The sequence below is a fragment of the Pseudomonas sp. GLN_2 genome (assembly GCF_043106005.1).
GTDB lineage: Bacteria > Pseudomonadota > Gammaproteobacteria > Pseudomonadales > Pseudomonadaceae > Aquipseudomonas > Aquipseudomonas alloputida.
Genome location: NZ_JBICMC010000004.1, coordinates 57403 through 115073 on the forward strand (window position 1 = coordinate 57403; position 57671 = coordinate 115073).

The following is a 57671-nucleotide window of genomic DNA, read 5'->3' on the forward strand; positions in this document are numbered from 1 at the left end:
ACATCCAGCGCAGCGGTGCCGAGCGCATGACCTTGGAAGTGGCGCTGAGACGGTATCTCAGCGAAATCAGCCCCACCAAGAAGCCGATCACCCAGCACTCCGATAATCGCGGAAAGGTGCCCTATCGATACTTCAAGCCAAACACCCTAGCTTGAGGATCAGACAATGAGCCGAATAGCCGCCATTATCAGCTCACAAAATGAGCCGAATATGCTCGCTAATCGGCTCACAGATGAGCAAGCCTATGAATGAACCTGGGCCTGCCCCGTGAAAACGGACGCCAAGAAGCTGGCTACAGAGACAACTGCCTCAAGCCTTTGCGTATTCGTTCGGTGCGCTCATCACTGGCGCGGCGCCTGGGGATAAACGAAGAAGGCCGCACCACTGCACGATCCAGTCCATCGGGCGATGCCCATAAACCATGGCAACCCCATAAGAACCCTCCCAACCTGCTCCCCCCCTCTGCCAACGTCCGCAAATGTACCGCTGTTGGTTAATCCCCTCCCGGACGCATCTCGACCTGCCGTGGGTTGTAGAAGGTCATGCCACGCGGAATATCCCGCGTAACCAACGACATCGCGCCAATCACCACGTCATCGCCAATGTCGATGCGATCAGCAACGATGCAACTGTTGGCGCCCATGCTCACGTTGTCACCAATGCGCAGTGCGTACTCCTGCAACCCCAGGGTCTTGATGCCGATCGAGCAGTTCTGCCGGATGAAGAAATTGCGCCCGATGCTGACGTACCGGGTAATCACCACCCCCGGCAGGTGCGCGATGCGCAGGCCGGGGGCAATCTGGGCGCCGATGTCGATGTCCACCCCATACTTGAGGTTGAGCCGCTGTTGCATGCGCCGGGCGTGACGCCGGGCAAGGCCGCCGCGGGCGTCGAGGTACTGGGCCAGGCGATAGGCGAAGAGGAAACGCAGTTTGTTGTCCTTGCGTGCGCGGCGCAGCACGTTGAACAGCAGGCTGATAGGGCGTCCGGGCCTTTTCTTGTTGGAGACTTCCAGTCGCCAGCATTCGAGCAGGTGGTCGAGGTTCACGCTGAGGTTCCCGTTGAACTAGCACTTCATCATGCCGAATTAGTGTCGAAGACGCAGCCTTCGGACATGCGCGGCCGTTCTATCCCAAAGTGCCAAACCGACGCCGTCAACGGTGATCGACTGTACCTGGCCTTGCCCTGATTGGCACAGGCTGGATAGGCTAGCGGGCCAACCGTAGAGACTCGCCATGTCGGATGCCCGCTCCATCACGCTGGATGAAATCGATCGCCAGCTGATCGCCCTGCTGCAGATCAACGCCCGCGAAAGCGTCGCCACCCTCGCCCGCCAGTTGGGCATCGCCCGCACTACCGTCAATTCGCGCCTGGAGCGGCTGGAGAAAAACAAGGTTATCTCCGGCTATGGCGTACGCCTGGGCCAGAGTGTGATAGGCGGCGGGTTGCAGGCGTATGTCGGGATCAAGGTGCAGCCACGCTCCGGCAAGGACGTGGTGCGGCGCCTGAGTGCCATGGGCCAGGTGCAGCAGCTGTGTGCGGTAAGCGGCGAATTCGACTATGTGGCCTGGCTGCGTACGGACTCGCCCGAGCAGCTGGATCAGTTGCTCGACCAGATTGGCAGTGTCGACGGGGTGGAGAAAACCACCACGTCAATCATTCTCAGCAGCAAGGTGGACCGTGGACAGCCGCTTTGAACGGACTGGCGCTCGGGTGGGGTTATCGATGAGGCCGGTTGTAGGAGCGGGTTTACCCGCGAATAGGGCAGAGAATCTACCGACACATTCGCGGGTGAACCCGCTCCTACAAAGAGCCAGGGCGGCTTGTGAACTACCTCGACAGCCTGCCTCGTCTTAATGAACATAAGCTTAATCATTACGACGAAACTAACTACATTCAGACAACACTCTGCACCTTAATTACGAACACCCCACTCCCTAAAATGACAGCCAGGCATCTCCTATACTCAGGCTCCGCTCCTCGCGCAGCCTCTCTGGCAAGGTCATTTCATGAACAAGAAGAACCGCCACCCCGCCGACGGCAAGAAGCCAATCACCATTTTCGGCCCGGACTTCCCTTTTGCTTTCGACGACTGGCTGGAACACCCGGCAGGCCTGGGCAGCATTCCGGCTGAGCGCCACGGGGAAGAGGTGGCCATTGTCGGTGCCGGTATCGCCGGCCTGGTAGCGGCCTACGAGCTAATGAAGCTGGGCCTCAAGCCGGTGGTGTACGAGGCGTCCAAGCTGGGCGGCCGGCTGCGCTCGCAAGCCTTCAATGGCACTGACGGGATCGTTGCCGAGCTGGGTGGCATGCGCTTCCCGGTGTCGTCCACCGCCTTCTACCACTACGTCGACAAGCTGGGACTGGAAACCAAGCCCTTTCCCAACCCGCTGACCCCGGCTTCGGGCAGCACGGTGATCGACCTGGAAGGCCAGACCTACTACGCCGAGAAGCCCACCGACCTGCCGCAACTGTTTCATGAGGTAGCCGACGCCTGGGCCGATGCGCTGGAGAGCGGTGCGCAGTTCGCCGATATCCAGCAGGCCATCCGCGACCGTGATGTACCGCGCCTGAAGGAACTTTGGAACAAGCTGGTGCCGCTGTGGGACGACCGCACCTTCTACGACTTCGTCGCCACCTCGCGCTCTTTTGCCAAGCTGAGCTTCCAGCACCGCGAAGTGTTCGGCCAGGTCGGTTTCGGCACCGGCGGTTGGGACTCGGACTTCCCCAACTCGATGCTGGAAATCTTCCGCGTGGTGATGACCAACTGCGACGACCACCAGCACCTGGTGGTCGGGGGCGTGGAACAAGTGCCACAAGGCATCTGGCGCCACGTACCCGAACGCTGCGTGCATTGGCCAGAGGGCACCAGCCTGAGCACGCTGCATGGCGGCGCACCGCGTACCGGGGTCAAGCGCATTGCCCGCGCCGCCGATGGCCGCCTGGCGGTCACCGACAACTGGGGCGATACCCGCCACTACAGCGCAGTACTCGCCACCTGCCAGACCTGGTTGCTGACCACCCAGATCGACTGCGAGGAATCGCTGTTCTCGCAAAAGATGTGGATGGCCCTGGACCGTACCCGCTACATGCAGTCGTCGAAAACCTTCGTCATGGTCGACCGCCCGTTCTGGAAGGACAAGGACCCGGAAACCGGCCGTGACCTGCTGAGCATGACCCTCACCGACCGCCTCACCCGCGGCACTTACCTGTTCGACAACGGCAACGACAAGCCCGGGGTGATCTGCCTGTCGTACTCGTGGATGAGCGACGCGCTGAAGATGCTGCCGCACCCGGTGGAGAAGCGCGTACAACTGGCCCTGGATGCGCTGAAGAAGATTTACCCGAAGACCGATATCGCCGGCCACATCATCGGCGACCCGATCACGGTTTCCTGGGAGGCCGACCCGTACTTCCTCGGCGCCTTCAAAGGCGCGCTTCCGGGCCATTACCGCTACAACCAGCGGATGTATGCGCACTTCATGCAGCAGGACATGCCGGCGGAGCAGCGCGGTATCTTCATTGCCGGTGACGACGTGTCATGGACCCCCGCCTGGGTTGAAGGCGCGGTGCAGACGTCGCTGAATGCGGTGTGGGGTATCATGAACCACTTTGGTGGCCACACCCACCCCGACAACCCGGGCCCGGGCGATGTGTTCAACGAAATCGGCCCGATCGCCCTGGCGGATTGAGACAAGGAGGCACCATGCGCATCGCTCTGTACCAGGGCGCACCCAAGCCACTGGATGTGCCCGGCAACCTGCAACGGCTGCGCCACCAGGCGCAGTTGGCAGCCGAACGCGGCGCACAGTTGCTGGTGTGCCCGGAGATGTTCCTGACCGGCTACAACATCGGCCTGGCCCAGGTCGAGCGCCTGGCCGAGGCCGCCGATGGCCCGGCAGCCATGACCGTGGTAGAGATCGCCCAGGCGCACCGCATCGCCATTGTCTATGGCTACCCGGAGCGCGGCGACGACGGGGCGATCTACAACAGCGTGCAGTTGATCGATGCGCATGGTCGCAGCCTGAGCAATTACCGCAAGACGCACCTGTTCGGTGAACTGGACCGCTCGATGTTCAGCCCAGGTGCCGACCACTTCCCGGTGGTGGAACTGGAAGGCTGGAAGGTTGGCCTGCTGATCTGCTACGACATCGAGTTCCCGGAGAACGCCCGACGCCTAGCGCTGGACGGCGCCGAGCTGATCCTGGTGCCGACGGCGAACATGACGCCGTACGACTTTACCTGTCAGGTGACCGTGAGGGCACGGGCGCAGGAAAACCAGTGCTACCTGGTATATGCCAACTACTGCGGCGCGGAAGACGAGATCCAGTATTGCGGGCAGAGCAGCATCATCGGCCCGGATGGCAGCTTGCTGGCCATGGCCGGGCGGGATGAGTGCCAGTTGTTGGCAGAGCTGGAACATGAGCGGGTGGTGCAGGGACGCACGGCGTTTCCCTACCTGACCGATTTGCGCCAGGAGCTGCACCTGCGTAAAGGCTGACAGGGGCCGCTATGCGGCCCATTCGCGGGCACGCCCGCTCCCACGGGATCTGCGCTGCCTTTCATACCGGCGCCCTAACCGCGAAAAGGCCGGGCCTGCGAACAAATCGGTTAGCATGGAAAGCAGCCACCGGAGCCCCCATGCCTGACGCCATCCGCCACCTTACCCTCGCCAACGGCTTGCAACTGACCCTGCGCCACGCCCCGCGCCTCAAGCGCTCGGCCGCCGCACTGCGGGTGCACGCGGGCAGCCACGATGCGCCTGCCAAATGGCCCGGTCTGGCGCACTTCCTCGAACACCTGTTCTTCCTCGGTACCCCGCGCTTCCCGCTGGAAGACGGCCTGATGCGCTACGTGCAAGCCCTGGGCGGCCAGGTCAACGCCAGCACCCGGGAACGCGCCACCGACTTTTTCTTCGAGGTGCCCCCCAACACGCTCGGTGGCGGTCTCGAGCGCCTGTGCCAAATGCTGGCAGAACCGGATCTGGGCATCGAACGCCAACGCCGTGAACGCGAAGTGATCCATGCCGAATTCATCGCCTGGTCGCGCAATCCATCGGCCCAACAGCAGTTCGCCTTGCTGCAGTCAGTGTCAGCCAAGCATCCACTGGGCGCTTTTCATGCTGGCAATCGATACACCCTGGCCTTGCACGATGCGGCCTTCCAGCAAGCGCTTGCGGGCTTTCATCAACGCTTCTACCAAGGCGGCCAGATCTGCCTGAGCCTTTGCGGGCCGCAGCCGCTGGATGAACTTGAACGCCTTGCCCGGCAGCAGGCCGAACTGTTCGCCGCAGGTGAGCGCGTACCGCAAATGCCGCCGCCGCCACTGCCAGCAATCGCTAGCGCTTTGACCTTCACTCACCAAGGCCTCCCCAGCGGTGCCGAGCACGCCCTGGAACTGCTGATCGCTTACCTGGAGGACAGCCGCCCAGGTACCTGGCTGGGCGCGCTTCGCGAGCGTGGCTGGCTACAACGTTTCACGGCCGAAAGGTTGTATGCGTTCGCCGGTCAGCTGCTGTGGCACCTTGACCTGAAGCTCAGTGCCGACGCTTGCCCGGACGAAGCCAGCGCCCTGCTGCAAGGTTGGTTCAGGTTCATCCGCCAGGCCGACCGCAAACAGTTGAACCACCAATTCGGCCTGTTGCAGCACAGCCGTGCGCACAGTGCCAGCGCGCTTGAGCTGGCCCGCCGGGACAGCACAGGCCAGCCGTTCGCCAAGCTGGATGCCCAAGGGTTGCAGGCGCTTGGCGCCCTGCTGGAAAGCCTGCCAGGTGGCGACCATGGCGATTGGCAGCTTTTGCCAGTCGACCCATTGCTTAAGGCTGACCTGCCCCATGCCAAGGCGCAGCCGCTGCCGGCAGCGCTGAAGATCAGTGACCAGCTCCCGCCAGCGCGCCAATACGCGGCGCTGTACCTACGCTGGCATGTACCTTCGCCTTTGCGCCAGCAGCTACAGCGTGTGCTGGAACTGGCCCTGGCACCACTGCAGGAACGCTGTGACCGCGCCTCCGTGCAACTGCAGTACAGCAGCGCCGGAGAATACTGGCAGTTGCGCTGCGCCGGCCTGCCAGCAGCAGTGCTGCGGGCAGTGGAACAAGCCTTGGCCTTGATGCTCAAGCCACCTGCCCGTTGCTGGCTGCCCGACACGGCGCAGCCCCCGGCCCTGATCCCCATCAGGTCCCTACTCAAGCAACTGCCAGACGCGGTACGGGGTAGCCTGCCCGCAGCGGTGCCTGCCTGCACGCTGACCCAGCAGCAGCTCGACAGCCTGTGGCTGCACACCGAGTGGCATGGCTTGGCTGCAGGCTTCGAGGACACCGCGCTAAACGCCTTGGGCACCGCGCTGTTGCAGTGCCCTGGGCAAGGCTCGCGGCCGGGGCCCCTGCCATCATGGGCCAACCACCGCTGGCAGCATGCCCACGTGCAAGGCAGCGAACATGCCCTGCTGCTCTTCTGCCCGTTGCCGGCGGCAAAAGAGGCCGCAGGCCGCCTGTTAGCCCAATTGCTGCAAGGGCCGGTTTACCAGCGCCTGCGGGTAGACTTGCAACTCGGCTACGCGGTGTTCAGCGCCTTTCGTCAGGTCGAGGGGGTCGGTGGGCTGCTGTTCGGTGTGCAGTCCCCCCACACCGGTCAGGCACAGGTGCTCGACCACCTGCTCAGCCTGCTGCGCCATGGCGTCACCCTTGACCCGGCCGCTCGCCAGGCGTTGGCCGGGCAATTCGACGAACCCGCCATGGCCAATGCCGATGTCGCCGAATGGGCGTGGCAGACACACTTGGGCACACAAGCCGATCGGCTGGATGTGCTGCGCAGGTCTATCCTGACTACGCGGCAGACGGATCTGGACCACCTGCTGAGCGACCTGCTCGACCCAGGTTCCGCTTGGCTATGTTTGGCCAACGCTGCCGCGCCAGACACTTCCTGGCAGGTTGAAAATCGATGATTATTACGCGAACTGCAACGGCGCTTCTCGAATAATTAACCTTCCGGTTCAAATTTTTCTTGTAAGATAGCGCAATCCCGTTTTCACGGAACTGCCAACGCATGGCGGTACCCAAGTAGTAGCTGAACAACCCAACCCTCATTCGGAAGGAGTAATTCCATGTGGACCAAACCTGCATACACTGACCTGCGTATCGGCTTCGAAGTCACCATGTACTTCGCTAACCGCTAAGCCGGGCTTAGGGTTTCACGCCTCGGCCTGCCGGGGCGTTTTCGTTTTTCAGATCCGGTTTCTGCATAGAGAGTGGCCATGTACATCCAGGTTCTCGGCTCCGCCGCCGGTGGCGGGTTCCCGCAGTGGAACTGCAACTGCGTCAACTGCAAGGGCTACCGTGATGGCACCCTGAAAGCCACCGCGCGCACCCAGTCATCCATCGCCCTGTCCGACGACGGTGTGCACTGGATATTGTGCAATGCCTCGCCTGACATCCGCGCCCAACTGCAGGCCTTTGCGCCGATGCAGCCGGCCCGGGCACTGCGCGACACCGGTATCAATGCCATCGTCCTGCTGGACAGCCAGATCGACCACACCACCGGCCTGCTCAGCCTGCGCGAAGGCTGCCCGCATCAGGTGTGGTGCACGGACATGGTCCACCAGGACCTGACCACCGGTTTCCCGCTGTTCAACATGCTCAGCCACTGGAACGGTGGCTTGCAGTGGAACCGAATCGAGCTGGAAGGCAGCTTCGTGATCGACGCCTGCCCCAACCTCAAGTTCACCCCCTTCCCCCTGCGCAGCGCCGCGCCGCCCTACTCCCCGCACCGCTTCGACCCGCACCCGGGCGATAACCTGGGTTTGATGGTCGAAGACACCCGCACCGGCGGCAAGCTGTTCTACGCCCCGGGCCTGGGCCAGGTCGACGAAAAGCTGCTGGCGATGATGCACGGTGCCGACTGCCTGCTGGTCGACGGCACCCTCTGGGAAGACGACGAAATGCAGCGCCGTGGCGTGGGCACCCGCACCGGCCGCGAGATGGGTCACCTGGCCCAGAACGGCCCTGGCGGCATGCTGGAAGTGCTCGACGGCTTCCCGCGCCAGCGCAAGGTACTTATCCACATCAACAACACCAACCCGATTCTCGACGAAGACTCACCCGAGCGCGCCGAAGTCCTGCGCCGGGGCGTCGAAGTTGCCTTCGACGGCATGAGCATCGCGTTGTAAAACAGTCTGTGAGGCGACACCAGACCCTGTGGGAGCGGGCATGCCCGCGAAAAAGCCAACACGGTCAATGGCACCGGCTTCGCCGGTGTTCGCGGGCACGCCCGCTCCCACAAGGGAGAGGGATGTGCCAGGCCAGATAATCGTTCTACAGGAGCCAGCCGAATGAGCGACGCACTGCCAATGTCCCCTGCCGAATTCGAGCAGGCCCTGCGCGCCAAGGGCGCCTATTACCACATCCATCACCCGTATCACGTGGCGATGTACCAGGGGCGCGCCACCCGCGAGCAGATCCAGGGCTGGGTAGCCAACCGCTTCTACTACCAGGTCAACATCCCGATGAAGGATGCCGCGATCCTGGCCAACTGCCCGGACCGCGAAGTGCGCCGCGAGTGGATCCAGCGCCTGCTCGACCACGATGGTGCGCCCGGCGAGGATGGCGGCATCGAAGCATGGCTGCGCCTGGGCCAGGCTGTCGGGCTGGACCCGGACCAATTGCGCTCGCAAGAACTGGTATTGCCTGGCGTGCGCTTTGCCGTGGACGCCTACGTCAACTTTGCCCGCCGCGCCAGCTGGCAGGAAGCCGCCAGCAGTTCGCTGACCGAGCTGTTCGCCCCGCAAATCCACCAGTCACGCCTGGACAGCTGGCCGCAGCACTATCCGTGGATCGACCCCGCCGGCTATGAGTATTTCCGTACCCGCCTGGGCCAGGCTCGACGCGATGTGGAACACGGCCTGGCGATTACCCTGCAGCACTACACCACCCGTGCGGGCCAGGAGCGTATGCTGGAGATACTGCAGTTCAAGCTGGATATCCTCTGGAGTATGCTCGATGCCATGAGCATGGCCTACGAACTGAACCGCCCACCCTATCACTCCGTCACCCAGGAACGGGTGTGGCACAAGGGAATCACCCTATGAGTTTCGACCGTAACCAAGTGCCGAACTGGCGCCCCGGCTACCGCTTCCAGTACGAGCCGGCGCAAAAGGGCCATGTGTTGCTGTACCCCGAAGGCATGATCAAGCTCAACGACAGCGCGAGCCTGATCGGTGGCCTGATCGACGGCCAGCGTGATGTGGCAGCGATTATCAGCGAACTCGAACAGCAATTCCCCGATGTCCCGGAAGTGGCCGATGACATCGAGCAGTTCATGGAGGTGGCCCGTGCCGAACACTGGATCGTCCTCGCCTGAGTTGCCACCTACGCCCGAGGTCGGCCTGCCGCTGTGGTTGCTGGCCGAGCTGACCTACCGCTGCCCGCTGCAGTGCCCGTATTGCTCCAACCCGCTGGACTTCGCCGCCCAGGGCCAGGAGCTGAGCACCGAACAGTGGTTCAAGGTCATGGCTGAAGCGCGGGAAATGGGCGCCGCACAAATCGGCTTTTCCGGCGGTGAACCGCTGGTACGCCAGGACCTTGCCCAACTGATCGCAGAGGCCCGCCGCCTGGGTTACTACACCAACCTGATCACCTCGGGCATTGGCCTGACCGAAGCGCGCATCGCCGACTTCAAAAAGGCTGGCCTGGACCATATCCAGATCAGCTTCCAGGCCAGCGACGAGCAGGTGAACAACCTGCTGGCCGGCTCGAAAAAGGCTTTTGCACAAAAGCTGGAGATGGCCCGCGCGGTAAAAGCCCATGGCTACCCGATGGTGCTCAACTTCGTCACCCATCGGCACAACATCGACAAGATCGACCGCATCATCGAGTTGTGCATTGCCCTTGAGGCCGACTTTGTCGAGCTCGCCACGTGCCAGTTCTATGGCTGGGCGCACCTCAACCGCCTTGGGCTGCTGCCAACCCGCGCGCAGCTCGAGCGGGCCGAACGTATCACCAACGAATACCGGGACAAGCTCAAGGCCGAGGGCAACCCGTGCAAGCTTATTTTCGTTACCCCCGACTACTATGAAGAGCGCCCCAAGGCCTGCATGAACGGCTGGGGCAACCTGTTCCTCACCATCACCCCGGACGGTACCGCATTGCCCTGCCACGGCGCCCGCCAGCTGCCCGTGCAGTTTCCGAATGTACGCGACCACGACTTGCACCATATCTGGTATGAGTCGTTCGGTTTCAACCGCTTCCGTGGCTATGAGTGGATGCGCGAACCTTGCCGCTCCTGCGACGAGAAAGAAAAAGACTTCGGCGGCTGTCGCTGCCAAGCCTTCATGCTGACCGGCGATGCCAGCAACGCCGACCCGGTGTGCGCCAAGTCGACCAAGCACGGCATCATCCTCAAGGCCCGCGAGGAGGCAGAAACCGCCCAGCTCGCGATCGAACAGATGACCTTCCGCAATGATCGAAACTCCCGTGTCATCGCCCGCGGCTGAGTTCAGCGCGGCCCAGGCGGTTGCCGCCGGCACCGACTTCGCCGAACTCAAGGTCAGTGCCGACGGGCTGTTCTGGAACGAATTCCGCCCGGCCGATGGAGCGTGCCGTGTCTGGCACTGGCTGCACTACCAGGCCCGTTGCCTGACCCCGGACGGCTTCAGCGTACGCAGCCGGGTTTATGAGTACGGCGGCGGCAGCTTCTGCCTGGGTGGCGACGGGCTGGTGTTCGTCAACGAAAAGGACCAGCAGGTCTACACCCAGCCGCTGGACGATTCGCTACCGCGTGCGCTGACCCAGGATGCCAGCTGCCGCTATGGCGATGTGCAGTGGCACGACGGCCAGGTACTGGCCGTCGAAGAGCGCCATGCCGAGCAAGTAGAGCACCGCCTGATCGCTTTGGGTGACAGCAGCCGCGAGGTGCTCGCCGAGGGCGCCGACTTCTATGCCTCGCCTGCTGTCAGTGCCGATGGCCAGCGCCTGGCGTGGATCGAATGGGACCGCCCGGCGCAGCCCTGGACCGTCACCCGGCTGATGTATCGCGCGCGCGATGCCAGCGGCCACTGGGGGCCGGCGCAATGTGTAGCCGCCGCAGAAGAATCGCTGCAACAACCACGCTTCGATGCCGAAGGTCGGCTCTACTGCCTGTCCGACCGCAATGGTTTCTGGCAACCCTGGGGTGAGGTCGATGGCCAATGGCAGGCGTTGCCTGCCGCACCGGCAGACCATGCTGCTGCGCCTTGGCAATTGGGCACCTGTACCTGGTTGCCACTGGGCCCGCAAAGCTACCTGGCCAGCTGGTTCGAAGACGGCTTCGGGCAATTGGGGCTGCGTGGTGAAGATGGCCGTATGGAGCGTTTCGCCAGTGCCTACACACGCTTTCGCAGCCTGGCCATGGACAGCGAACACCTGTATGCCATCGCCGCGTCGCCCATCAGCCCACCGGCAGTCATTGCCATTGACCGCGGCAACCATGAAGTACGCGTTCTGGCCGGTGGTGCCGAAATACTGCCAGCAGGGCAAATCAGCCTACCGCAGCCGATCCACTACGACAGTGGCGGCGAGCAGGCCCATGGTTTCTTCTACCCGCCAGTGCATTCGCAGGGCGCCGCACCGCTGGTGGTGTTCATCCACGGTGGGCCAACCTCAGCCTGCTATCCCGTGCTCGACCCGCGCATCCAGTACTGGACCCAGCGTGGCTTTGCCGTGGCCGACCTCAACTACCGGGGCAGCACCGGCTATGGTCGGGAATACCGCCAGGCACTGAACCAGCGCTGGGGCGAAAGTGATGTGGCCGATGCCTGCGCCGCGGTCGAATATCTGGCTGCTCAAGGCCTGGTCGACAAGCAAAAGGCGTTCATCCGCGGCGGTAGCGCCGGTGGCTACACCACCTTGTGCGCCTTGGCGTTCCATGACGTGTTCCGCGCCGGCGCCAGCCTGTACGGGGTCAGCGACCCGATAGCCCTGGGCCGTGCCACCCACAAGTTCGAGGGCGATTACCTGGACTGGTTGATCGGCAACCCGCAGCGCGACACTGAACGCTATCGCCAGCGCACGCCGCTGCTGCATGCGCAGCGCATCAAGGTGCCGGTGATTTTCTTCCAGGGTGAGCTGGATGCGGTGGTGGTGCCGGAGCAGACACGCGCCATGTTGGCGGCGCTACAGGCCAACGGGATTGACGCTGAAGGGCATTTTTATGCGCAGGAGCGGCACGGGTTCCGCAAGGCGGAGAACCTGGCACACGCCTTGGAAGAAGAGTGGAAATTCTATTGCCGGGTGTTGGCGCAGTAGTTCCAGGCGCCCCGAGCAGGAGCGACCTTGCGCTGCTCCTGCAGGGGCCAATCTCTGCCTGTATCAACGCTTGGCGATGATATACACCGCATGCACGATCCCCGGAATGTACCCCAGCAAAGTCAGCAGAATATTCAGCCAGAACGCCCCGCCAAACCCCACCTGCAGAAACACGCCCAGCGGTGGCAGAAGAATGGCGATGATGATGCGAATAAAGTCCATGCGAGTCTCTCCTGAAGGGTTACATCAAAGACTAGCTCCCAGCCGTAGAGGTTCCACAGGCAAAAAAAAACGCCCCAGGCCGAATGAAACAGGCCAGGGGCGATGCGCAGGAACGCCAGACGGTTCGTTGAATTCTTTGCCAGGCCGCTACGCCGGCACTTCGCGACGGGCCTGCTGTTGGGCATGCAGGCGGGCGAAAGCGCGCGCCAGGCGCAGCAGCATTTCGTCGATGTTGCCTTTGCTCACAGTCAGCGCCGGTGAAAAGCGCACTACATCCACTTGCGGCGCGTTGAGCAGCAGGCCTTCGTCCAGGGCCGCAGCCACCAGTTCGCGGGCCAGGTTTTCTTTCAGTTGCAGGGCCCATAGCAGCCCGTGACCGCGCACTTCACCCTGACCATAGCGCCCGGTCAGGCGGCTCAGGCCTTCACGCAGGTGGCGACCGTTGTCCTGTACATGGGCCAGAAAGCCAGGTTCCAGCACGCTGTCCAGCACCGCCAGGCCGGCGGCGCACATCAGCGCGTTGCCGTGATGGCTGCCTTCCAGCTCACCAGGCTCGGCGCAGCATGCCTTGCCCCTCGCCAACAAGGCGGCCAGCGGCACGCCGCCCCCCAGGCCCTTGCCCAAGGTGATGATGTCGGCGCGCACGCCATAGAGCTCTTCGGCCAGCAGCGCACCACAGCGACCAATACCGGTCTGCACTTCATCGAGGATCAGCAGGATGCCCAGTTCGCGGCAGAGCGTTTCCACGCCCTTGAGGTATTCCTGAGTAGCGGGAATAACGCCCGCCTCGCCCTGTATCGGCTCGAGCATGATTGCCACGGTGCGTGAATCCACCTCGGCGTGCAGCGCCGCCAGGTCATTGAACGGCACCTTGCTGAAACCCGGCAGGCCAGGTTCGCAGCGATTGCACGGCAACGGGTCGGACGCGGACAGCGCGCCGAGGCTACGGCCATGGCAGGCTTGGCTGGCAGTAATGATGTGATAGGCGCCGTTGCGGTGCAGTTGGCCCCACTTACGCGCCAGCTTGATCGCCCCTTCACAGGCCTCGGCACCGCTGTTAAGCAGGTAGGCCTGGTCACTGCCGGTACTCTGACACAGCCGGTTGACCAGCCCCAGCAGGCCACGGTTGTGGAAGCCCGAGCCCGGGTTGATCAACGCCTGAGCCTGGTTGCCCAACGCTTTGACCAGCACGCTGGGGCTGTGGCCCAAGCTGTTGACCGCACCGCCCTGAGTGAAGTCCAGGTAGGCATGCCCTTCGTTGTCCCACAACCACGAGCCCTGGCCACGCACGAATACCTGCGCTGCACGTTCGGCGCCGGGCATCAGGCGCTCGGGCGACAGCTCAGACGCGTGCGGGACGATCACCGGCGCACGCTTGGGCTCGGCGGCGGCGGCAGGAGCCGAGCGGCGCAGGTTGAACAGGTTCATCAAGGGCTCCAACCAATCACGGTAAAGGGCAGCCACGGTGCGGTCTTGGTGCCGGCACTCGATATTTTGCCTTTCCTATCAAAAGTGTTTTTCATCCGGGGTAACAATCGACCGAATCATCGCTGTAACCCTTTGGAATACGGCGATAGACTAGGCTTCAGCAGGGTTTTCGACCATTTCGTTTTTCCAGCATTTTCGATAAGTGTTACTTATGGATTTCCGCCAACTGCGTTATTTCGTCGCGGTGTACGAAGAAGGCCACGTAGGGCGTGCCGCCGAACGCCTGTCGCTGTCACAGCCGGCGCTTTCCCAGCAGATTCGCCAGTTGGAGCACAGCCTCGACCTGAGCCTGTTCGAGCGCAGCAACAAACGCTTGCTGCCGACCCTGGCCGCCCACACCTTGTACAACCATGCCCTGCCGTTGCTCGACGGCCTGCAGCGTGCCCACGAGGCTATGCGCAACTTCAAGGGCCAGTCGCTGCGCACCTTGGCTATCGGTGTATTGCAGACCGTGCGGCCAAGCCTGATACCGCAACTGCTTGAACGGCTGCGCAAGGCTCAACCTCACCTGGTCGTGCAGATTTACGAGTTGTCGGGGCTGGAGATCGAACGGCGCCTGCTCAATGGCAACCTGGACATCGGCATCAGCTACTTGCCGCCGCGCCAGCCAGGGCTGCATGGCCTGCTGTTGTACGAAGATGAGCTGCAACTGGTCATACCCAATACCCACCCGCTGAAGGACTTCAAGAAGGTGTCCATCCGCCAGGCCGCCGAGTTGCCCATGCTGATGCTGGGCGAGGAGTTCCAGATTCGCCAGATCTGGCAGGCGCAGCTGGCCAGCCAAGGCCGACGGCCGCAGGTGCAGGCAGAGATGAACAATATGGCAGGGATTCTCGATAGCCTCGCGCACACAGCGCTGGCGACCATTCTGCCGGGGCGTGCCAAGGAGGCCGCCGAAGATGATCAAGGGCTGCTGTGGAAGCCGTTGAGCGAGCCGCGCGTGCCGTTGAAGGTCGGCCTGGTATTTCGCGATGCCCAGCGCCAGCAGGCCTCTGTGGATCTGCTGCGCACGTTGCTGGAGGAAGAGACGGACGCTCGCCTGATGGGAGCATCACCGCTGGATGTGCTGGCCTAAAACACGCACATAAAGAAAACCCCGCCGAAGCGGGGTTTTCCAGACTGTTTCCCTGTGACATCCGTATCGCCCCGCCATCCTGGCAGGTGGTCCTTCGTCGTCGTCCTTGATCTGTCCTTTGCGCTTCCTGCGCAACGTCCATGTGGTAAAGATTAACAGTGGATCCAATCTTAGAACAGTGGTGAAAAGTCACCGCGTCGTGTAGGAAAAAGCTTACACAGGGAATTCATTCAGAGATATGCGATGGCTGAGGCCGCTTTGCGGCCCAATCGCGACGCAAGGCCCCACCTATCCAAACTTAGGCAATACCTGTGGGAGCAGCCTTGCGTCGCGATTGGGCTGCGCAGCAGCCCCAGAAATCGATCAGAACTGCTCGGCATCCAGCAGGTACAGCGACTCACTTCCCGCCTTCACCGAAGCCACCAGCGAATCCACCCGTGGCAGCAACCGCGCAAAGTAGAACCGCGCCGTACCCAGCTTGCCCGAATAGAACGGCACATCCCCCTCGCCCGCCTGGGCCGACCGCGCCATCAGTGCCCACATGTAACCATAGGCAACATAGCCAAAGGCATGCAGGTACTCGACCGAAGCCGCGCCAATTTCATTCGGGTTGCCCTTGGCCTGGTGCAATACCCACTCGGTCAACCCGTCGAGCTGGTCGAGCGAAGCGCCCAGTGGCTTGGCGAATTCGTCCAGTTCGCTGCCTGCACCGGTAATGAACTGGCGAATTTCGTCAGAGAACAGCTTGTAGTATGCCCCGCCGCTGGCCACCACTTTACGCCCCATCAGGTCGAGGGCCTGGATGCCATTGGTACCTTCGTAGATCTGGGTAATGCGCACGTCGCGCACCAACTGCTCCTGCCCCCACTCACGAATGTAACCATGCCCGCCAAATACCTGCTGGCCGTGCACTGCGCACTCCAGGCCCAGGTCGGTGAGGAAGGCCTTCGCCACCGGCGTCAGCAGTGCCACCAGCTCTTCGCTGCGTTTGCGCACGCTGGCGTCTTCGCTGTACTTGGCACTGTCCAGTTGCATGGCCACATAAGTGGAGAATGCGCGGCCACCTTCGATCAGCGCCTTCATGGTCAACAGCATGCGACGCACGTCCGGGTGGACGATGATCGGGTCGGCAGCCTTGTCCTTGGCTTGTGGGCCGGCCGGGGCACGGCTTTGCAGGCGATCGCGGGCGTACTCCACGGCGTTCTGGTAGGAGCGCTCGGCCGACGCCAGGCCTTGAATGCCGACGCCCAGGCGCTCGTAGTTCATCATGGTGAACATGGCCGCCAGGCCTTTGTTCGGCTCACCGACAATGTAGCCGACTGCTTCGTCGAAGTTCATCACACAGGTAGCCGAGGCCTGGATGCCCATTTTGTGCTCGATCGAGCCGCAAGTGGCCGGGTTCCGCGCGCCGAGGCTACCGTCTTCATTGACCAGGAATTTCGGCACCAGGAACAGCGAAATACCTTTCGGCCCTGCCGGTGCATCCGGCAACTTGGCCAGCACCAGATGGATGATGTTCTCGGTCAGGTCGTGTTCGCCACCCGTGATGAAAATCTTGGTACCGCTGACCTTGTAGCTGCCATCAGCCTGGGGCTCGGCCTTGGTGCGGATGATGCCCAGGTCAGTACCGGCATGCGGCTCGGTCAGGCACATGGAGCCGGCCCAAACGCCGGCATACATGTTCGGAAGGTATTTTTCCTTCAAGGCCTCGCTGGCGTGGGCGTTGATCGACAGGCATGCGCCGGCCGTCAGCATCGGGTACAGGCCGAAAGCCAGGCTGGACGCGTTGACCATTTCCTCGACCTGGGCCGAGATGGCCTTGGGCATACCCATACCGCCGAACAGCGGGTCGCCGCCCACGCCCACCCAGCCGCCTTCGGCGTAGGTGTTGTAGGCTTCAATGAAACCGGCTGGGGTCCGCACCGCGCCGTTGTCCCAGTGGCAGCCCTCTTCGTCGGCGGCGCGGCTGAGCGGCGCGATGGTCTTGGCGGTGACCTTGCCGGCTTCTTCCAGCACGGCCATGGCCGTGTCGGCATCGACAACCTCGGCCAGCCCGGGCAACTGCGTCCACTGCTCGGCCACGTTGAAGACTTCATTCAGTACGAAGCGCATGTCGCGCAGGGGCGCTTTATAGTCAGCCATGACAACCTCTCGCTAGTCGGGTCGGGGCGGTCTCGGGGAACCGCGACACTGGGGTTACTGGCAGTGTAACCGAACAACTTTTGCGAGACATAGGGTCATCAACCGACTGTATAGTCTCGCCTGGTCACGCCGTGCGCACTGCCCCCCGCAGTGATTGTCGCCCATGTACCATGACACAATTTCGCCCCGCGCCTTTGGCACTGTAAAGCGCCTGGTCGGCGGATTTCAGCACCGCCTCGGGGTTGCGATGATCGGCCTGGCGCTCGGCCACGCCGATACTGATGGTGACCGAGACCGTGCCGCCGGCGCTGCCCGCCCGGCGCTGGCGCCCGGCGGTATCGTCCTGCGGGCGGTTGTGCTGATCGCGCAGGTGCATCACGTAATTGGCGATCACTTCACGCACGGCCTCCACATGCGGCACGCATTCCGCGGCAGTCTTGCCGGCGAACACCAAGGCGAACTCTTCCCCGCCATAACGGTAGGCGCGGCCACCGCCGGTGACCTTGGACAAGCGGCTGGCGACCAACCGCAGCACCTGGTCACCGACATCGTGGCCGTGGGTGTCGTTGAATTTCTTGAAGTGGTCGACATCGGTCATGGCGATCACATAGTTACGCCCCAGGCGCTGCATGCGCTCGTTCAGCGCACGACGCCCCGGCAGGCCAGTCAGCTCGTCACGGAAGGCCATCTGATAAGCCTCGTGCGCCACGGCTGCGGCGATCATCAACATTACCTGGCTGCACATGATGTTCAAGGTAAACGGCAGGATGAAGGTTTGCGGCAGCATCCAGAAAATGCCCAGCAGGCCGATCAACTGCGCAGCGTGCAGCGGCCGGGGTGCACGCAGGTACTGCACCACCAGCAGAATGAACACACCCAGGAACAGTGGGTAGACCATCTGGATCAGGCTCATCCAGTGGCCATGCAAAGCCGGCCAGCGGATCTCCGCCAACCAGGTCAGCAACGCCTCGGGGTAGCTTTGCTGGAGGGCCACCGCCACACTGCCCACGGCAAACAATACGGCACCGCGGGCGACCAGGTCCTGCAGCAGGTGCGTGCGCTCCTGCCAGGCGCCGTACAGCCCGAACAGCGCCGGCAGCAACAGGCAGACCAGGTGGAAGATCACCGCGGCGTCCTCACGCACGCGGCCATGGTCACGGTAGAAGTCGGTCTGGGTATCGAGCAGGAAGTAGGCGATGTACACCGTCAGCATCAGGAACAGCTCACGCTGGCGGCGATAAACCGCACAGTAGGCGCCGCCCAGCAGTAGAACCAAGGTAGGCAGGACATTGAACAGCGATGTGAAAAAGACGCTGAGGTCTCTCACATAGGCTGCGGCGAGCCCTGCCAGCAACAAGAACAGCGACGGCAGGAAGTGGCTTGCGCGAACAGCGTTAAAACGAAACAAGGGTAATCTCCAACCCGGCAGATCAATAATGGCATTGTGCCCTCACTTCATCGGCAGTGCACTGGAACAGTTGAATTTGCGGTTGGATGAACGAACTTCCTGCCGCCACGCGAGCCTTGTAGGAGCGGGTTTACCCGCGAATACGGTAGCGCCGGCAACGGTGAACGGCTGACGGAGATTGGCCAGCAGGCCCGGCCTCTTCGCGGGTGAACCCGCTCCTACGAGGGACCACGCTGAACCTGAAGACGTAAAAAACCCGCCTCCCGGTCAGGGCAGGCGGGTTTTGGGTACAGCGCCAGTATCAGTACGACAGGCCGAAGTGCTCTTCGTCCATCGCCATCAGGTTGTTGGCGCCCGACAGCATGGTCGCCACATGGGTACGGGTACGTGGCAGGATGCGCTGGAAGTAGAAGCGGGCAGTCTGCAGCTTGGCGGTGTAGAACGCCTCCTCGCTGGTACCGGCTGCCAGTTTCTCGGCGGCCAGACGGGCGATGTCGGCCCAGAAGTAAGCCAGGCAGGCATAGCCGGAGTACATCAGGTAATCGACCGAAGCCGCACCCACTTCTTCACGGTCCTTCATGGCAGCCATGCCCACTTTCATGGTCAGCTCGCCCCACTCCTTGTTGATGGCCGCCAGCGGTTCGACGAACTCCTTGACCGCTTCGTTACCTTCCTGCGCCTGGCAGAACTTGTGCACGATCTTGGTGAAGCCCTTCAGTGCTTCGCCCTGAGTCATCAGCACTTTACGACCGAGCAGGTCGAGGGCCTGAATACCGGTAGTGCCTTCGTACAGCATGGAGATACGGCTGTCGCGCACGTTCTGCTCCATACCCCATTCGGCGATGAAGCCATGGCCACCGTAGATCTGTACGCCATGGTTGGCGGCTTCGAAACCGACTTCGGTCATGAATGCCTTGGCGATCGGGGTCAGGAACGCCAGCAGGGCGTCAGCCTTCTTGCGCTCTTCTTCGTCCTGGCTGTACTTGACGATGTCCACCTGCTTGGCAGTGAAGTACACCATCGCGCGGTTGCCTTCGGCGAAGGCCTTCATGGTCAGCAACATGCGCCGTACGTCCGGGTGGACGATGATCGGGTCAGCGGCCTTGTCCGGTGCTTTCGGGCCGGTCAGGGAACGCATCTGCAGGCGCTCACGGGCGTACTTCAGGCCACCCTGGAACGCCACCTCGGCGTGGGCCAGGCCTTGCAGCGCGGTCCCCAGGCGAGCAGTGTTCATGAAGGTGAACATGCAGTTCAGGCCTTTGTTGGCTGGGCCGATCAGGTAACCGGTGGCCGCATCGAAGTTCATGACGCAGGTGGCGTTACCGTGGATGCCCATCTTGTGCTCGATCGAGCCGCAGCTCACGCCGTTGCGCTCGCCCACGCCGCCCTCGGCGTTGGGCAGGAACTTCGGCACGATGAACAGTGAAATACCCTTGGTGCCGGCCGGTGCGTCCGGCAGGCGGGCCAGGACGATATGGACAATGTTTTCGGCCATGTCGTGCTCACCGGCCGAAATGAAGATCTTGGTGCCCGACACTTTGTAGCTGCCGTCGGCCTGTGGCTCGGCCTTGGTGCGCAGCATGCCCAGGTCGGTGCCGCAGTGCGGTTCGGTCAGGCACATGGTGCCGGTCCACTCGCCGGACACCAGCTTGGTCAGGTAGGTGTGTTGCTGCTCGGCAGTGCCATGCGCAGAAATAGTGTTCATCGCGCCATGCGACAGGCCTGGGTACATACCCCACGACCAGTTCGAGCCACCGACCATTTCGCTCAGGGCCAGGCCCAGCGACTCTGGCAGGCCTTGGCCGCCATGTTCGACGTCATGTGCCAGGCTCGGCCAGCCGCCTTCGACGAACTGCTGGTAGGCTTCCTTGAAGCCGGTTGGGGTTTTCACCCCCGATTCGCTCCAGGTGCAGCCTTCCTGGTCACCCACGCGGTTCAGCGGCGACAACACCTGCTCACAGAACTTCGCGCCTTCTTCAAGGATCGCGTCGACCATGTCGGGCGTGGCGTCCTGGCAGCCCGGCAGGCTCTGATAGTGCGCCTCATAGCCAAGCAGCTCGTCGCGAACGAAGCGGATATCACGCAAGGGGGCTTTGTAGTCAGGCATTGCGATGAACCTCTAGGTGAGTTCTGTGGGGTGACCCGCGCTTGGCGGAAGCCGATCAAACAGTTGTTTGAAACTTACGTTTAGCTCAGCTTTCTGTCAAGGATGGACTATGGTGCCATTTACGCCACGAAAAATGGCAAATCAGTCATGCCATGCCACAAACCCTTGTAGGAGCGGGCTTGCCCGCGAAGAGGCCCGACCAGACAAAATTGTTGTCTGATCGGACGCATTCGCGGGCAAGCCCGCTCCTACAAGGGCAGGCGCTGAAATAGGGGATGACGCAAGTGTTCAGGCGTAGGTGTCGATGATCCGGCCAAGCATTTCGTCGGATGCCTTGGCGACCTTCGCGCCAAGCTCGACTTCGGTCTTGCCCACCGCCTGTTGCACGACACTGGTGGCCAGGTCCATCTGCTGGCTGCGGTCGACCGCGCGCAGGCGTTCGGCCTGAAAATCGCTGGACTGGCTAGTGGCGGTACGTTCGGCAGTGGTGTTGGCGATCTGGCTGGCGGCCTGATCGACGCGGTTCTGGCCGGTCTGGATTGCGCTCAGGCCCGCGTAGTAGGCGGAGCTACCGGTGATTTCCATGTCAGGACTCCATTGACGCTGGATGACGAACAGCCCCAATTAAAACAGGCTAGGGGCGAAAAGGCCCGTTTAAATCCCTAATGGCTCAATGCCAGTTGATAGGCCTTGGGTATTCCTGCACTGGCCGCCTCGCGGGTAAACCCGCGCCCACACCGGTATGCGTCCCCTCGTAGGAGCGGGTTTACCCGCGAAGAGGCCGGGCCTGCATCACACTAATCCAGCAGATCCAGCTGCAGATGCTCAGCCACCATGTCGGCACTGGCCTGCTTGAGCTTGGGCACCCGCCCCAGGCAAGGCGCCGGCAAGCGCTCTGCAAGGCTGGCCAGGTTCTCTTCCAGGCGTGAAGTGCGCGGCTCGATGATGTTTGCCACCCAACCCGCCAACTGCAGCCCATCACGCTCGATCGCTTCGGCGCTGAGCAAGGCATGGCTGATGCAACCCAACCGCACGCCTACCACCAGAATCACCGGCAACCGCAGGGCAACAGCAAGGTCGGACAGGTTCTCCAGGCCGGACAGCGGTACGCGCCAGCCACCGGCCCCCTCTATCAGGGTGAAGTCGGCATTTTGTTGCAGCACATTGCGCATCGCCGCGAGCAGTTCTGGCACAGCCAGCGTCACCCCTGCCTCGCGCGCCGCCACATGCGGGGCAATAGCAGGCTCGAAGGCAAACGGATTGACCTGCTCATAGGGCAGCTTGACCGTGCTTTCGTCGATCAGCGCCAGGGCATCGCTATTGCGCAGGCCTTTCGGCGTCATGGTGCAGCCCGAGGCCACCGGCTTGGCACCCAGCGTGCTCATGCCCTGCAAACGCGCCGCATGCAACAGGCCGGCGGCGATGGTGGTCTTGCCGACATCGGTATCGGTACCCGCAATGAAAAAGGCCTGGCTCATCGTGCTCCCCTTAAGCCTGTGGCTTGCGCAACACACCATAGACCACTTGATAGGTGGCTGGCAGCCCCGCGGGCTGGCGAAATGCCTCATAGGCCTGCAGCAGGCCTTGCATTCGCGCCCGGCCGGTGAGGCCGGAAGGTCGCCCAGGGTTCAGATTGTGCGCCCCCAACGCCTTCAGTTCGTGGGTCAGGCTGCGCACATCCGGGTAGTGCAGCACATGCGGGCACCGCTCCAGCTCAAGCTGTTCAAAACCGCTGTCTGCGCACAGGCGCTGATAGTCTTCGAAACGGCGGAAGCGGTTTACATGCACCAGGCCATCCACCGCCTGCCAGCTGGCGCGCAGTTCGTCGAGGGTGCCCACGCACAGGCTGCTGAAGGCCAGTACTCCACCTGGGCGCAGCACCCGCTGCGCCTCGGCCAGCACACAGGCGAACTGATCGCACCACTGCACCGCCAGGCTGGAAAACACCAGGTCGACGCTGCCATCGCGCAGCGGCAGACGCTCGGCGTCGCCAACCACGTGATACTGCGCCCCACCCGTTACATGACGGGCATGCAGCAACATGCCTTCGGCAATATCCACCGCCACGCCGCTGGCCTGGGCGAAACGCTCGGCCAGCATGCGGCTGAAATGACCGGTGCCACTGCCCAGGTCCAGCCAGTGTGACGGCTGCAGGCCTGCCGGCAACTGCTCCAGCAGGCTCAGGCCTACAGCACGCTGAAGGGCCGCCACGCTGTCGTAACTGGCCGCGGCGCGGGAGAACGAGGCCGCCACCTGGCGCTTGTCGGGCAATGTGCCGGGCAGGGTCGGACGGGAAAGGTCAGTCATCGCCACTCTCATGCAGAAAACTCTTGATGCCCGCCGCCAGCTCCTGCGGATACTCCAGCAGGAACGCGTGGGAACTGTCTTCGACCAGGCCCACTTCTACATCGGGCAACAGCTCGCTCAACGCCTTTGCCGCCTCTGCCGGCACTAGCGCATCGCTGCCGGCGAACAGGTGCAGTTGCGGGCCACCATAGGCCTGCAAGGCTTCACGGGTGTCCAGCTTGGCCAGCACTTCAAGGCCAGTGGCTAGGTACAACGGGTCGGTATCCGGCACGCCGACACCCAGCTGACGCAACAAGGTGCGCGGCTGCAGGGCGCCGTCGCTGCACAAGGTACGGAAGCGCTTGAGGGTGACCTGGGTATGGTTGCGGCAGCCGTCGAGGAAGGTGCCGAAGGTGTCTTCGGCCATGCCATGGGGCCAATCTGGCCGGGCCAGGAAGCTGGGGTTGCTGGCCAAGGTCAGCAGCCCGCAGCAGTGGTCGCCACGCTTGTGCGCCAGCGCGCTGGCCAACATGCCACCCAGTGACCAGCCACCCAGCCAGACATTGCTGGGCAGCTTGCGGTCCAGATGGTCGATCCAGGCCTGCACATCGCTGTGAGCCAGTTCTGGCAGGGGCATCAGCTCTACCTGCAGGCGGGCGTCCTGAGCACGCAGGCTAGCGGCCAGCGGCTCCAGCGCAGCAGTTCCCAAGCCCCAGCCGGGCAATAGAACAAGTCGATTACGCATCGGCGTTCTCCAACTGTGGATAACACTCGGCCAATGCATTCAACAATAGCTGCACCTGCGCCTCGCTGTGTGCGGCGCTCAGGGTTACCCGCAGGCGTGCGCTGCCAGCCGGCACGGTGGGTGGGCGGATGGCCGTCACCAGCAAGCCGCGCTCACGCAGCAGGCGTGACAGGCGCAACGCCTGCGCACTGTCGCCGATGACGATGGGCTGGATCGGCGTCGGGCTGTCCATCAACTGCAGCCCCATCTGCTGCGCGCCTTCTCGGAACTGGCGAATCAAGGCTGCCAGGTGCTCACGACGCCAGGTTTCGCGGCGCAGCAGCTCCAGGCTCTTGAGTGTGGCGCAGGCCAGCGCCGGTGGCTGGCTGGTGGTGTAGATATAGGGGCGGGCGAACTGTACCAGCGCCTCGATCAGCGCTTCGCTGCCAGCAACAAAGGCGCCCGCAGTGCCGCAAGCCTTGCCGAGCGTGCCGATCAGCACCGGTACGTCATCCACGCCCAGGCCAAAGTGCTCGACGATGCCGCCACCCTGTGCGCCCAAGGTGCCCAGGCCATGGGCATCGTCAACCATCAGCCAGGCTCCGCGGGCACGGGCGACATTGGCCAGCGCCGGCAGGTCGGCCAGGTCACCGTCCATGCTGAACACGCCATCGGTCACCACCAGGGTATTGCCGACCGCCTTGTCCAGGCGGCTGGCCAGGCTGGCCGGGTCGTTGTGCAGGTAGCGGTTGAAGCGGGCACCACTGAGCAGCCCCCCATCCAGCAGCGAGGCATGGTTGAGGCGGTCTTGCAGTACCGTGTCGCCCTGCCCTACCAGCGCCGTGATGGCGCCCAGATTGGCCATATAGCCGGTGGAGAACAACAGTGCGCGCGGGCGGCCGGTAAGTTCAGCCAGTGCCTCTTCAACCTGATGGTGCGGAGTGCTGTGGCCAACCACCAGGTGCGAGGCCCCCCCCCCCACACCCCAGCGCTCGGCGCCAGCCTGCCAGGCGGCGATCACCTCGGGGTGGTTGGCCAGGCCCAGGTAGTCATTGCTGCAGAAGGCCAGCAACCGCTGGCCGTCGACCACGACTTCCGGCCCTTGCGGGCTTTCCAGCAATGGCCGCTGCCGATACAGGTCTGCGGCGCGCCGTTCGGCCAGGCGCGCTGCGAGGTCGAAAGCCATATCAGGCTGTCGCGGCGTCGTAGAACATCTCGCTGCTGCGCTGCTCGACCAGCGCTTGCTCGATGGCTGCCTGGTGCACTTCGTCGGCGTGCTCTTCACGCGCTTCGGGCTTGATGCCCAGGCGCGCGAACAGCTGCATGTCCTTGTCGGCCTGGGGGTTGGCCGTGGTCAGTAGCTTTTCGCCGTAGAAGATCGAGTTGGCGCCCGCCATGAAGGCCAGGGCCTGCATCTGCTCGTTCATCTGCTCGCGGCCGGCGGACAGGCGCACGTGAGACTTGGGCATGAGGATACGGGCCACGGCCAGCATACGGATAAAGTCGAACGGGTCGACGTCCTCTTCCTCAGCCAGCGGCGTGCCGGCCACCTTGACCAGCATGTTGATCGGCACCGACTCCGGGTGTTCCGGCAGGTTGGCCAGCTGGATCAGCAGGCCGGCGCGGTCATCCAGCGATTCACCCATGCCCAGAATGCCACCAGAGCAGATTTTCATCCCGGCATCGCGCACGTAGGCCAGGGTCTGCAGGCGCTCGCTGTAGGTACGCGTGGTGATGATGCTGCCGTAGAACTCCGGCGAGGTGTCGAGGTTGTGGTTGTAGTAGTCCAGACCCGCGTGGGCCAGGGCCTTGGTCTGCTCCTGATTGAGTTTGCCGAGGGTCATGCAGGTTTCCAGGCCCATGGCCTTGACGCCTTTGACCATCTCCAGCACGTAGGGCATGTCTTTGGCCGACGGGTGCTTCCACGCCGCCCCCATGCAGAAACGGGTAGAACCGATGGCTTTGGCACGGGCAGCTTCTTCCAGCACCTTCTGCACTTCCATCAGCTTCTGTTTCTCCAGCCCGGTGTTGTAGTGGCCGGACTGCGGACAATATTTGCAATCTTCCGGGCAGGCGCCGGTCTTGATCGACAGCAAGGTCGAAACCTGCACGCGGTTGGGGTCGAAATGCGCGCGGTGCACGGTCTGGGCCTGGAACAGCAAGTCATTGAACGGTTGCTGGAACAGCGCCTTGACCTCGGCCAGGGACCAGTCGTGACGTGTTGTTGCAGTTGTGCTGGCGCTCATCGGCGTTTCCTTGTTTAGGCTGTAGCTGGCGCCGGGACAGGAAAGCCCGCCAGCGCATCACGGATAGCTCGCATAGTCATGGAAGGCCTATGAACTGTCAACTACACTGGAAGCGACTGGTTTACAAGTGGTCACTTATTAATCAGAAATGCTTGTTATGTGATGAGCCTGCCGAGCAGCATTACCCGCTGTGCATCACCTGCGAACAGGCGCTGCCCTGGCTGGGTGATCAGTGCCGGCATTGCGCCCTGCCCTTGCCCATGGCCGGCTTGACCTGCGCCCCGTGTGGCCGCGGCTTGCCGGCCTTCGATCAGGTCATTGCCCTGTGGCATTTCGGCTTTCCGGTGGACACGTTGATCAGCCGTTTCAAGCACAATCGCCAATGGCCTTTGGGGCGTCTGATGGCTGACCTGCTGGGGCAGGGGCTGCTGTATCGCTATGCCGAAGGGTTGCCTCGCCCTGACCTGCTGTTGCCTGTGCCTTTGGCCAGGCGTCGACTGCGCGAGCGGGGGTTCAACCAGGCGGGGATGCTTGGGCGGTGGTTGTCGTCGCACGTCGGGGTAACCTGCAACGAGCGTTTGCTGGTCCGCACCCGCGAGACACCGGCACAGCAACATCTGGGTGCCACGGCACGCCGGCGCAATTTGCGCCAGGCGTTCGCGGTCATGGGCAAACTGGAAGGCAAGCATGTCGCCATCGTCGATGATGTGTTGACCACCGGTGCCACTGCGCAGGCTATCGCCCAGGCACTGCGCAAGGCAGGTGCGCGGCGGGTGGATGTGTATTGCCTGGCACGTACGCCCAAACCGGGGTATGTATGACCAGGCGCGACCTGCCCATTCGTAAAGCACCCTTGTATACGGAACCCCCATGTCCCTACCCGCCCTACTCACCCAGCACATCGCACGCCGCCCACAGCGCATAGCGCTGCTGCAGCATATTGCCGAACAAGGCTCGATCACCCGCGCCGCCAAGGCCGCGGGTATCAGCTACAAGGCGGCCTGGGATGCCATCGACGAGCTCAACAACCTGGCCAGCCAGCCCTTGGTCAAGCGCAGCACCGGTGGCCGTGGCGGTGGCGGTGCGCACTTGTCGCCGGAAGGCGAGCGGGTGTTGCGCCTGTACCAACGGCTGCAGGCCCTGCAGGCACAAATCCTTGAAGCCGCCGAAGAATCCAGCGACCTCGACCTGCTCGGGCGCCTGATGCTGCGCACCAGTGCGCGCAACCAGTTGCAGGGCCAGGTCAGCGCCCTGCGCCCTGAAGGCCGGTATGACCGCGTCAGCCTGGCATTGAGCGGCGGGTTGGAGATCGATGCGCTGATCACCCACGACAGCACGGCGCGCCTGGAGCTGACAGTGGGAACAACGGTGGTGGCGCTGCTCAAGGCCGGGTGGGTGCGCTTGTTGGCGGAGGGGGAAGAGGCCGAAGCGGGGAGCAATTGCCTTTGCACGAAGGTGGAGGAAGTGCTGGCAGAGGTCGATGGGCCCAGTGAAGTCAGGCTGGCGTTAGGCAACGGGCAGACCCTGTGTGCAATGGCTGATGCGCACTGGTTGGCTGCCCAGCAGGTCGTGGATGGCAGTGTGGTGCGGGTACAGTTTCACCCGTCTTATGTGTTGATCGGGGTTCCCGCATAGTCTGGCCGCGCGGTGCGCGGTTCGCGGGCTTGCCCGCTCCCACAGGGACCGCACCACCCGATGCATCTGGGCCGTAATGTGCGGGCACGCCCGCGAAGGGGCCGACACCGGTATAAAGCGGTACCATGGCCCCACGCCGCTTACCCTCCGGAGCCACCATGTCCCACCCCTTCGACACCCTCACCCCCGACCTGGTCCTGGACGCAGTGGAAAGCCTGGGCTTTCTCAGCGACGCTCGGGTGCTGGCGCTGAACAGCTACGAGAACCGCGTGTACCAAGTGGGCATCGAAGACGCGCAGCCGCTGATTGCCAAGTTCTACCGCCCAGGCCGCTGGAGCGATGCAGCCATCCTTGAAGAACACGCCTTCACGGCCGAACTCGCCGACTGTGAAGTCCCGGTGGTTGCGCCCCTGCAGCACGATGACCGCACCTTGTTCGAACACAAGGGCTTCCGCTTCACGCTGTTCCCCCGTCGCGGCGGCCACGCCCCCGAGCCTGGCAACCTCGACCAGTTGTATCGCCTGGGTCAGTTACTTGGCCGCCTGCATGCCGTGGGCGCCAGCAAACCGTTCAAGCACCGCGAGGCACTGGCTGTGGACAACTTTGGCCACGCCTCGCTGAACACCTTGCTGGAGGGTAATTTTGTCCCGCGTGAATTGCTGCCGGCGTTCGAGTCCGTGGCCCGCGATCTGCTCAAGCGGGTGGAGGACATCTACGCTCGCACACCACACCAGCTCATCCGCCTGCACGGCGACCTGCACCCGGGCAACCTGATGCACCGTGACGAAGTGTACCACGTGGTCGACCTCGACGATTGCCGCATGGGCCCAGCGGTGCAAGACCTGTGGATGATGCTGGCCGGCAACCGCGAGGAGCGCCTGGGGCAACTGGCCGAGCTGATCGACGGCTACAACGAGTTCCACGACTTCGACCCGCGCGAACTGGCCCTGATCGAGCCCCTGCGCGCCCTGCGCCAGTTGCACTATAGCGCCTGGCTGGCAAGGCGCTGGGACGACCCCGCGTTCCCGCCCAGCTTCCCGTGGTTTGGCCAGCCACGCTACTGGGGCGACCAGATTCTCGCCTTGCGCGAACAGATGGCGGCGCTGGATGAAGCACCGCTGAAATTGTTCTAGAAGCACGCCCGCCTCTGTCTACAATAGGCGTCGCTTTATTTAGCAACCTAAGCAAGGATTCTGCATGCACGCCGCAAACCCGCGTCGCGGGTACATACTGGGCTTGAGCGCCTACATCATCTGGGGCCTTTTCCCCCTCTACTTCAAGGCAATCCAGAGCGTCCCCGCGGTGGAAATCATTGTCCACCGGGTGCTCTGGTCAGCACTGTTCGGTTCGCTGCTGCTGCTGGTGTGGAAACACCCCGCCTGGTGGCGGGAACTGCGCAACAACCCGCGCCGGCTGGGCATCCTGGCACTGAGCGGGGCACTGATCGCCGGTAACTGGCTGACCTACGTGTGGTCGGTGAACAACGGCCGTATGCTCGAGGCCAGCCTGGGCTATTACATCAACCCGCTGATCAACGTACTGCTGGGCATGCTGATTCTTGGCGAGCGCCTGCGCCGCCTGCAATGGCTGGCGGTGGGCATGGCTGCCGTGGGTGTGGCGCAGCAGGTGTGGCAAGTGGGCAGCCTGCCATGGGTGTCACTGGTGCTGGCGTTGAGCTTCGGCTTCTATGGGCTGATCCGTAAGCAGGCGCCGGTGGCGGCACTGCCCGGCCTGGTGGTGGAAACCTGGATGCTGGTGCCGCTGGCCCTTGGCTGGCTGCTGCTGCACCCGGCCGCGATGAGTGCCCAGGGCGCGTTCTATACCAGCAGCGAGGCGCTGTGGCTGATGGCGGCCGGGCCGGTGACGCTGGTGCCGCTGGTATGCTTCAACGCCGCCGCACGGCACTTGCCGTACACCACGCTGGGCTTCCTGCAGTACCTGGCACCGACCTTGGTGCTGTTGCAGGCTGTAGTGCTGTTCGATGAGCATTTGTCGTCGAGCACCCTGGCGGCCTTCATGTTCATCTGGGCAGGTTTGGCGATTTACAGCGTCGATGCATGGCTGAACTTGCGCAAACGTAGCTGATCAGAAAACGATCAAAACTCTGCAGGCCATGTAGCGCCTGGCCTGCAGAGACATCTCCATAGGTTATCCACACCCTCGTCCCCGCGCTTTGTGCACAAGCTGCTGATAATTGGCCATTTTTTGAGCAAAACAGTACAAGGCACGTGATACCTGGGCTGGAGAGGTACACCCCCAGGTTATCCACAGGGCCTTCCCCGTGATATCGGGATAACCGCAGATGGCCGCTTCGCGACACAAGGCCGCCCCACATTTGTCCGGTGTACTCAGGACCGTGTGGGAGCGGCCTTGTGTCGCGACAGGGCCGCAAAGCGGCCCCGGCAATTGCTGATCAATCCTCTGCCCGCAGCTTCAACTCCACCATCAAGTCATCCGCCAAGCTCTCAAGCTTCTGCTGCAGTTCATCCAGCGGCAAGGTCAACGGCAACGCCAGCAATGCGTCGGCGTGGAACAACGGCTCACTGCTCATCGGCGCCGGCTGCACGTCTGTGGAAAACCGCTCGACGTTTACCTGCAACTCGGCCAGCAAGCGGGTAATGTCCCGCACGATCCCCGGCCGGTCGTTACCCACCAGCTCCATGGCAATTGGCTTCCACGTGCATGACGGCTCGATCCCGCTCTCGGCAATCAGCACGCGAATGTCATACCTGGCCAGCCCCTGCAGCGAGGCCACAAGCTCGGCGTAATTCTCTGCCGGCACCGCCACCCGCAGAATGCCAGCAAACTGCCCGGCCATACGCGACATGCGGCTTTCCAGCCAGTTACCACTGTGGTCGGCGATGCACTGGGCAATACGTTCGACCTGGCCGGCCTTGTCAGGGGCAATTACAGTCAGTACAAGATGATCCACAAGCCCTTCCTCGTGTCGGACCGCGCCGGGCGGCAGAAAATCGGGGGATCGAGTCAGTATAGGCAAGGCGCGGCAACCTGCCGCAGGGCAATCTGCACAGCCAATCGTGTACTGTTTCAAGATTTATCTGGAACAATCCACCTGTTTTTTGCGAACATACCCACTCCCAGCGTGACCATACGCGACCAACGGGTCGCATAACGGCGCTTTTAGTCTGATTTTGCCCCGCCTACTGCTTCATGTAGTATCCCGTGGCGCGGACTACAAAACGTCGTTTGGATGTCTGCCAAGGCGCCTGTGAAAATACGCACACTGCCCACCAGCCTGTCTGGTAGGCCGCACCCAGCCGCCCCCGAGCATAACCGGTGGCATGCACTGGTGCCGTGTTTAGAGAAGCGCTACAGGCTTAATACAGAAGAGCGAAATAGCTGAGCAGAGTGAGGCAAGCAATGACTGGATACGTTCAAGTCGGTGGCCTTCAGGTCGCCAAGGTCCTGTACGACTTCGTGAACAACGAAGCCATCCCCGGGACCGGCATCGTCGCCGAGCAGTTCTGGGCGGGTGCAGAGAAGATCATCAATGACCTCGCTCCAAAGAACAAAGCCCTGCTCGCCAAGCGCGACGAGCTGCAAGCCAAGATCGACGCCTGGCACCAGGCACGCAAAGGCCAGGCCCACGACGCCGCAGCCTACAAAGCATTCCTCCAGGAAATCGGCTACCTGCTGCCACAAGCCGACGATTTCCAGGCCACCACCCAGAACGTGGACGAAGAAATCGCCCACATGGCCGGCCCACAACTGGTCGTTCCGGTGATGAACGCCCGCTTCGCCCTGAACGCCGCCAACGCCCGCTGGGGTTCGCTGTACGACGCCCTTTACGGCACCGACGCCATCAGCGATGAAGGCGGCGCCGAAAAAGGCCAGGGTTACAACAAGGTACGCGGCGACAAGGTCATCGCCTTCGCCCGCGCCTTCCTCGACGAAGCCGCGCCACTGGCCGCCGGCTCGCATGTCGACTCCACGGGGTACCGCATCGAAGGCGGCAAGCTGGTTGTTGCCTTGAAAGGCGGCAGCAACAGCGGTCTGCGCGACGATGCGCAACTGATCGGCTTCCACGGCGACGCCGCTGCGCCGACTGCCGTGCTGCTCAAGCACAACGGCCTGCACTTCGAAATCCAGGTCGATGCCAGCACCCCGGTCGGCAGCACCGACGCCGCTGGCGTCAAAGACATCCTGATGGAGTCGGCACTGACCACCATCATGGACTGCGAAGACTCGGTTGCAGCCGTAGACGCTGACGACAAAGTCATCGTCTACCGCAACTGGCTGGGGTTGATGAAAGGCGACCTGGCCGAAAGCGTGAGCAAGGGTGGCAAAACCTTCACCCGCACCATGAACCCGGACCGCGAGTACGCGGCGCCTAACGGCGGCAGCGTGACCCTGCACGGTCGTTCGTTGCTGTTCGTGCGCAACGTTGGCCACCTGATGACCAACCCGGCGATCCTCGATGCCCAAGGCAACGAAATCCCCGAAGGTATCCAGGACGGGCTGTTCACCAACCTGATCGCCCTGCACAACCTCAACGGCAACACCAGCCGCAAGAATACCCGCAGCGGCAGCGTGTACATCGTCAAGCCGAAGATGCACGGCCCTGAGGAAGTGGCCTTCGCCGCCGAGATCTTCAGCCAGGTCGAAGACCTGCTGGGCATGCCGCGCAACACCGTCAAGGTCGGCATCATGGACGAGGAACGCCGTACCACGGTCAACCTCAAATCCTGCATCAAGGCAGCCGCCGAGCGCGTGGCGTTCATCAACACCGGCTTCCTTGACCGCACTGGCGATGAAATCCACACCTCGATGGAAGCCGGCGCCGTGGTGCGCAAAGGTGCCATGAAGAACGAGAAGTGGATCGGCGCCTACGAAAACAACAACGTCGACGTTGGCCTGGCCACCGGCCTGCAAGGCCGTGCGCAGATCGGCAAAGGCATGTGGGCCATGCCTGACCTGATGGCCGCCATGCTCGAGCAGAAGATCGCCCACCCGCTGGCCGGTGCCAACACCGCTTGGGTACCGTCGCCAACTGCCGCCACCCTGCACGCCCTGCACTACCACAAGGTGGACGTACAGGCGCGCCAGCGTGAACTGGCTTCACGTACCCCGGCGTCGGTGGACGACATTCTGGCCATTCCGCTGGCTGCCGACACCAACTGGTCGGCCGAAGAGATCCGCAACGAGCTGGACAACAACGCCCAGGGCATTCTCGGCTACGTGGTGCGTTGGATCGACCAGGGCGTGGGTTGCTCGAAGGTGCCGGACATCAACAACGTCGGCCTGATGGAAGACCGTGCCACCCTGCGCATCTCCGCCCAGCTGCTGGCCAACTGGCTGCGCCACGGCGTGGTCAGCCAGGAGCAGGTGCTGGAAAGCCTCAAGCGCATGGCCGTGGTGGTCGATCAGCAGAACGCTGGCGACGCCCTGTACCGCCCGATGGCGCCGAACTTCGACGACAACGTGGCGTTCCAGGCGGCTGTGGAACTGGTGGTGGAAGGTGGCAAGCAACCGAACGGTTATACCGAACCGGTACTGCACCGCCGTCGCCGCGAGTTCAAGGCGCGTAACGGGTTGTAGGTAACATCGGCGCCAGGGGGCCGTTTTGCGGCCCCCTCGGCGCATCAGCCCATCTTCAGTTCTTTCCTCACCAGCTCCAACAGCTTACCCAAATCCACCGGCTTGAGCAGGAAGTCCACCACCCCCAGGTGCATCACATCCACTGCTTCTTCCACATCGGTGTCACCCGACACCACAATGATCGACAACGCCGCCCGCTCCGACGCGCGAATTGTCTTGATCAAGTCCAGTCCACTTTCAGGCTGCATGCGCAAATCGGTAATCATCAACCCGATACGCTTCTGGTAGTGCAGGTACAACCTGGCTTCCTCGGCCCCATCCGCCCCCACCGCATCAATGCCGCGGCTTTTCAGGTACAGGATCAGCGCCTCGCGGTTCACCGCGTTGTCATCCACCACCAGCACCAACGGTCTGGCTTCCACAGGCGCACTTTGGTTTATCACGGCCAAGGCCTCGCGCTCGGCGTCGCTCAGGATGTCGGTGTGCTCGGGCATGCTTGTCTCGTCAAAATAAATCCGCTTCAGCATTAGGACCGCATTACTTGCGTAACCCGTTTCGCCTTTCGTCGGGTCTTTGACAAGGGCGCTCATAGACTTACGTCCAATGGGCACCACCCCGCCGCAAGCCGACCATGGAGGCAGAGAACAACATGGCCGGTACCTATATATAGATATATATAGTTCGGCATAGCGATACGGTCAGTTTCATGAGCAAAAAGGACGCCTACAGCCAGGCGGGCAAGACAGCGGTACTGCAAAACATCCAAGGCACATTGCAGTTCCTGCAGCGCTTTCCGCCGTTCAATCAGATGGAGCACAGCCACCTGGCCTTCTTGGTCGAGCAGTGCCAGCTGCGCTTCTACGCCTGCGGTGAAAGCATTGTCAAACCTGCCGACGGGCCGGTCGAGCACTTCTACATCGTCAAGCAGGGCCGCGTGGTTGGCGAGCGTCAGCACCTGGCCAAACCGGGTGTCGAAACCACGTTCGAGATCACCAGCGGGGAGTGCTTCCCGCTGGCAGCCCTGCTGGGTGAGCGGGCAACCCGCACCGAGCACCTGGCCGGGGAAGACACCTTCTGCCTGCAACTGAACAAGGCCGCATTCATCCGCGTGTTCTCGATGTCTGAAGTGTTTCGGGATTTTGCCCTGCGCGGTGTCAGCAGCCTGCTTGATCAGGTCAATCAGCAAGTACGCCAACGCGCTGTGGAAACCCTCGGCACCCAATACTCGCTGAACACCCCCCTGGGTGAACTGGCCATGCGTCACCCGGTGGTGTGCAGCGCCCATACGCCCCTGCGCGAAGCCGTGCGGCTGATGCACGAGCAACAGGTGGGCAGCATCGTGGTGGTCGACCCGCAGCGCTACCCCATCGGTATCTTCACCTTGCGCGACCTGCGCCAGGTGGTGGCGACAGTAGATGCCGACCTGGGCGCCGCCATCGACCGGCACATGACCGCCAAACCGTTCTACCTCCCACCCCAGGCCAGCGCCTTCGATGCCGCCATGGCCATGACCGAGCGGCATATTGCCCATGTCTGCCTGGTGGAAAACGGACGCCTGTGCGGTGTGGTTTCCGAGCGCGACCTGTTCTCCCTGCAACGGGTCGATCTGGTTCACCTGGCGCGCACCATACGCCATGCGCCACGCCTGGATACGCTGGTTTCGCTGCGCGGCGAAATCAGCCAGCTTGTAGAACGCATGCTGGCCCATGGCGCATCGTCGACGCAGATCACCCAGATCATTACCTTGCTCAACGACCATACCGTGTGCCGGGTCATCGAACTGGCCCTGGCCGAACGTGGCGACCCGGGCGTGCCGTTCAGCTGGCTGTGCTTTGGCAGCGAAGGGCGACGCGAGCAGACCCTGCACACCGACCAGGACAACGGCATCCTCTTCGAAGCGGTCGACAGCGCCGAGGCCGACGCGATCCGCGCTCGCCTGCTGCCGCTGGCGCAATACATCAACCAATGCCTGGCCCAGTGCGGTTTCACCCTGTGCATGGGTAACGTCATGGCCGGCAACCCCGAACTGTGCCTGTCGCGCAGCGAGTGGGCGCGGCGCTTTGCCGGGTTTGTTCGCGAAGCCAGCCCGGAGAACCTGCTGGGCTCGAGCATCTACTTCGACCTGCGTGTGGTGTGGGGCGACGAGCAAGGCTGCGAGCAACTGCGCCAGGGCCTGCTGGCACAGGTAGCCGACAACCGCATCTTCCAGCGCATGATGGCTGACAACGCCCTGCGCCAACGCCCGCCGGTGGGCCGGTTGCGCGAGTTCGTACTGACACGCCAGGGCAACGACAAGGCGGCGACCCTCGACCTCAAGGTCCAGGGCCTGACGCCCTTCGTTGATGGTGCCCGTTTGCTGGCTCTGGCCAATGGCATAGCAGCCTGCAATACCCTGGAGCGCCTACGCCAACTGGTGGCCAAGGGCGTGATCGAGCCGTTGGACGGCGCCGCCTATGAAGAGGCCTACCACTTCATCCAGCAAACCCGCATGCAGCAGCACCAACGCCAGATACGCGACAACCTGCCTTACTCCAACCGGGTCGACCCGGACAGCCTCAACCACCTGGACCGGCGCATCCTGCGCGAGTCGCTGCGCCAGGCTCAGCGTCTGCAAAGCAGCCTGGCCTTGCGGTATCAGCTATGAGCCTGTTCGCCTGGCTGCGCCCCAGCGCGCCCGAGCTGGACCACGCCAAGCGCCAGCGCCTGGCCCGGTTGCCCAAGCCCGTGCCGCTGGGGGTATGTACCCTGCGTGAGCAGCGCTGGGTGGTGCTGGACCTGGAAACCAGCGGGCTCAACCCCAATCGTGATCAGGTACTGTCGATTGGGGCGGTGGCCATCGAAGACGGTGCCATCGACTTCGCCCAGCAGTTCGAACGCACACTGCACCGGCCTTTGCAGAAGACCAACGCCAGCGTACTGATCCACGGCTTGGGCCCCAGCGCATTGGCTGCCGGTTGCGACCCGGCCGAGGCCTTGCTGGATTTACTCGATTTCATTGGCAACAGCCCGGTGCTGGCGTTTCACGCGCCATTCGACCAGCGCATGCTGGCGCGTGCGCTGAAGGAGAGCCTGGGTTACCGCTTGCAGTCGCCATTCCTCGATGTTGCCGAACTGGCGCCGATGCTTAACCCCGACACAGTGCTGCGCGAGGCCGGGCTGGATGACTGGGTGGCACGGTTTGGCTTGCAGGTTGAAGAACGTCATCATGCCAGTGCCGATGCCCAGGTGACTGCAGAACTGGCGCTGATCCTGTTCAGCCAGGCCCGGCGCCAGCAGCTGGACAGCCCGCTGCAGCTGGAGCAACGGTTGCGCGGGTGGCGACGGCGCAAGATGCAGAGTCATGGTTTGTAAGGCGCGGGATTTGCAGCGCCGGTGAGATTGAGCGCCGCCCGCGCGGCGTATCGCGAGCAAGCTTGATCTCACCGGCGCCACATAACTCAAACCAAGCCCCATGATGGCAATCCGATAAGCGTCCATTGCACCCACCCCCTCCCCTCTGCAACAATCGAGAATAATTATCGTTAGTTAATGCATTCGTTCCGGGGGGACGCTGCTTGTCTTCTGCACAAAGCCCACACGCCGATCTGGTCGGTGCGCTGTACCGCGACCACCGCGGCTGGCTGCTCGCCTGGCTGCAACGCAGCATGGCCTGCCGCCAACGTGCCGAAGACCTGAGCCAGGACACCTTCGTGCGCCTGCTTGGTCGTGAGCAACTGGACACACCCCGCGAACCCCGCGCGTTTCTGGCCGCCGTGGCCAAGGGGCTGATGTTCGACCATTTCCGTCGCACCGCGCTGGAACAAGCCTACCTGGCCGAGCTGGCATTGATCCCTGAAGCCGAACAGCCCTCGCCAGAAATGCAGCACCTGATCCTTGAAGACCTCAAAGCCATCGACCGCCTGCTCGGCAAGCTGTCGAGCAAGGCTCGCGCGGCGTTTCTGCACAGCCGCCTGGACGGCATGGGCCATGCCGAGATTGCCGAGCGCCTTGGCGTTTCGGTGTCGCGGGTGCGCCAGTACATCGCCCAAGGAATGCGCCAGTGCTACGTAGCCCTGTACGGGGAGCCGACGTGAGCAACGTCCCGGTTTCGTCCCGGGTCCTGGAAGCCGCGATTGCCTGGAAACTCAGCCTCGGCGATAGCAGCGGCACGCCTGATGAACGCAGTGAATTCATGCGCTGGCATGCCGCCAGCGAAGAGCACGCACGTGCCTGGCGCCAGCTCGGCGCCATGGACCAACGCGTTAGCGCGGCGGCTGGCCCGGCACGCCAGGCGCTGCTGCAATCACGCGCCAGCCTGCGGCGACGCATTGGCAAGGTTGGCGGCGGGCTGGCTGGCACGTTTCTGCTCGGCGCGCTGCTGGCATGGGGCGGCGCCCCGTCGCTGGCACCCAGCTACTGGCTGGCCGACCAGCGCACCGCCACGGGAGAGTTGCGTACCTTGCGCCTGGAAGACGGCACACTGCTGAGCCTGAACACCCACACCGCCGTGGACATCGACTACGCCGGCGCGCAACGGGTGATCGTGCTGCACCAAGGCGAAATCTCGGTCGAAACCGGCCACCAGGATTCGCGCCCGCTGCTGGTACGCACTGAGGACGGTCGCTTGCGGCCACTGGGCACGCGCTTCCTGGTGCGCCGCGAAACCGACGGTACGCGCCTGGAAGTGCTACAAGCCTCGGTCGCCGCCATGCCGCATAACAGCGGCGACGAACAGGTGCTACGCGAAGGCCAGCAGGTGTTGATGAACGCCAACAGCCTCGGCGAGGTTGGCACGGTGCCTGCCGGTGCCGATGCCTGGACCCGCGGCATGCTGGTGGTCGACAACGTACGCCTGGGCGACCTGCTCGCCACACTGGGCCAGTACCGCAGCGGCTACCTCGGGGTGGATGCCAAGGTCGCCGACCTGCGTGTGACCGGCAGCTTCCCGCTGACCAACACCGACCTGGCGCTGGCCTCGCTGGTGCCGGCGTTGCCGGTGAAGATCGAGCGGCATACGCAGTGGTGGGTGAACGTCACGTCCAAATAGGCCGGGCCTGCTGGCCAATCTCCATCCGCCGTTCAGCGTTGCTGCCACCACCGTATTCGCGGGTAAACCCGCTCCTACCACGGTGGTGGGCACACATCGGAGTCATCGCAGGAGCGGGTTCACCCGCGAAGAGGCCGGTGCTGGCCCCCTTTTAAATAATTCTCAATATTTTTCAGATTCACCCTGTCACTTTTCAGATCTCGCTCGGCAAGGAAGCAGCAAGCACTTACCCGTCGAGGAACCGCCGCATGTCCCGTGCCGTTGATCATATCCTGCGCCCCAGCCTGATGGCCCTGGCCATCGGCCTGGCTGCCCCGCTGACCAGCCCTGCCTTGTTCGCCGCCGAGCAATCCACGTCGCGCGCCTACAACCTGCCCAGCGCGCCACTGGCCAGCACTCTCAACCAGATCGCCAGCCAGTCCGGCATTGCCTTGGCCATCGACCCGGCACTGGTCAGCGGACGCACCTCGGCCCCGGTAAGCGGCCAATACGACGGCCTGGGCGCCCTGCAAGCCGCCCTGAGCGGTACCGGCCTGCAGTTGCAGCAGAGCAGTGCGGGCAGCTACAGCCTGGTGGCCGTGCCGGATGGCACACTGGCCTTGCCGGAAACCACCGTGAATGCCACCAGCGCCAGCGAAAGCGCCTGGGGCCCGGTTGAAGGCTACGTGGCCAAGCGCACCGCTGCTGGCACCAAGACTGACACGGCACTTGTGGAGGTCCCCCGCTCCATCTCTGTGGCCACCCGCGAGCAAATGAAAGACCGCGGTGTACACAGCCTGGATGATGCAGTGCGCTATATGCCAGGTATCGTATCCGCCAGCTTCGGTAGCGATACGCGGTATGACTGGATGCGCGTGCGCGGCTTCGAACCAACGCAATTTCTGGATGGGCTGCCGCTGCCACGCGGCGTGTATGCCAACCCGAAAGCCGAAACCTGGAACCTCGACCGCCTCGCCCTGCTGCGCGGCCCGGCCTCTTCGATCTACGGCCAGACTCCACCTGGCGGCCTGCTGGACATGGTCAGCCGCCGTCCGCAAGCGGAAAGCGCTCACGAAATCGAGCTTCAATACGGCAGCGACAACCATCGCCAGATCAACTTCGCCAGCACCGGCAAGATCGACGATGAAGGTCGCTTTCTCTATGGCGTCAGTGGCGTTATCCGTGACAGCGGCACCCAGATCGACCACATCGACAACAAGCGCTACAACATTGCCCCAAGCCTGACCTGGAACATTGACGAAGACACCACGCTGACCTTCCTGACCCAGTTCACCCGTGACGATACCGGTGCCACCAGCCAATTCCGGCCCATCCAGGGCACCAAGATCGACATGCCGTTCGGCAAGATCTCGCACCACAAGAACCTGGGTGACCCGGATTACGAGTTCTACGACCGTACTTACTACGCGCTGGGTTACGCCTTCGAACACCGCATCAACGACGTCTGGCAGTTCCGCCAGAACCTGCGCTACACCAAGTCAGACCTGTCGTTCCAGACCATCACCCCTGGCAGTTACTACGAGCCCGGCGGCCCAGTCAAAGACGATGGCACTGTCAGCCGCATGTCCACCAACACCGATGAAGACATCAGCCAGTTCGCGGTGGACAACAACTTCCAGGCGGACTTCGCGACCGGGGACATCAACCACACGCTGTTGATCGGCCTGGACCACCAGCGCATCAACACCAACTACCTGTCGATCTTCGACTTCACCGTGCCAGACAGCAACGTCAACAACCCGGTCTACGGGCTGCCGATCACTCGCCCTGATCGCTCGACCGCGTTTTACGACTACAACCAGAAAACCCGTCAGACCGGCCTGTATGTGCAGGACCAGATGGCGCTTGGTAACTGGCGCCTGACCCTGGGCGGTCGTGAAGACTGGGTGCACACCGGCACCAAGTTCTTCAACCAGGGCGATGCCACCAATACCCAGCGGGACAAGAAGTTCAGCGGCAACGCAGCCATCAGCTACGTGTTCGACTCAGGCTTCGTGCCGTACCTGTCCTATGCCGAGTCGTTCCAGCCGTCCAGCAATGCCAGTGTGTCGGCCTCGGACTCGTTCAAGCCCACCGAAGGCAAGCAGTGGGAGCTGGGCGTGAAGTATCAGCCGCCGGGGTCCAACACCCTGTTGTCGGCAGCCGTGTACGACCTGACTCAGAAAAACGTCTCGGTCACCAACACGGTCGGTGGTGTGACCATCACCAGCCAGACCGGTGAAGTGAAAGTCCGCGGCCTTGAGCTGGAAGCGGTTTCCGATGTGACCGACAACCTGAAGGTGATTGCCGCCTACACCCTGGCCAAGTCCGAGGTGCAGGATGGCGATTTCAAAGGTAACCGCCTGCAACTGATGCCTAACCAGCAAGCGTCCATCTGGGGCGACTATACCTGGCATTCGGGCGTGCTCGACGGCTTCGGCATCGGCCTGGGCGCGCGTTATACCGGTAATACCTACGGTGACCAAGGCAATACCTACCTGGGCAAGGCCAAGGCCTACACCGTCTTCGACGGGTCGGTGCATTACGACCTGGGTCGCCTGAACGGCAGCCTGAAGGGCGCGTCGGTCGCGGTCACCGCTACCAACCTGCTGAACAAGGACTACCTCTCTACTTGTGACGCGTACTACTGCTACTACGGCGATGAACGCAGCGTTGTCGCCAGCGCCACTTACAAGTTCTGAGTGAGCTGGGGCCGCCTTGCGGCCCCGGGTTCCAACCGACAACAATCGGTACCGTGATGAAGAGCCCCACCATCCGCCGCTGGTCCTTGATCCACACCTGGAGCAGCCTGGTCTGTACCCTGTTCCTGCTGTTGCTGGCAGTCACCGGCCTGCCCCTTATCTTCCACCACGAACTCGAACACCTGCTAGGCGACGCCCCTGAACTGCGTGAAATGCCGGCAGGCACCCCGCACCTCGACCTGCAGCAACTGGTGCTCAAGGCCGAACAACATCGCCCCGGCGAGGTCATGCAGTACTTCGGCTACGATGAAGACGAGCCCAACGGCGTAGTCGCCATTACCGCCGCCACCGCCGGCACCGACCCCAACCTGTCGCACACCTTCATGCTCGATGCACGCACCGGCGAGGCGGTGGCCATGCCGGCCGCCAACGGCGGTTTCATGATGGTGATGCTGCGCCTGCATGTGGACATGTTCGCAGGCCTGCCGGGCAAGCTGCTGCTGGCCTTCATGGGCGTATTGTTCATTGTCGCGATTGTCTCCGGCACCGTGCTCTATGCGCCGTTCATGCGCCGCCTGGAATTCGGCACCGTACGCCACAGGAAGTCCCGCCGCCTGCGCTGGCTCGACCTGCACAACCTGATCGGCGTGGTCACCCTGGCCTGGGCATTGACGGTGAGCGTGACCGGGGTAATCAGTGCCCTGTCCGACCTGGTCATCGCGGCCTGGCGCAACGACAGCCTGGCTGCGATGGTTGCCCCCTACCGCGACGCCCCGCCGCTCGTCGAGCGCGCCCCAGCCACTCGCCTGCTGGAGATTGCCGAACGGGCCGCGCCGGGCATGCGCCCGGACTTCATCGCGTTTCCTGGCACGCGTTTCTCCAGCGAGCACCACTATGCGGTGTTCATGAACGGTGCCACCCACCTGAGTTCGCACCTGTTCACGCCGGTTCTGATCGATGCTCGCACCTTGGCAGTGACTGCCGTAGGTGACCGTCCCTGGTACATGGATGCCATGGGCCTGTCGCAGCCACTGCATTTCGGCGATTACGGCGGGCGACCGATGCAGATCCTCTGGGCGTTACTGGACGTGCTGACAATCATCGTGCTCGGCAGCGGCCTCTACCTGTGGTGGGGCAAGCAGCGTAAACCCAGGGAGGCACGCGCATGAGCCACAGGTCGCAACCCACGGCACGCCTCTTCGCCTGGCCAGCGTTGATTGCCCTGCTTGGCTTCCTGGGCCTGTTCGCCGCACTGCTCGGCGACGGTGGCTGGGACGTTCTGGCATGGGCTGGCCTGGGCCTGCCGGCCCTGCTGAGCCTGCGCGGGCTGTTCTGGCGTCGGGGGCGCTAGCCCGCTACCACCCCGCAACGCAGGTATTGCCAAGCATGGGGTTTTCCTCAACCAAGGAACCGCCCCATGCGCCCCCTCGAACAACTGGAACAGATCGACCGACAAATCGGTGACTTGCTCGACGGCCTTCCAACCCTCGACCTTCAACACCCCATCAACCCCGACACACGCACCTGGCTGCACGGCGAACTGGCCAGCTTCTGGACCACGACCGATGAGCAAGGCAAAACCCCCAGACAAAAGCTGCTGGCACTGCGCAAGGCGCTGATGCTGGCCGAGGTTGAACTGCGCCTGGGCGACGAGACCTTGGGCTACCGCTCAGCCGATCAACTATGGGCCTGCCTGCAACAGCCACTACCCTCCCAGCGCAGGCATATGCCCCTGGCCAAAAGGCCACAGGTCTACCGCGTTCTGCTGGAAGGCCTACGGCCCAACTGGCGAAGCTACCTGCCCGGCACACTGATCATCGTTGCCGGTACCGCCGAAGGCCATATGCTCACGCCTCAGGATGCCGCAGGCGCTGCCTTGCTGTGCAGCCTGTCACAAGGCATCGAGGTTTTCGACTCCCTGGGCGCACTGCACCAGGAGCTTTGCGAACGCCTGGAAGACCCACTCCAAAGCAGACCGCTGCTGCATCTGTACACTGACACGCAGGCGGACCGCGCTCGCCGGTCACAGCGCCTGCGCTATGACTGGTACGCCGACAGCCTGCTGGAGGCCCAGATCGACAGTGTGATAGAAGCCCAACGCCAACGCCTGAGTGACACCGGCTTGTGGAGCAACGGCTCACCCGACCAGCACACCCGAATACATAAAGCCCTGGCGCTATGGCCCGAAGTCGGCGCCAAACCCATCCTGCAAACACGCTATTCTCAATTGCTTGAGAAGAGTCTGCCCAACTGGCTGCGCAATACATCTGCGCAAGGCCTGAGCCATATGATGCAGGCCATGCAAACGCTGGTGGCAATCGCCGAGCAGGCTGCTGCCCCGGGAGTGCTGAGCCTTGACGACTTCAAGCAACGCAATAGCCTGTTGGCCTGGGCCAACGCACGCCTTCGCGAGCGCCTGAGCCATGACCTGGGGTACGACATAGATCCTCGCGAGATCAAGATCATCGTCGTGCGCGCCCGCCGCACGGGCGCCATCATGCATCCCTTCGCCCTCTCATCCTATGTTACCTATGTAGGCATGCGACGCGTGGGCCACGAGATGGTGGAGATGGTCGAGGAAATCAACACCCTCGAAGAGATCGCCCTCAAGAACTTGCCGTGGTTCGATACCGACTACTGGCTGACTGCCCGGGTGATCAATGCCCACGGTAAAGCCATGCCCGCCGGGCTCACGCCGCCGTATGTCAAGCACATGGTCCGGGAACTGAACGTGGGTGACAGCTACGCAAAATACCTGCACACCCAACTGATCGGTTCCAGAGCGGGCAAATGGCGCCTGACTGCGCACACCAAGGTCAACCGTGCACGCATGCACGCTGAAGCAGTCAAGGCGCGCTACGCCGGACACTTTGGCGAAGACCCTTTCGAACATGGCTACAACTGGGTGCGCGCAGTGCTGGACCAACCACACAATGCCTTGCGTGCGCCAGTAGCAGGCTACCCGGTCACTGTTCGGCAGTTGAACATCATGGGCCATACCCTGCAGGGCGTGCTTCTGCTCAACAGCCTCCCCTACAAGTCTCCAGCATGCGTGCTGTACACCCCGGATGCCCCGGACCGCAGGGCCTGGCGCCGTTTTCGCACAACCCGCGAACTGCTTCGCACATTGCGCCAACAGCCCGCGTTGAGAGCATACGTAGCCCAGCGCCTGCCATTGCTGCCTGCCGCCACGGTGCAGCGGTTGCTGGACAAGGGGCGCCTGAGCACGCATTTGACCACGCCCGAGGTCAAAGACGACCTTTTCTTCGACTACTACATGGCCGAGGCCCGGGCGCTGATCGCCCAGGCCGATGCCGACAGCATGACGACCAGCGAAGTGAATGCGGAGTCGGTCATGGCGCTGAGCTGGCGTTTGCTGGATTTCATCAGCCTGCTGCTGCCCAACCGCGCGTTGCTGGTGCTGTCGATTGGCCGCATGGCAATCGATATCCTGGACGGCATCGAGGCCTTCAACCAAGAGGATGTCGAAGGGGTGATGCGGCATTCCTATCAGGCGCTTAGCCACCTCAACGATGCAGGTACCAGTTTTCTCGGTTCCAGATTGCTGCGCCGGACCCTGCGCGGAATACCCAAACAACCGCCACTGCCACTGCCCGCACGCTTCCAGGCGCAACCGGACAGCAGCAGCCTCCGGTATCGCATAGACGGTATCTACGGTGAGGGTGTATACGAGCAAAGCTCGGCGTTTGGTGGGCTGTCGCTGTATTTCGTCAAGGACAGCGACAACCGCTACTACCAGGTCAGCTTCGACGGCTACCGCTGGCGGGCCATCGACCCCGACCAGCCAGATGCCTATCTGCAGCAACCGCTCAAGCGCAAAACCGACGGGCAGTGGGTGATCGACTCACCGGTGCTCTGGTACGACGGGCTGCCCGACCTGACACAATTACTGCAGGACTGCTATCTGCAAACGCCTGTGGACGGCCTGCCGGTTAACATCGAACAAGGGCTTTTTCAGGCTGACGATCAGCTGTACCTGGCGCTCGAGAACGGGCAGTTGCCGGTGCGCCGCCACCTGCTACCGGATCATTACCACTTGGAGATTGCCGTTGCCAGCAACGCCGGGGTGGTGCCGTGGGCGGTGCTGCGCCACGAAAACGACCAGTGGCTGATACGCGTTCGCCAGGCAGGGCGCAGCACTGACTGGCTGACACTGCCAGATCAACCACCGCCGGCCCACTGACAGCGGAGCCGGCGGCCTCAGTCGACCAGTTTTGGCAACAGCCGGTCCAGCCGCTGATGCAAGGCACTGCCATTGGGCCAGTTGCGCAGCAGCCGTGCCCGGTCACGGGCATAGGCCGGTGCGAAGCTGAGCTGGGTGGCGTGCTGGCACATGGCATCAAGGTCGATCAATGACCATTGGCCGTTGTGCCAGAACAGGTTATGGCCTTTGAAGTCGCCGTGGCTGATGCGCTCGCGAATCAGCTGCTGCATCACGTGCACCAAGGCATCCACCTGCTCCTCGGGCGCATCGCCGCTTTCGACGTAGGGCGCGAAGCATGCCGTCAGGTCCGGGCCGTCGACATACTCGGTGACCAGGTAAGCACGGCTGCGCAGGCCCAGCACCCGCTGTTCCAGCACCGCGAGGGGGCGTGGCGTGGCAATGTCGAGGAATTCCAGGCGGTGGCCTTCAATCCAGGAATGCCAGGCTCGGCTTGGGCGCCAGAAGCGCTTGAACCAATGTGCGGTGTTCTTGATGTTGTAGCGCTTGATCACCAACGGGCGACCATTGACCTCGATGCGCGCCACGCTGGCAGCGCCACCGGTCTTGTACAAATGGCCTTTGTCGATCAGCGCATCGGCCTGCTCCAGTACAGGCTGCATGGCCTCGACCTCACTGCGGCGGATCGCCTGCAAGCCCGAGAGGGTGCGCTGGACGCTGAACAGGCTGCACTCGCGGCCAGCCTTGTCCAGATAGTCCTTCTGGCGCCAGGTGCGCACCTTGTCCACCTGTTTTTGCAGGGCTTCCAGCGGCAACGCATGCTCGGCATTGGCCAGCAGGTAATGCACCAGCAGCTCTTCGATGAACGGCTCCAGGCGCTTGGGCAACTGGGCGAAGAACACCCCGAGGTTTTCCAGCACCCGTGGACGCGACAACTGCTGACCGGGTGTTTCCGCCCTGATGCCCGCACCGTCGATCAGGTACAGCTTGCCGGCATGGCGCAGCAGGTTGTCCAGGTGCAGGTCTTCCTGCCAAAGGCCTTGGGCGTGCATGTGCGCCACAGCCGTGAGCGCTTCGCCCAGTACCAGGTGCTGCTCGTCCGCCAGCACTGGCAGGTTTTCCACTGCGGCCCAGGCATCGGACAGGCTTTGGGCACCGTCAAGGAACTCGAACAGCAGCCAGCCGCCCTCGCCTTCCTTGAGGCCGTCGGCCAGTAGCGTCGGTGTGGTCAGGCCTTGTTCGGCCAGCAACTTCACACCCTGCAGTTCGCGCTGGAAATGCCGCGCGGCGTTACCACCGACCAGCAGCTTCGCCAGCACCGGTGTGCCACGCCAGACACCAGCGCCCACATAACGCTGGCCCGGCAGCACACGCAGCAGGGTGAGCAGTTGCAAGTCGGCACTGCCGGCGGCATCAACCAACGTGATACTCAGGGGCAGCGTCGGGCTGCGCCCGGCATCCTTCAGTTCAGACAAACGCATCAGCGAGCCTCTTTTTCACGACGGCGTTGCGTCAGCCGTTGCAGCCAGGTGTCGACCAGCGCGCCGTCAGCCGGCTGCCCCAGGTAGGTCGCCAGCAAAGTACGTACATCCTGCACGCGCCAGGTCTGCGCGCGGCGCAGCAGCGGCTCCAGGTCCTTGAGGCGGTCACGCATGCCGAACAGCAGCGGCCGGGTCTTTTCCAGGTCGATCAATTGCGCGTCCCAACCCTCGCGGCGTTTACGCAGGAAAATGTGCTTGGGGTAGAAGCAGCCATGCACCTGGCCGGCGCTGTGCAGGGTGCGCGCCAGCTGACCGCAGGCCTGCAGGATGCCAGTGCGCTCGGCTTCACCCAACCGCGGCCACTGCGCCAGCAGGCTGTCGAGGTCGGCCCACTCGTCCAGAGCGCGGGTCATCAGGATAGCCCGGTGCTTGCCGCCCTGCTTGCGCTCGCCGTAGAACACCGCCTGCAATGCCGGAATGCGCAGCTTCTGGTAGCGACTGATGTTGCGGAATTCGCGGGCGAAGGTGGGCTCGCCGAACGGCCGGTGCAAGGTACGGGTCAGGTAGTCGCTCTGGCGCTTGAGGTAGTAGCCCTTGCCTTCGAGTTCCAGACGGAAGACGCTGCTCCAGCCACCACGGCCGGTGTTGGGTTCGTCCACAGCATCAAGTTGCAGCGCCCACAGCGCCTCGAAGTTGTCCAGGCCATGGCGCTTGAGCAGCGCGAGGTCCGCGCTGGCCAGGTAATCGGTCATTCCCTTCCCTCGAAAAAGCCCAGTACCCGATGAATGCGCTTCTTGTCACGCACATTCAGCCGGTCGCGGCCACGGTATTGCAGGTAGAAGCGCAGGCGCTGGGTAGCTGACAGGTGGTATTTGGCCACTTTGTCCAGGCATGCCAGGTCCTTTATCATCCGGTGGCGCCACATGAAACCGCGCCAGAAGTCGCCGGTGGGGCAGTCGATGAAGAATAGCGTGCCTTGGTCATCGACCAGCAGGTTGCGCCACTTCAGGTCGTTATGGGCAAAGCGGTGTTGGTGCATGACCCGGGTATGGCGCGCCAGTTGACGGCTGACATGGTCGACCCAGGCGCGGTCGGCCAAGCGCGCATCGTTGTGTTCGGCCAGGGCCGACAGGTCTTCGGTGTGCGGCAGCTCACGGGTGATCATAGCACCCCGGCCAAAGGCCAGGCCGTTGCGCTCCAGGCCCCAAGCCACGACTTCGGCAGTGGGGATACCCCATTTGGCGAACTGCTTGAGGTTTTGCCATTCGGCCTTGATGCGTGGCCGCCCCAGGTACCGGCGCATGTGCTTGCCGGCCCCGGTGTAGCGCTTGACGTAGTAGTTGACCCCGTCACGCTCGATGCGTACCACCTCACTGAGCGGGTCGCGGGTCAACCGTTCGCCCTGGAGGGCGAACACCGCGTCAAGGCTGCCGAAGTCCGCCGCCAGGTGTTCGTACCCCGGCGCCAGTGTCCAACTCGCCATCAGAGTGCGTCCCCATAGCGTTGCTTGCGATCGTAGAGTTTCTGGGCCTTGCGCTCCAGCCAGGCGAGCAGCGCGGCTTCGTCCTTCAGCACCTGCCGCAGCGGACGCTGGAAGTAACCGCGCAGGAAGCGCAGCTTGTCGCGTTGGGTCAGGCCGATGTCCAGGGCCGAAAAGTACAGCGCAGCCAGGTCTTTGTCGCGCCAGCGGCGGCTGATTCTGGCACGGGTTTGCGCGCGGTGCAGGTCGATCACCGACAGTTTGAAGTCATCTGCCGTCACCGGTCGGTCGGTGTGCAGCAGAAAATGGCAGATGTAACAATCGCGGTGGTTGACCCCGGCGCGGTGCATCCCGCCGGTCATCTTCGCCACCTCGGCGATAAGTGCACGCTTCAGGCGCGGCTCAGGCGGCTGCTTGACCCAGTCGATGCTGAAGTCTTCCAGGCTGATGGTCGGCGCCAGCTCTTCGGTGATGATGAACGAGTGCTGCGCGGCTGGGTTGCTGCCACGCTCGCCATAGGCGACTGCGGTCATGGTAGGCACACCCACCTCGTGCAGGCGCTGGATGGCCTTCCACTCCTGGCCGGCACCGAGCACCGGCAGCTTGGCGGTGAACAGGTTCTTGAAGATCTCGCCCCAGCCGATGCCTCGGTGGATCTTGACGAAAAAGCCCTCGCCAGCCACTTCGGTGCGCAGCGTGCGGCGCCCTTCCAGCTCGCGATAGACCTCGCCTTGCAGCGCCTCCACGGCGTCGAAGGCATCACGCCCGGCCCACAGGCGTTTGAAGGGTTCGGCCAATATCAGCTTCATGCGGTTTTTTGCCCCAGGATCACGTCGGCAGCATGCTGCGGCATGCTGTACAGATCGGCGCTATCGGCAAATGCCAGGCCATTGCGCGACCAGCTGGCACGCGCCTGCGGGTCTTCGAGCATGCGCTGCAGATAGCCGTTGAGCTGCTCTTGTTCGAACGGCTCGTCCAGCACCAGGCCGCTGTCGGCCTCGGCAATGTAGTGGGCATAGCCGCACACCTTGGACACCAGCACCGGCAAGCCGGCGACCAACGCTTCGAGCAGCACCGTACCGGTATTCTCGTTGTACGCCGGGTGAATCAGCAGGTCGGCGCCCAGCAGGAAGCGCGGGATGTCGCTACGGCCCTTGAGGAACTGCACCTGGTCGCCCAGACCCAGGGTAGCGCTTTGCAGCTGGAATACCTTGGGGTCGTCCTGGCCGATCACCATCAGCCTGGTGCGTTTGCGCAGGGCTGACGGCAGCGCGGCCAGTGCCTTGAGGCTGCGGTCCACGCCTTTGGTCTTGAAGCCTGAGCCAATCTGCACCAGCAGCAGGTCGTCCTCCCCCAGGTTGAATTCCTTGCGGAACTCAGCGCGGATCTCGGCGGCATTGGCCGGCGCACGGCGATCCTGGGAAATGCCTGGCGGCAGCAGGTGGAAGCGTTCTACCGGGGTGCCGTAATGCTTGATGAACAGCGGCTGCTGCACTTCGGAAATCATCAGCACTTCGGTATGGGCGTCCTTGGCAAACACCGCACGCTCGTACTCGGCAAAGTGCCGGTAGCGGCCCCAGCGGCGGTACAGGCCACCGCGCAGGGTCTGTGCCTTGTCCTCGAAGCAGCCGTCGGCGGCGTAGTACACGTCCAGCCCCGGCATCTTGTTGAAGCCGATCAAGCGGTCGACCGGGCGCTTGGCCAGGTCGGCGGCCATCCAGGCGCTGAGCTTCTCGTTGCGGCGGTGGTTGAAGATCGCCTTCACCGGCGCCACCAGCACTTCGAAGCCCGGCGGAATGTCACCCTCCCAGATCAGCGTATACACACGGATCTGGTGGCCCCGCTTCTGGCATTCCAGGGCAATGCGCATGAAATCGCGCTGCAGCCCGCCGAAGGGGAAATATTTGTAAAGCACGAAAGCCAGTTGCATCAACGGACATCCTCAGCCAGCAGCAACGCGCTCAAGCGGCTCGCCACATGCTCGGGATTCAAGCGAGTGAAGCACAGTGGCCACTCGCGTTTCAGATCGAACCGGGCCAGGTCATCGGCGCTCGGTTTGTAGGTGCACTTCTTCTGCAGGCAGGGAGCGCAAGGCCAGTCACTGGCCTGGTGAATCTGGGTCCGTCCGTAGGCGCCAGTCAGGCCCGGGTTGGTTGGGCCAAACAGCGAAAGGGTGGGCACATCGAGTGCCGCCGCCAGGTGGCCAAGGCCGGTATCGACCGCCACGCAGGCCTTTGCCGCCGCCAGAACACGAGCGACGCCGGCAAGGTTCAATTTGGGGAGCACCTGGCAGTTGTTCAAGCCTTGGGCAATTCGCTCGGCCCGCGCCTTCTCAGCCGGATTACCCCAAGGCAGGCGCACTTCCAGCTTGCGCCGGCCCATGCGCTCGGCCAGTTCGCGCCAGTAGGCTTCGGGCCAATGCTTGGTCGCCCAGGTGGTGCCATGCAGGAACACCACATAGGGCGCAGCCGGGGGCAGTTGCAGGCGGTCGAGGTCCAGGCCGTAGTTGCCGATGCCTTCTGGCAGGTCATAGGCCAGGGCCATGGCAAACAGTTGGCGTACCCGCTCCACCGCGTGCTGGCCGGTAGCGACCGACAGAGGCCGGTCGTAGAAGCGGCTGGCCCAGCCTTCGCGCGCCGAGTAGCGGTCCAGGCCGGCGACGGGTGCCTTCACGTAACGGGTCAACCAGGCCGACTTGACCAGGCCCTGGGCGTCGATCACAAGGTCGTACTTGCGCTCGCGCACGCGCTGCTTGAACGCCTTCCACTCGCCACTCTTGATGGTTTGCCAGAGGTTCTTGCGCCAGCGACGAATCGCCACCGGGATGACCTGGTCGACCGCGGGGTGCCAACTGGGGATTTCGGCGAAGCCTTCTTCCACCACCCAATCGAAACGGATGCCGGGAATGGCATGGGCGGCATCGGTAAGCGCCGGCAGGGTGTGGATGACATCCCCCAGCGACGAGGTCTTGATGATCAGTACCCGCACTTAGTCGACCTCGGCCACGGTATCGATCAGGTCCGGTCCGCTGAGGCTGTGCAGGGCGGCAATCACTTTGCCCGGTTCCAGCAGACGCAGGCAATTGTAATGGCCGAAGCGACAGGTGCGGTCAAAGCACGGGCTGCACTCGATACCGGTGCGCACCACTTCCACCTGTTCGGCCAACGGTGGGGTGAAGCCGGGGGAAGTCGAGCCGTACACCGCCACCAACGGACGGTTCAGCGCAGCGGCCACGTGCATCAGACCGGAATCGTTGGACACCACGGCATGGGCGCAGGACATCAGGTCGATGGCCTCGGCCAGCGAGGTCTCACCGGCCAGGTTGGACGACTCTTCACGGAACCCCGGAATCAGCCGGTCGCGGATCTGCTCACCGACCGGGTGATCGTTCTTCGAGCCGAACAGCCACACCTGCCAGCCTTGGCGAATCATCGCATCGGCCACAGCGGCATAGTGCTCTGCCGGCCAGCGCTTGGCTTCGCCAAACTCGGCGCCAGGGCACAGCGCCAGTACCGGACGGTCCAGTTCCAGGCCGAACTTGGCCAGGGCGGCGTCACGGCTTTGCGCTTCGATCTGCAGGCTGGGGCGCGGGTATGGCTGCGGCAGCTCGGCGCCGGGCGCGTACGCCAGGGCCATGAAGCGCTCGATCATCAGCGGATAGCGGGCCTTGTCCAGCTTGCGCACATCGTTCAGCAGGCCGAAGCGCATTTCACCGCGCCAGCCGGTGCGTTTGGGAATGCCGGCAAAAAAGGGCACCAGCGCCGACTTGAGCGAGTTGGGCAGCAGGATAGCCTGGTCGTACTGGCCGGCCAGGGACTTGCCGATGCGCCGTCGTGTGGCCAGCTCCAGCGCGCCGTGGCCGAGCGGGAAGCTCAAGGCCTGACGCACTTCAGGCATGCGTTCGAGGATCGGCCGGCTCCATTCAGGGGCCAGCACGTCGATCACGCAGTCGGGGTGCTGCTGTTTCAGGCACTGGAACAGGGTCTGCGCCATCACCATGTCGCCGACCCAGCTGGGGCCAATGATCAGTATTCTCATGCTTAGTCCAGAAACGCTCGGGGAGGCTACAGGCTGCGGTACAGCCTGGCCTCCCCTCTTTATATTCAGGCTATGTGGCCGACAGTGTAACACCGGTGGTGAGGCATGAGCCTTTGGGGCTGCTTTGCAGCCCATCGCGACACAAGGCCGCTCCCACAAAAGGTACTGCATACGCCGGCCAATGGTGGGAGCGGCCTTGTGTGGCGAAAGGGCCGCACAGCGGCCCCAACGATCTCAAGTCAGCCCCAGTTCACCCCAGATCCGCCGCACTTCACGGCGTTCATCGGCAAACTGTGCCGCATCGATCACCCCGGCCTGCTTCTGCAGGGCCTGGCGGTGGGAGGCCGAGCGGAACGCCTTGTACACTTCACGCAACAGCAACGCGTCACTGGCCGGCATCAAGTTCGCCTGCTCCAGCTCCTCCAGAATGCGGATGTTATCGGTCCATCGAAGTATGGCCGGATGGTCATGGGACCAGGCCAAAGCGGCGTATTGCACCATAAATTCGATATCGACGATACCGCCGGCATCCTGCTTGATATCGAAGGGTACACCGGCGTCGAAGGCGTTCGCCGCGGTACCGGCAGCCGTAGCCTTGGTACCGAGGTTGTCACGCATCTTGGCGCGCATTTCACTCACCTCGCCGCGCAGCTTTTCCAGGTCGCGGGCCTGGCCCAGTACCTTGGCACGCACACCTTCGAATGCAGCCCCCACCTGCTTGCAACCCACCAGCACACGGGCCCGCACCAGCGCCTGGTGTTCCCAGGTCCAGGCTTCGTTCTGCTGGTAGCGCTCGAAGGCGCCCAGCGAGCTGACCAGCAGGCCCGAGGCGCCGGACGGGCGCAGGCGCATATCCACGTCGTACAGTTGGCCCGAGTTGGTCTGGGTGGTCAGCAAGTGGATGATGCGCTGCCCCAGACGCGTGAAGAACTGCGCGCTGTCGATAGGCTTCGCACCGTCGGTTTCCGCCTGCGGATCGCCGTCATGGATGAAGACCAGGTCCAGGTCCGAACCGTGGCCGAGCTCCAGGCCGCCCATCTTGCCGTAACCGATGATGATGAAACCCGGGTCGCACAGGCTGCCGTCGCTGCGCTTGGGTTGGCCGTGGCGGGCCACGGTCTGGCGCCAGGCCAAGGCCAACACCTGATCGAGGATGGCTTCCGCCAGCCAGGTCAGGTAGTCGCTGACTTTCATCAACGGCAGGTTGCCGCTGATTTCCGAGGCGGCCACGCGCAGGCTGTGGGCCAGCTTGAAATGGCGCAGCGCCTCCATCTGCTGCTCCAGGTCGTCCTCGGGGATGCGCATCAGGCGCTCGCGCAGCTCGCTTGCCAGTTCTGGCGCCAAGGGCGGGCTGAACAAGCGGCCCTCATTGAGCAGTTCGTCGAGCAGCAACGGGTAAAGGGCAATCTGCTCGGCAATCCACGGGCTGGCGGCGCACAGCGTCAGCAAACGGCGCAAGGCACCGGGGTTTTCGGTCAGCAGTACCAGGTAGGCAGAACGCCTTGCCACAGCCTCGACCAATGGCAACACCCGCTCAAGCACCAGGTCGGGGTTGTCATGCTCCACCGCCTGGGCCAGCAGACGTGGGATGAATGCGTCAAGTCGCTCACGGCCGATGCGCTGCATCGAGCGCAACTGCGGGCTGGAACGCAGCCCGGCCAGGCGCCTCAAGGCTTCTGCGGGTTGCTTGAAGCCAGCCTCTTGCAATTGCCGGCCAGCGGCTTCTTCATCCTGCGCCTGCTCCCACAATGGCGACCATTCGCCACCCACCACCAGTTCGCCTTCGCCGTCTTCATCATCCGGGTCGGCAATGACTTGGCGAAAATGCCAGTCGATACGGCCACGCCAGTACATCAGCTGGTCGTGGAAGCTCTGCCAGTCGGCAAAACCGAGCACATAGGCCACGCGTGCCTGATCGGTCTCACCTTCCGGCAACATTTGCGTCTGGCGGTCGGCAATGGCCTGGATGGCGTGCTCGGTGTAGCGCAGGAACTCATAGCCCTCGCGCAACTCGGCCACCACTGCTGGCGGCAGGTAGCCTTGGCCTTCCAGGGTGGCCAGCACCTTGAGCAACGGCCGCTGCTGCAGGCTGAGGTCACGCCCGCCGTGGATCAGCTGGAAGGCCTGGGCGATGAACTCCACTTCACGAATACCACCGGCACCCAGCTTGATGTTCTCGGCCATGCCCTTGCGCCGCACTTCCTGCTGGATCAGCTGCTTCATGGTGCGCAGCGCTTCGATTGCGGAAAAGTCCAGGTAGCGGCGGTACACGAACGGGCGCAGCATCTCCTGCAACTGCGCGCCGGCCGCCTGGTCGCCGGCCACCACCCGCGCCTTGATCATCGCGTAACGTTCCCAGTCACGGCCCTGGTCCTGGTAGTACTGCTCCAGTGCATTGAAGCTGAGCACCAGGGCACCCGCCGAACCATAGGGACGCAGGCGCATGTCAACGCGGAATACAAAGCCGTCGACGGTAACCGGGTCCAGTGCCTTGATCAGCCTTTGGCCCAGGCGCGTGAAGAACTCCTGGTTGTCCAGCGAGCGCTTCACCCCTTCGGTTTCACCGCCCTCGGGGAAACCGAAGATCAGGTCGATGTCCGACGACAGGTTAAGCTCTACCGCTCCCAGCTTGCCCATGCCCAGCACCACCATGTGCTGCGGCTGGCCGCTGCGGTTGCCGATGGGCGTGCCGAATTGCTGGCAATGGCGCGGGTACAGCCATTGGTAGGCTTCGTCGATGGCCGCATCGGCAAGGTCCGACAGGTCGCGGCAGGTTTCGCCAAGTTCCGCCTGACGGGTAATGTCGCGCCAGATAATGCGCAACTGCTGGCGGTTGCGCGCGCGGCGCAGATTGCGCGCCAGCTCGTCCTCGCTCTGTGCCGCCTGGGCTGTTGCGGCGATTTGCCCGCGCAGCTCACCCGGGGCGTATCGCCGCTCCAGCTCGCCACTGGCCAGCAGGGCGAACAGCATGGCGGGCTCGCGCTGGGCCAGGCTGAGCACGAACTCGCTGGCAGCAGCCACCTGGTCGAACTGCTGCCGGTGCAGCGGGCTCCAGGCCTGCAGGTCGAGTTCGGGGTGGCCGGCCACGGCATCGCTGATGAACTGCTGGTTGCGAGTGACCAGCGGCTGCAAGGTGGCAGGCAGATCGGAGGGCAAAGGTAGGCGCATGGTCTATCCTTGATCGGCGTGAAATAGAGGGGAAAAAGCGGCCAAGGGGAAGCCGGACCACGGTTGGACTGTCGTACAAAAGTTGGAAATAGCTGAAAAAAACGAAAACTTGGCAACAAACATCAAGAACCACCCGTTCGCGACACAATGCCAACCAACATGAACGTTTTTCCTCACAAGCCAAGGTGCGACCAAACGTCGCACAAATGTAGTTTTACTACTACTCGTGTCGTGTAAAAGCATGAAATGCGAAAGCAAATGTAGTAAAACTACAACGCGCCGGAAGACACCCCGGTAATCCAAGAATTCACGACGTCTGCCCATAAGGCCAGTCGCAATCTCAGGCAATCGATTCTGGTTGCCTTTCCGCCCTGGAGCAAGCCATGCAAGACCTCGATCCAATCGAAACCCAGGAATGGCTGGATGCCCTGGAGTCGGTCCTCGACAAAGAAGGCGAAGACCGCGCTCATTACCTGATGACCCGTATGGGCGAGCTGGCCACCCGTAGTGGCTCCCAGCTGCCGTATGCGATCACCACGCCATACCGCAACACCATCCCTGTCACCCACGAAGCACGCATGCCTGGCGACCTGTTCATGGAACGCCGCATTCGCTCGATGGTGCGTTGGAACGCGCTGGCCATGGTCATGCGTACCAACCTGAAAGACTCGGACCTGGGCGGACACATCTCTAGCTTCGCCTCCAGTGCCACCCTGTACGACATCGGCTTCAACTACTTCTTCCAGGCCCCTACCGAAGAACACGGCGGCGACCTGGTCTTCTTCCAGGGCCACGCTTCGCCTGGCGTCTACGCCCGTGCCTTCATGGAAGGCCGTATCAGCGAAGACCAGATGAACAACTTCCGTCAGGAAGTGGACGGCAACGGCCTGTCTTCGTACCCGCACCCATGGTTGATGCCTGACTTCTGGCAGTTCCCGACCGTTTCGATGGGTCTGGGCCCAATCCAGGCGATCTACCAGGCACGCTTCATGAAGTACCTGGAAGCCCGTGGCTTCATCCCGGCCGGCAAGCAGAAGGTCTGGTGCTTCATGGGCGACGGTGAGTGCGACGAGCCGGAATCCCTGGGTGCAATCGCCCTGGCCGGCCGCGAGAAGCTGGACAACCTGATCTTCGTCATCAACTGCAACCTGCAGCGCCTCGACGGCCCGGTTCGCGGCAACGGCAAGATCATCCAGGAACTCGAAGGCGTGTTCCGTGGCGGTGGCTGGAACGTCAACAAAGTCGTCTGGGGCCGTTTCTGGGACCCACTGCTGGCCAAGGACACCAACGGTGCCCTGCAGCGCCGCATGGACGAGGTCATCGACGGCGAATACCAGAACTACAAAGCCAAAGACGGCGCGTACGTTCGCGAGCACTTCTTCAACACCCCGGAACTCAAGGCCATGGTCGAAGACCTGTCCGACGAAGAGATCTGGAAGCTCAACCGTGGCGGTCACGACCCGTACAAGGTCTACGCGGCGTATCACCAGGCTGTGAACCACAAAGAGCAGCCGACCGTCATCCTGGCCAAGACCATCAAGGGTTACGGCACCGGTGCTGGCGAAGCCAAGAACACCGCGCACAACACCAAGAAGGTCGACGTCGACAGCCTGCGTCACTTCCGTGACCGCTTCGACATCCCAGTCAAGGATGCCGACCTGGAGAACCTGCCGTTCTTCAAGCCGGAAGAAGGTTCTGCCGAAGCCAAGTACCTGGCCGAGCGCCGCGCAGCCCTGGGTGGCTTCGTACCGCAGCGCCGCGCCAAGAGCTTCAGCGTGCCGACCCCGCCACTGGAAACGCTGAAAGCGATCCTGGACGGCTCGGGCGACCGCGAAATCTCCACCACCATGGCCTTCGTGCGTATTCTGGCGCAGCTGGTCAAGGACAAGGACATCGGCCAGCGCATCGTCCCGATCATCCCGGACGAAGCTCGTACCTTCGGTATGGAAGGCATGTTCCGCCAGTTGGGCATCTACTCGTCGGTCGGCCAGCTCTACGAGCCAGTCGATAAAGACCAGGTGATGTTCTACCGCGAAGACAAGAAGGGCCAGATCCTCGAGGAAGGCATCAACGAAGCCGGCGCCATGTCGTCGTTCATCGCTGCCGGTACCTCGTACAGCTGCCACAACCAGCCGATGCTGCCGTTCTACATCTTCTACTCGATGTTCGGTTTCCAGCGTATTGGCGACCTGGCTTGGGCCGCTGGCGACAGCCGCACCCGTGGCTTCCTGATCGGCGGTACCGCCGGCCGTACCACCCTCAACGGTGAAGGCCTGCAGCACGAAGACGGTCACAGCCACATGATGGCGGGCACCATCCCGAACTGCCGCACCTACGATCCGACCTACGGCTACGAGCTGGCGGTGATCATCCAGGACGGCATGAAGAAGATGACCGAAGAGCAACAGGACATCTTCTACTACATCACCGTGATGAACGAATCCTACC

At 62.9% G+C, this 57671-nt stretch carries 47 protein-coding genes and 1 pseudogene (2 of these 48 only partly in view); 26 read left to right on the top strand and 22 right to left on the bottom strand.

Translation table 11 applies throughout. The features are described 5' to 3' along the window. Positions 1 to 104 (top strand): annotated as a pseudogene (locus tag ACF8Q6_RS01000) (site-specific integrase) (its annotated part extends 16 nt beyond the left edge of the window); the annotation flags it as partial. A gap of 389 nt (positions 105 to 493) precedes the next feature. Here ACF8Q6_RS01000 and ACF8Q6_RS01005 read toward each other — a convergent pair. Continuing rightward, on the bottom strand, positions 494 to 1048 hold the full coding sequence (locus tag ACF8Q6_RS01005; protein WP_392492265.1) for a serine acetyltransferase: 555 nt from the start codon (positions 1046 to 1048) through the stop codon (positions 494 to 496). Positions 1049 to 1235: 187 nt separating this feature from the next. On the opposite strand from ACF8Q6_RS01005, the gene ACF8Q6_RS01010 reads away from it, so the two are divergent. From ACF8Q6_RS01010 to ACF8Q6_RS01055, 10 genes are all read left to right on the top strand, one after another. Then, on the top strand, positions 1236 to 1697 hold the full coding sequence (locus ACF8Q6_RS01010) for an Lrp/AsnC family transcriptional regulator (protein WP_011953292.1): 462 nt from the start codon (positions 1236 to 1238) through the stop codon (positions 1695 to 1697). Positions 1698 to 2009: 312 nt separating this feature from the next. After that, a complete protein-coding gene (locus ACF8Q6_RS01015; RefSeq protein ID WP_003255585.1) occupies positions 2010 to 3692 on the top strand; it encodes an NAD(P)/FAD-dependent oxidoreductase in 1683 nt (560 codons plus the stop codon). Between the two features lie 14 nt (positions 3693 to 3706). Continuing rightward, positions 3707 to 4501 (top strand): carbon-nitrogen hydrolase family protein, encoded by a 795-nt coding sequence (locus tag ACF8Q6_RS01020; RefSeq protein ID WP_011953291.1) that lies wholly within the window; start codon positions 3707 to 3709, stop codon positions 4499 to 4501. 140 nt (positions 4502 to 4641) lie between these two features. Continuing rightward, positions 4642 to 6942, top strand: coding sequence for a pyrroloquinoline quinone biosynthesis protein PqqF (pqqF, locus tag ACF8Q6_RS01025; protein WP_392492266.1), 2301 nt, complete (start codon positions 4642 to 4644; stop codon positions 6940 to 6942). A gap of 159 nt (positions 6943 to 7101) precedes the next feature. Next, positions 7102 to 7173, top strand: coding sequence for a pyrroloquinoline quinone precursor peptide PqqA (gene pqqA / locus ACF8Q6_RS01030; protein ID WP_003243383.1), 72 nt, complete (start codon positions 7102 to 7104; stop codon positions 7171 to 7173). Positions 7174 to 7251: 78 nt separating this feature from the next. Next, a complete protein-coding gene (pqqB, locus tag ACF8Q6_RS01035) occupies positions 7252 to 8163 on the top strand; it encodes a pyrroloquinoline quinone biosynthesis protein PqqB (RefSeq protein ID WP_003255590.1) in 912 nt (303 codons plus the stop codon). 162 nt (positions 8164 to 8325) lie between these two features. Then, the gene (pqqC, locus tag ACF8Q6_RS01040) at positions 8326 to 9081 is read left to right on the top strand and encodes a pyrroloquinoline-quinone synthase PqqC (protein ID WP_003255592.1); all 756 of its coding nucleotides are present in this window, start codon (positions 8326 to 8328) and stop codon (positions 9079 to 9081) included. Next, positions 9078 to 9353 (top strand): pyrroloquinoline quinone biosynthesis peptide chaperone PqqD, encoded by a 276-nt coding sequence (pqqD, locus tag ACF8Q6_RS01045; protein WP_003255595.1) that lies wholly within the window; start codon positions 9078 to 9080, stop codon positions 9351 to 9353. The genes pqqC and pqqD overlap by 4 nt, the downstream gene beginning before the upstream one ends. Then, positions 9325 to 10485 carry a pyrroloquinoline quinone biosynthesis protein PqqE gene (gene pqqE / locus ACF8Q6_RS01050; RefSeq protein WP_392489774.1) on the top strand — a complete coding sequence of 387 codons (1161 nt, stop codon included), beginning with the start codon at positions 9325 to 9327 and terminating at the stop codon, positions 10483 to 10485. The genes pqqD and pqqE overlap by 29 nt, the downstream gene beginning before the upstream one ends. Then, positions 10451 to 12274 carry a S9 family peptidase gene (locus tag ACF8Q6_RS01055; protein ID WP_392489775.1) on the top strand — a complete coding sequence of 608 codons (1824 nt, stop codon included), beginning with the start codon at positions 10451 to 10453 and terminating at the stop codon, positions 12272 to 12274. Before pqqE ends, ACF8Q6_RS01055 begins: the two co-directional genes overlap by 35 nt. 63 nt (positions 12275 to 12337) lie before the next feature. Here the strand turns inward: ACF8Q6_RS01055 and ACF8Q6_RS01060 are convergent, their stop codons facing one another. After that, positions 12338 to 12496 carry a YqaE/Pmp3 family membrane protein gene (locus ACF8Q6_RS01060; protein WP_003177654.1) on the bottom strand — a complete coding sequence of 53 codons (159 nt, stop codon included), beginning with the start codon at positions 12494 to 12496 and terminating at the stop codon, positions 12338 to 12340. A 147-nt stretch (positions 12497 to 12643) separates the two neighbouring features. Further along, on the bottom strand, positions 12644 to 13924 hold the full coding sequence (locus tag ACF8Q6_RS01065) for an aspartate aminotransferase family protein (protein WP_392489776.1): 1281 nt from the start codon (positions 13922 to 13924) through the stop codon (positions 12644 to 12646). A 211-nt stretch (positions 13925 to 14135) separates the two neighbouring features. Here ACF8Q6_RS01065 and ACF8Q6_RS01070 point away from each other — a divergent pair, with 211 nt between their 5' ends. Then, entirely contained in the window at positions 14136 to 15059 is a 924-nt protein-coding gene (locus tag ACF8Q6_RS01070) for a LysR family transcriptional regulator (RefSeq protein WP_392489777.1), read from the top strand. Between the two features lie 363 nt (positions 15060 to 15422). On the opposite strand, the gene ACF8Q6_RS01075 is transcribed toward ACF8Q6_RS01070, so the two are convergent. From ACF8Q6_RS01075 to bioB, 9 genes are all read right to left on the bottom strand, one after another. Beyond that, positions 15423 to 17201 (bottom strand): acyl-CoA dehydrogenase C-terminal domain-containing protein, encoded by a 1779-nt coding sequence (locus ACF8Q6_RS01075; RefSeq protein ID WP_392498139.1) that lies wholly within the window; start codon positions 17199 to 17201, stop codon positions 15423 to 15425. 124 nt (positions 17202 to 17325) lie between these two features. Next, entirely contained in the window at positions 17326 to 18609 is a 1284-nt protein-coding gene (locus tag ACF8Q6_RS01080; RefSeq protein ID WP_014755114.1) for a diguanylate cyclase, read from the bottom strand. 301 nt (positions 18610 to 18910) lie between these two features. Further along, complete coding sequence (locus ACF8Q6_RS01085; RefSeq protein WP_392491411.1) at positions 18911 to 20716, bottom strand: phenylacyl-CoA dehydrogenase; 1806 nt, start codon at positions 20714 to 20716, stop codon at positions 18911 to 18913. A 288-nt stretch (positions 20717 to 21004) separates the two neighbouring features. Then, the gene (locus tag ACF8Q6_RS01090) at positions 21005 to 21301 is read right to left on the bottom strand and encodes a hypothetical protein (RefSeq protein WP_003255603.1); all 297 of its coding nucleotides are present in this window, start codon (positions 21299 to 21301) and stop codon (positions 21005 to 21007) included. A gap of 212 nt (positions 21302 to 21513) precedes the next feature. Beyond that, a complete protein-coding gene (gene bioD, locus ACF8Q6_RS01095; protein ID WP_003255605.1) occupies positions 21514 to 22194 on the bottom strand; it encodes a dethiobiotin synthase in 681 nt (226 codons plus the stop codon). A 10-nt stretch (positions 22195 to 22204) separates the two neighbouring features. Continuing rightward, on the bottom strand, positions 22205 to 23023 hold the full coding sequence (bioC, locus tag ACF8Q6_RS01100) for a malonyl-ACP O-methyltransferase BioC (RefSeq protein ID WP_392490209.1): 819 nt from the start codon (positions 23021 to 23023) through the stop codon (positions 22205 to 22207). Beyond that, a complete protein-coding gene (locus ACF8Q6_RS01105; RefSeq protein WP_003255608.1) occupies positions 23016 to 23747 on the bottom strand; it encodes an alpha/beta fold hydrolase in 732 nt (243 codons plus the stop codon). Before ACF8Q6_RS01105 ends, bioC begins: the two co-directional genes overlap by 8 nt. Beyond that, positions 23740 to 24912 (bottom strand): 8-amino-7-oxononanoate synthase, encoded by a 1173-nt coding sequence (bioF, locus tag ACF8Q6_RS01110; protein ID WP_047603138.1) that lies wholly within the window; start codon positions 24910 to 24912, stop codon positions 23740 to 23742. The genes ACF8Q6_RS01105 and bioF overlap by 8 nt, the downstream gene beginning before the upstream one ends. Position 24913: 1 nt before the next feature. After that, positions 24914 to 25972 carry a biotin synthase BioB gene (gene bioB, locus ACF8Q6_RS01115; RefSeq protein ID WP_392490208.1) on the bottom strand — a complete coding sequence of 353 codons (1059 nt, stop codon included), beginning with the start codon at positions 25970 to 25972 and terminating at the stop codon, positions 24914 to 24916. An 89-nt stretch (positions 25973 to 26061) separates the two neighbouring features. On the opposite strand from bioB, the gene ACF8Q6_RS01120 reads away from it, so the two are divergent. The 4 genes from ACF8Q6_RS01120 to rarD all read left to right on the top strand — a co-directional run bounded on the left by ACF8Q6_RS01120 (position 26062) and on the right by rarD (position 29692). Continuing rightward, positions 26062 to 26793, top strand: coding sequence for a phosphoribosyltransferase family protein (locus tag ACF8Q6_RS01120; RefSeq protein WP_392490207.1), 732 nt, complete (start codon positions 26062 to 26064; stop codon positions 26791 to 26793). 49 nt (positions 26794 to 26842) lie between these two features. Continuing rightward, complete coding sequence (locus ACF8Q6_RS01125) at positions 26843 to 27607, top strand: TOBE domain-containing protein (RefSeq protein ID WP_392490206.1); 765 nt, start codon at positions 26843 to 26845, stop codon at positions 27605 to 27607. Between the two features lie 158 nt (positions 27608 to 27765). Continuing rightward, positions 27766 to 28740, top strand: a complete 975-nt coding sequence (locus tag ACF8Q6_RS01130) for a serine/threonine protein kinase (RefSeq protein ID WP_004577117.1) — start codon at positions 27766 to 27768, stop codon at positions 28738 to 28740. A gap of 64 nt (positions 28741 to 28804) precedes the next feature. Further along, positions 28805 to 29692: an EamA family transporter RarD gene (gene rarD, locus ACF8Q6_RS01135; protein WP_392490205.1), complete on the top strand. Its 888-nt coding sequence runs from the start codon at positions 28805 to 28807 to the stop codon at positions 29690 to 29692. 328 nt (positions 29693 to 30020) lie between these two features. On the opposite strand, the gene ACF8Q6_RS01140 is transcribed toward rarD, so the two are convergent. Further along, on the bottom strand, positions 30021 to 30539 hold the full coding sequence (locus ACF8Q6_RS01140) for a glycine cleavage system protein R (protein ID WP_014755109.1): 519 nt from the start codon (positions 30537 to 30539) through the stop codon (positions 30021 to 30023). A 449-nt stretch (positions 30540 to 30988) separates the two neighbouring features. Here ACF8Q6_RS01140 and ACF8Q6_RS01145 point away from each other — a divergent pair, with 449 nt between their 5' ends. Beyond that, on the top strand, positions 30989 to 33166 hold the full coding sequence (locus ACF8Q6_RS01145) for a malate synthase G (RefSeq protein ID WP_003255621.1): 2178 nt from the start codon (positions 30989 to 30991) through the stop codon (positions 33164 to 33166). 44 nt (positions 33167 to 33210) lie between these two features. Here the strand turns inward: ACF8Q6_RS01145 and ACF8Q6_RS01150 are convergent, their stop codons facing one another. Next, on the bottom strand, positions 33211 to 33756 hold the full coding sequence (locus ACF8Q6_RS01150) for a response regulator (RefSeq protein ID WP_392493675.1): 546 nt from the start codon (positions 33754 to 33756) through the stop codon (positions 33211 to 33213). A gap of 116 nt (positions 33757 to 33872) precedes the next feature. Between ACF8Q6_RS01150 and ACF8Q6_RS01155 the strand changes: the two genes are divergently transcribed. From ACF8Q6_RS01155 to ACF8Q6_RS01190, 8 genes are all read left to right on the top strand, one after another. Beyond that, positions 33873 to 35810: a putative nucleotidyltransferase substrate binding domain-containing protein gene (locus tag ACF8Q6_RS01155; RefSeq protein WP_004577115.1), complete on the top strand. Its 1938-nt coding sequence runs from the start codon at positions 33873 to 33875 to the stop codon at positions 35808 to 35810. Beyond that, complete coding sequence (locus tag ACF8Q6_RS01160; protein WP_392493674.1) at positions 35807 to 36517, top strand: PolC-type DNA polymerase III; 711 nt, start codon at positions 35807 to 35809, stop codon at positions 36515 to 36517. Before ACF8Q6_RS01155 ends, ACF8Q6_RS01160 begins: the two co-directional genes overlap by 4 nt. A gap of 203 nt (positions 36518 to 36720) precedes the next feature. Then, positions 36721 to 37239 carry an RNA polymerase sigma factor gene (locus ACF8Q6_RS01165; RefSeq protein ID WP_233691728.1) on the top strand — a complete coding sequence of 173 codons (519 nt, stop codon included), beginning with the start codon at positions 36721 to 36723 and terminating at the stop codon, positions 37237 to 37239. After that, positions 37236 to 38192: a FecR domain-containing protein gene (locus ACF8Q6_RS01170; RefSeq protein ID WP_392493673.1), complete on the top strand. Its 957-nt coding sequence runs from the start codon at positions 37236 to 37238 to the stop codon at positions 38190 to 38192. The genes ACF8Q6_RS01165 and ACF8Q6_RS01170 overlap by 4 nt, the downstream gene beginning before the upstream one ends. Before the next feature lie 248 nt (positions 38193 to 38440). Then, positions 38441 to 40873: a TonB-dependent siderophore receptor gene (locus ACF8Q6_RS01175; RefSeq protein WP_392493038.1), complete on the top strand. Its 2433-nt coding sequence runs from the start codon at positions 38441 to 38443 to the stop codon at positions 40871 to 40873. A 56-nt stretch (positions 40874 to 40929) separates the two neighbouring features. Continuing rightward, the gene (locus ACF8Q6_RS01180) at positions 40930 to 42042 is read left to right on the top strand and encodes a PepSY-associated TM helix domain-containing protein (protein WP_392493036.1); all 1113 of its coding nucleotides are present in this window, start codon (positions 40930 to 40932) and stop codon (positions 42040 to 42042) included. Continuing rightward, the gene (locus ACF8Q6_RS01185; protein WP_104960642.1) at positions 42039 to 42224 is read left to right on the top strand and encodes a hypothetical protein; all 186 of its coding nucleotides are present in this window, start codon (positions 42039 to 42041) and stop codon (positions 42222 to 42224) included. The genes ACF8Q6_RS01180 and ACF8Q6_RS01185 overlap by 4 nt, the downstream gene beginning before the upstream one ends. Positions 42225 to 42290: 66 nt before the next feature. Next, positions 42291 to 45077: a dermonecrotic toxin domain-containing protein gene (locus tag ACF8Q6_RS01190; RefSeq protein ID WP_392493034.1), complete on the top strand. Its 2787-nt coding sequence runs from the start codon at positions 42291 to 42293 to the stop codon at positions 45075 to 45077. Between the two features lie 17 nt (positions 45078 to 45094). Here ACF8Q6_RS01190 and ACF8Q6_RS01195 read toward each other — a convergent pair whose 3' ends face one another. From ACF8Q6_RS01195 to glnE, 8 genes are all read right to left on the bottom strand, one after another. Beyond that, the gene (locus ACF8Q6_RS01195; protein ID WP_047603153.1) at positions 45095 to 46537 is read right to left on the bottom strand and encodes a lipopolysaccharide kinase InaA family protein; all 1443 of its coding nucleotides are present in this window, start codon (positions 46535 to 46537) and stop codon (positions 45095 to 45097) included. Then, positions 46537 to 47289 (bottom strand): lipopolysaccharide kinase InaA family protein, encoded by a 753-nt coding sequence (locus ACF8Q6_RS01200; RefSeq protein WP_274083429.1) that lies wholly within the window; start codon positions 47287 to 47289, stop codon positions 46537 to 46539. Before ACF8Q6_RS01200 ends, ACF8Q6_RS01195 begins: the two co-directional genes overlap by 1 nt. After that, positions 47286 to 48020, bottom strand: a complete 735-nt coding sequence (locus tag ACF8Q6_RS01205) for a lipopolysaccharide kinase InaA family protein (RefSeq protein ID WP_392493031.1) — start codon at positions 48018 to 48020, stop codon at positions 47286 to 47288. The genes ACF8Q6_RS01200 and ACF8Q6_RS01205 overlap by 4 nt, the downstream gene beginning before the upstream one ends. After that, entirely contained in the window at positions 48020 to 48826 is an 807-nt protein-coding gene (gene rfaP / locus ACF8Q6_RS01210) for a lipopolysaccharide core heptose(I) kinase RfaP (RefSeq protein WP_003255644.1), read from the bottom strand. The genes ACF8Q6_RS01205 and rfaP overlap by 1 nt, the downstream gene beginning before the upstream one ends. After that, positions 48823 to 49947: a glycosyltransferase family 4 protein gene (locus tag ACF8Q6_RS01215; RefSeq protein ID WP_324737483.1), complete on the bottom strand. Its 1125-nt coding sequence runs from the start codon at positions 49945 to 49947 to the stop codon at positions 48823 to 48825. The genes rfaP and ACF8Q6_RS01215 overlap by 4 nt, the downstream gene beginning before the upstream one ends. Next, positions 49947 to 51005 (bottom strand): lipopolysaccharide heptosyltransferase I, encoded by a 1059-nt coding sequence (gene waaC, locus ACF8Q6_RS01220; protein ID WP_003255648.1) that lies wholly within the window; start codon positions 51003 to 51005, stop codon positions 49947 to 49949. The genes ACF8Q6_RS01215 and waaC overlap by 1 nt, the downstream gene beginning before the upstream one ends. Beyond that, on the bottom strand, positions 51006 to 52055 hold the full coding sequence (gene waaF, locus ACF8Q6_RS01225; protein WP_012270139.1) for a lipopolysaccharide heptosyltransferase II: 1050 nt from the start codon (positions 52053 to 52055) through the stop codon (positions 51006 to 51008). It lies immediately after the preceding gene. A gap of 234 nt (positions 52056 to 52289) precedes the next feature. Beyond that, positions 52290 to 55223 (bottom strand): bifunctional [glutamate--ammonia ligase]-adenylyl-L-tyrosine phosphorylase/[glutamate--ammonia-ligase] adenylyltransferase, encoded by a 2934-nt coding sequence (gene glnE, locus ACF8Q6_RS01230; RefSeq protein WP_392493383.1) that lies wholly within the window; start codon positions 55221 to 55223, stop codon positions 52290 to 52292. Positions 55224 to 55606: 383 nt separating this feature from the next. On the opposite strand from glnE, the gene aceE reads away from it, so the two are divergent. Continuing rightward, on the top strand, positions 55607 to 57671 hold the 5' portion of the coding sequence (aceE, locus tag ACF8Q6_RS01235) for a pyruvate dehydrogenase (acetyl-transferring), homodimeric type (RefSeq protein WP_003255651.1). It continues 581 nt past the right edge of the window; 2065 of the gene's 2646 nt are visible here — the first part of the coding sequence; it begins with the start codon at positions 55607 to 55609; its stop codon lies off the right edge, out of view.

What these genes read in the sequence shown, in the direction of transcription:
- pqqD (WP_003255595.1), top strand. Translation starts at nt 9,078, where the DNA reads ATGAGTTTCGACCGTAACCAAGTGCCGAACTGGCGCCCCGGCTACCGC.
- ACF8Q6_RS01130 (WP_004577117.1), top strand. Translation starts at nt 27,766, where the DNA reads ATGTCCCACCCCTTCGACACCCTCACCCCCGACCTGGTCCTGGACGCA.
- ACF8Q6_RS01125 (WP_392490206.1), top strand. Translation starts at nt 26,843, where the DNA reads ATGTCCCTACCCGCCCTACTCACCCAGCACATCGCACGCCGCCCACAG.
- bioD (WP_003255605.1), bottom strand. Translation starts at nt 22,194, where the DNA reads ATGAGCCAGGCCTTTTTCATTGCGGGTACCGATACCGATGTCGGCAAG.
- ACF8Q6_RS01160 (WP_392493674.1), top strand. Translation starts at nt 35,807, where the DNA reads ATGAGCCTGTTCGCCTGGCTGCGCCCCAGCGCGCCCGAGCTGGACCAC.
- ACF8Q6_RS01195 (WP_047603153.1), bottom strand. Translation starts at nt 46,537, where the DNA reads ATGCGTTTGTCTGAACTGAAGGATGCCGGGCGCAGCCCGACGCTGCCC.
- ACF8Q6_RS01205 (WP_392493031.1), bottom strand. Translation starts at nt 48,020, where the DNA reads ATGGCGAGTTGGACACTGGCGCCGGGGTACGAACACCTGGCGGCGGAC.
- ACF8Q6_RS01090 (WP_003255603.1), bottom strand. Translation starts at nt 21,301, where the DNA reads ATGGAAATCACCGGTAGCTCCGCCTACTACGCGGGCCTGAGCGCAATC.
- ACF8Q6_RS01215 (WP_324737483.1), bottom strand. Translation starts at nt 49,947, where the DNA reads ATGCAACTGGCTTTCGTGCTTTACAAATATTTCCCCTTCGGCGGGCTG.
- waaF (WP_012270139.1), bottom strand. Translation starts at nt 52,055, where the DNA reads ATGAGAATACTGATCATTGGCCCCAGCTGGGTCGGCGACATGGTGATG.
- pqqF (WP_392492266.1), top strand. Translation starts at nt 4,642, where the DNA reads ATGCCTGACGCCATCCGCCACCTTACCCTCGCCAACGGCTTGCAACTG.
- ACF8Q6_RS01060 (WP_003177654.1), bottom strand. Translation starts at nt 12,496, where the DNA reads ATGGACTTTATTCGCATCATCATCGCCATTCTTCTGCCACCGCTGGGC.
- ACF8Q6_RS01145 (WP_003255621.1), top strand. Translation starts at nt 30,989, where the DNA reads ATGACTGGATACGTTCAAGTCGGTGGCCTTCAGGTCGCCAAGGTCCTG.
- ACF8Q6_RS01120 (WP_392490207.1), top strand. Translation starts at nt 26,062, where the DNA reads ATGAACTGTCAACTACACTGGAAGCGACTGGTTTACAAGTGGTCACTT.
- ACF8Q6_RS01105 (WP_003255608.1), bottom strand. Translation starts at nt 23,747, where the DNA reads ATGCGTAATCGACTTGTTCTATTGCCCGGCTGGGGCTTGGGAACTGCT.
- rarD (WP_392490205.1), top strand. Translation starts at nt 28,805, where the DNA reads ATGCACGCCGCAAACCCGCGTCGCGGGTACATACTGGGCTTGAGCGCC.
- pqqC (WP_003255592.1), top strand. Translation starts at nt 8,326, where the DNA reads ATGAGCGACGCACTGCCAATGTCCCCTGCCGAATTCGAGCAGGCCCTG.
- ACF8Q6_RS01085 (WP_392491411.1), bottom strand. Translation starts at nt 20,716, where the DNA reads ATGCCTGACTACAAAGCCCCCTTGCGTGATATCCGCTTCGTTCGCGAC.
- ACF8Q6_RS01190 (WP_392493034.1), top strand. Translation starts at nt 42,291, where the DNA reads ATGCGCCCCCTCGAACAACTGGAACAGATCGACCGACAAATCGGTGAC.
- ACF8Q6_RS01180 (WP_392493036.1), top strand. Translation starts at nt 40,930, where the DNA reads ATGAAGAGCCCCACCATCCGCCGCTGGTCCTTGATCCACACCTGGAGC.
- ACF8Q6_RS01175 (WP_392493038.1), top strand. Translation starts at nt 38,441, where the DNA reads ATGTCCCGTGCCGTTGATCATATCCTGCGCCCCAGCCTGATGGCCCTG.
- ACF8Q6_RS01070 (WP_392489777.1), top strand. Translation starts at nt 14,136, where the DNA reads ATGGATTTCCGCCAACTGCGTTATTTCGTCGCGGTGTACGAAGAAGGC.
- ACF8Q6_RS01200 (WP_274083429.1), bottom strand. Translation starts at nt 47,289, where the DNA reads ATGACCGATTACCTGGCCAGCGCGGACCTCGCGCTGCTCAAGCGCCAT.
- ACF8Q6_RS01020 (WP_011953291.1), top strand. Translation starts at nt 3,707, where the DNA reads ATGCGCATCGCTCTGTACCAGGGCGCACCCAAGCCACTGGATGTGCCC.
- pqqB (WP_003255590.1), top strand. Translation starts at nt 7,252, where the DNA reads ATGTACATCCAGGTTCTCGGCTCCGCCGCCGGTGGCGGGTTCCCGCAG.
- ACF8Q6_RS01075 (WP_392498139.1), bottom strand. Translation starts at nt 17,201, where the DNA reads ATGGCTGACTATAAAGCGCCCCTGCGCGACATGCGCTTCGTACTGAAT.
- ACF8Q6_RS01065 (WP_392489776.1), bottom strand. Translation starts at nt 13,924, where the DNA reads ATGAACCTGTTCAACCTGCGCCGCTCGGCTCCTGCCGCCGCCGCCGAG.
- ACF8Q6_RS01185 (WP_104960642.1), top strand. Translation starts at nt 42,039, where the DNA reads ATGAGCCACAGGTCGCAACCCACGGCACGCCTCTTCGCCTGGCCAGCG.
- bioF (WP_047603138.1), bottom strand. Translation starts at nt 24,912, where the DNA reads ATGGCTTTCGACCTCGCAGCGCGCCTGGCCGAACGGCGCGCCGCAGAC.
- rfaP (WP_003255644.1), bottom strand. Translation starts at nt 48,826, where the DNA reads ATGAAGCTGATATTGGCCGAACCCTTCAAACGCCTGTGGGCCGGGCGT.
- ACF8Q6_RS01015 (WP_003255585.1), top strand. Translation starts at nt 2,010, where the DNA reads ATGAACAAGAAGAACCGCCACCCCGCCGACGGCAAGAAGCCAATCACC.
- ACF8Q6_RS01010 (WP_011953292.1), top strand. Translation starts at nt 1,236, where the DNA reads ATGTCGGATGCCCGCTCCATCACGCTGGATGAAATCGATCGCCAGCTG.
- ACF8Q6_RS01155 (WP_004577115.1), top strand. Translation starts at nt 33,873, where the DNA reads ATGAGCAAAAAGGACGCCTACAGCCAGGCGGGCAAGACAGCGGTACTG.
- bioB (WP_392490208.1), bottom strand. Translation starts at nt 25,972, where the DNA reads ATGAGCGCCAGCACAACTGCAACAACACGTCACGACTGGTCCCTGGCC.
- ACF8Q6_RS01055 (WP_392489775.1), top strand. Translation starts at nt 10,451, where the DNA reads ATGATCGAAACTCCCGTGTCATCGCCCGCGGCTGAGTTCAGCGCGGCC.
- ACF8Q6_RS01150 (WP_392493675.1), bottom strand. Translation starts at nt 33,756, where the DNA reads ATGAGCGCCCTTGTCAAAGACCCGACGAAAGGCGAAACGGGTTACGCA.
- bioC (WP_392490209.1), bottom strand. Translation starts at nt 23,023, where the DNA reads ATGACTGACCTTTCCCGTCCGACCCTGCCCGGCACATTGCCCGACAAG.
- glnE (WP_392493383.1), bottom strand. Translation starts at nt 55,223, where the DNA reads ATGCGCCTACCTTTGCCCTCCGATCTGCCTGCCACCTTGCAGCCGCTG.